Annotated in this window: 54 protein-coding genes, 4 tRNA genes and 2 pseudogenes (1 of these 60 running past the window's edge); 27 read left to right on the top strand and 33 right to left on the bottom strand. The window is 42.5% G+C overall.

The genetic code is table 11. The features are described 5' to 3' along the window. Positions 1 to 175, bottom strand: the 5' end (the start) of a protein-coding gene (locus tag V7K85_RS13110; protein ID WP_334814100.1) for an isochorismate synthase. Its footprint begins 1,238 nt before the window's first position; 175 of the gene's 1,413 nt are visible here — the first part of the coding sequence; the start codon lies at positions 173 to 175; its stop codon lies off the left edge, out of view. Between the two features lie 312 nt (positions 176 to 487). Between V7K85_RS13110 and menA the strand changes: the two genes are divergently transcribed. The 3 genes from menA to V7K85_RS13095 are packed head-to-tail and all read left to right on the top strand — an operon-like array spanning position 488 to position 3,766. Then, positions 488 to 1,384: a 2-carboxy-1,4-naphthoquinone phytyltransferase gene (menA, locus tag V7K85_RS13105; RefSeq protein ID WP_334814099.1), complete on the top strand. Its 897-nt coding sequence runs from the start codon at positions 488 to 490 to the stop codon at positions 1,382 to 1,384. A 13-nt stretch (positions 1,385 to 1,397) separates the two neighbouring features. Further along, the gene (locus V7K85_RS13100; protein ID WP_334814098.1) at positions 1,398 to 2,399 is read left to right on the top strand and encodes an o-succinylbenzoate synthase; all 1,002 of its coding nucleotides are present in this window, start codon (positions 1,398 to 1,400) and stop codon (positions 2,397 to 2,399) included. Then, positions 2,384 to 3,766 (top strand): 2-succinylbenzoate--CoA ligase, encoded by a 1,383-nt coding sequence (locus tag V7K85_RS13095; protein WP_334814097.1) that lies wholly within the window; start codon positions 2,384 to 2,386, stop codon positions 3,764 to 3,766. Before V7K85_RS13100 ends, V7K85_RS13095 begins: the two co-directional genes overlap by 16 nt. On the opposite strand, the gene V7K85_RS13090 is transcribed toward V7K85_RS13095, so the two are convergent. From V7K85_RS13090 to V7K85_RS13080, 3 genes are all read right to left on the bottom strand, one after another. After that, positions 3,759 to 4,205 (bottom strand): acyl-CoA thioesterase, encoded by a 447-nt coding sequence (locus V7K85_RS13090; protein WP_334814096.1) that lies wholly within the window; start codon positions 4,203 to 4,205, stop codon positions 3,759 to 3,761. The two genes, V7K85_RS13095 and V7K85_RS13090, sit on opposite strands and share 8 nt — an antisense overlap. A 67-nt stretch (positions 4,206 to 4,272) precedes the next feature. Next, complete coding sequence (locus V7K85_RS13085; RefSeq protein WP_334814095.1) at positions 4,273 to 4,734, bottom strand: type II toxin-antitoxin system VapC family toxin; 462 nt, start codon at positions 4,732 to 4,734, stop codon at positions 4,273 to 4,275. Positions 4,735 to 4,772: 38 nt separating this feature from the next. Continuing rightward, positions 4,773 to 4,997 carry a FitA-like ribbon-helix-helix domain-containing protein gene (locus V7K85_RS13080; protein WP_334814094.1) on the bottom strand — a complete coding sequence of 75 codons (225 nt, stop codon included), beginning with the start codon at positions 4,995 to 4,997 and terminating at the stop codon, positions 4,773 to 4,775. A gap of 182 nt (positions 4,998 to 5,179) precedes the next feature. On the opposite strand from V7K85_RS13080, the gene V7K85_RS13075 reads away from it, so the two are divergent. From V7K85_RS13075 to V7K85_RS13065, 3 genes are all read left to right on the top strand, one after another. Continuing rightward, positions 5,180 to 6,316 carry a hypothetical protein gene (locus tag V7K85_RS13075; protein WP_334814093.1) on the top strand — a complete coding sequence of 379 codons (1,137 nt, stop codon included), beginning with the start codon at positions 5,180 to 5,182 and terminating at the stop codon, positions 6,314 to 6,316. 100 nt (positions 6,317 to 6,416) lie between these two features. Then, complete coding sequence (locus V7K85_RS13070; RefSeq protein ID WP_334814092.1) at positions 6,417 to 6,686, top strand: hypothetical protein; 270 nt, start codon at positions 6,417 to 6,419, stop codon at positions 6,684 to 6,686. Positions 6,687 to 6,693: 7 nt separating this feature from the next. Further along, positions 6,694 to 7,452: a hypothetical protein gene (locus V7K85_RS13065; protein WP_334814091.1), complete on the top strand. Its 759-nt coding sequence runs from the start codon at positions 6,694 to 6,696 to the stop codon at positions 7,450 to 7,452. Positions 7,453 to 7,530: 78 nt separating this feature from the next. Here the strand turns inward: V7K85_RS13065 and V7K85_RS13060 are convergent. Together V7K85_RS13060 and V7K85_RS13055 are read right to left on the bottom strand one after the other, a co-directional pair. Beyond that, positions 7,531 to 7,615, bottom strand: a tRNA-Ser gene (locus tag V7K85_RS13060). Between the two features lie 131 nt (positions 7,616 to 7,746). Continuing rightward, positions 7,747 to 8,667 carry a TIGR04168 family protein gene (locus V7K85_RS13055; protein ID WP_334814090.1) on the bottom strand — a complete coding sequence of 307 codons (921 nt, stop codon included), beginning with the start codon at positions 8,665 to 8,667 and terminating at the stop codon, positions 7,747 to 7,749. Positions 8,668 to 8,816: 149 nt separating this feature from the next. Between V7K85_RS13055 and nadA the strand changes: the two genes are divergently transcribed. The 4 genes from nadA (at position 8,817) to V7K85_RS13035 (ending at position 10,996) form a co-directional block, all read left to right on the top strand. Continuing rightward, a complete protein-coding gene (gene nadA / locus V7K85_RS13050) occupies positions 8,817 to 9,791 on the top strand; it encodes a quinolinate synthase NadA (RefSeq protein WP_334814089.1) in 975 nt (324 codons plus the stop codon). A gap of 123 nt (positions 9,792 to 9,914) precedes the next feature. After that, a tRNA-Tyr gene (locus V7K85_RS13045) sits at positions 9,915 to 10,000 on the top strand. Positions 10,001 to 10,087: 87 nt separating this feature from the next. Beyond that, positions 10,088 to 10,159: transfer RNA gene (locus tag V7K85_RS13040), tRNA-Thr, on the top strand. Positions 10,160 to 10,585: 426 nt separating this feature from the next. After that, positions 10,586 to 10,996, top strand: coding sequence for a pentapeptide repeat-containing protein (locus tag V7K85_RS13035; protein ID WP_334814088.1), 411 nt, complete (start codon positions 10,586 to 10,588; stop codon positions 10,994 to 10,996). A 337-nt stretch (positions 10,997 to 11,333) separates the two neighbouring features. On the opposite strand, the gene V7K85_RS13030 is transcribed toward V7K85_RS13035, so the two are convergent. The 3 genes from V7K85_RS13030 to V7K85_RS13020 form a co-directional block, all read right to left on the bottom strand. Then, the gene (locus V7K85_RS13030) at positions 11,334 to 14,036 is read right to left on the bottom strand and encodes a type I secretion system permease/ATPase (RefSeq protein ID WP_334814087.1); all 2,703 of its coding nucleotides are present in this window, start codon (positions 14,034 to 14,036) and stop codon (positions 11,334 to 11,336) included. After that, entirely contained in the window at positions 13,985 to 14,767 is a 783-nt protein-coding gene (locus V7K85_RS13025; RefSeq protein WP_334814086.1) for a peptidylprolyl isomerase, read from the bottom strand. Before V7K85_RS13025 ends, V7K85_RS13030 begins: the two co-directional genes overlap by 52 nt. 296 nt (positions 14,768 to 15,063) lie before the next feature. After that, positions 15,064 to 15,909, bottom strand: a complete 846-nt coding sequence (locus V7K85_RS13020; protein ID WP_334814085.1) for a DUF92 domain-containing protein — start codon at positions 15,907 to 15,909, stop codon at positions 15,064 to 15,066. A gap of 505 nt (positions 15,910 to 16,414) precedes the next feature. Between V7K85_RS13020 and V7K85_RS13015 the strand changes: the two genes are divergently transcribed. Beyond that, positions 16,415 to 16,846, top strand: a complete 432-nt coding sequence (locus V7K85_RS13015; protein WP_334814084.1) for a VOC family protein — start codon at positions 16,415 to 16,417, stop codon at positions 16,844 to 16,846. A 108-nt stretch (positions 16,847 to 16,954) separates the two neighbouring features. On the opposite strand, the gene V7K85_RS13010 is transcribed toward V7K85_RS13015, so the two are convergent. Beyond that, complete coding sequence (locus tag V7K85_RS13010) at positions 16,955 to 17,590, bottom strand: esterase/lipase family protein (RefSeq protein WP_334814083.1); 636 nt, start codon at positions 17,588 to 17,590, stop codon at positions 16,955 to 16,957. 405 nt (positions 17,591 to 17,995) lie between these two features. On the opposite strand from V7K85_RS13010, the gene V7K85_RS13005 reads away from it, so the two are divergent. Beyond that, positions 17,996 to 18,541: a hypothetical protein gene (locus tag V7K85_RS13005; protein ID WP_334814082.1), complete on the top strand. Its 546-nt coding sequence runs from the start codon at positions 17,996 to 17,998 to the stop codon at positions 18,539 to 18,541. Between the two features lie 115 nt (positions 18,542 to 18,656). Here V7K85_RS13005 and V7K85_RS13000 read toward each other — a convergent pair whose 3' ends face one another. The 7 genes from V7K85_RS13000 to V7K85_RS12970 all read right to left on the bottom strand — a co-directional run bounded on the left by V7K85_RS13000 (position 18,657) and on the right by V7K85_RS12970 (position 25,844). Next, a complete protein-coding gene (locus tag V7K85_RS13000) occupies positions 18,657 to 19,328 on the bottom strand; it encodes an after-VIT domain-containing protein (protein ID WP_334814081.1) in 672 nt (223 codons plus the stop codon). A gap of 90 nt (positions 19,329 to 19,418) precedes the next feature. Continuing rightward, positions 19,419 to 20,915 (bottom strand): VIT and vWA domain-containing protein, encoded by a 1,497-nt coding sequence (locus V7K85_RS12995; protein WP_334814080.1) that lies wholly within the window; start codon positions 20,913 to 20,915, stop codon positions 19,419 to 19,421. Positions 20,916 to 20,939: 24 nt separating this feature from the next. Beyond that, complete coding sequence (locus V7K85_RS12990; RefSeq protein WP_334814079.1) at positions 20,940 to 22,013, bottom strand: tetratricopeptide repeat protein; 1,074 nt, start codon at positions 22,011 to 22,013, stop codon at positions 20,940 to 20,942. A 68-nt stretch (positions 22,014 to 22,081) separates the two neighbouring features. Next, positions 22,082 to 22,789: a 16S rRNA (uracil(1498)-N(3))-methyltransferase gene (locus tag V7K85_RS12985; RefSeq protein ID WP_334814078.1), complete on the bottom strand. Its 708-nt coding sequence runs from the start codon at positions 22,787 to 22,789 to the stop codon at positions 22,082 to 22,084. A 13-nt stretch (positions 22,790 to 22,802) separates the two neighbouring features. Continuing rightward, the gene (locus V7K85_RS12980; protein ID WP_334814077.1) at positions 22,803 to 23,447 is read right to left on the bottom strand and encodes a Uma2 family endonuclease; all 645 of its coding nucleotides are present in this window, start codon (positions 23,445 to 23,447) and stop codon (positions 22,803 to 22,805) included. A 112-nt stretch (positions 23,448 to 23,559) separates the two neighbouring features. Next, positions 23,560 to 25,476, bottom strand: coding sequence for a sulfite reductase, ferredoxin dependent (gene sir, locus V7K85_RS12975; RefSeq protein WP_334814076.1), 1,917 nt, complete (start codon positions 25,474 to 25,476; stop codon positions 23,560 to 23,562). Positions 25,477 to 25,715: 239 nt separating this feature from the next. After that, positions 25,716 to 25,844 (bottom strand): hypothetical protein, encoded by a 129-nt coding sequence (locus tag V7K85_RS12970; RefSeq protein ID WP_334814104.1) that lies wholly within the window; start codon positions 25,842 to 25,844, stop codon positions 25,716 to 25,718. Between the two features lie 429 nt (positions 25,845 to 26,273). On the opposite strand from V7K85_RS12970, the gene V7K85_RS12965 reads away from it, so the two are divergent. Then, entirely contained in the window at positions 26,274 to 27,215 is a 942-nt protein-coding gene (locus V7K85_RS12965; RefSeq protein WP_334814075.1) for an ADP-ribosylglycohydrolase family protein, read from the top strand. A 56-nt stretch (positions 27,216 to 27,271) separates the two neighbouring features. Here the strand turns inward: V7K85_RS12965 and cutA are convergent, their stop codons facing one another. From cutA to V7K85_RS12945, 4 genes are all read right to left on the bottom strand, one after another. Then, entirely contained in the window at positions 27,272 to 27,604 is a 333-nt protein-coding gene (gene cutA / locus V7K85_RS12960) for a divalent-cation tolerance protein CutA (protein WP_334814074.1), read from the bottom strand. A 5-nt stretch (positions 27,605 to 27,609) separates the two neighbouring features. Further along, positions 27,610 to 28,611: a transposase gene (locus V7K85_RS12955; RefSeq protein ID WP_334814073.1), complete on the bottom strand. Its 1,002-nt coding sequence runs from the start codon at positions 28,609 to 28,611 to the stop codon at positions 27,610 to 27,612. Between the two features lie 21 nt (positions 28,612 to 28,632). After that, entirely contained in the window at positions 28,633 to 29,484 is an 852-nt protein-coding gene (locus V7K85_RS12950) for a hypothetical protein (RefSeq protein WP_334814072.1), read from the bottom strand. Between the two features lie 140 nt (positions 29,485 to 29,624). Further along, positions 29,625 to 30,284 carry an Npun_F0813 family protein gene (locus V7K85_RS12945; RefSeq protein WP_334814071.1) on the bottom strand — a complete coding sequence of 220 codons (660 nt, stop codon included), beginning with the start codon at positions 30,282 to 30,284 and terminating at the stop codon, positions 29,625 to 29,627. Between the two features lie 38 nt (positions 30,285 to 30,322). On the opposite strand from V7K85_RS12945, the gene V7K85_RS12940 reads away from it, so the two are divergent. Further along, positions 30,323 to 30,457 (top strand): hypothetical protein, encoded by a 135-nt coding sequence (locus V7K85_RS12940; RefSeq protein WP_334814070.1) that lies wholly within the window; start codon positions 30,323 to 30,325, stop codon positions 30,455 to 30,457. Positions 30,458 to 30,641: 184 nt separating this feature from the next. Beyond that, positions 30,642 to 30,714, top strand: a tRNA-Arg gene (locus V7K85_RS12935). Between the two features lie 107 nt (positions 30,715 to 30,821). Here V7K85_RS12935 and V7K85_RS12930 read toward each other — a convergent pair. Continuing rightward, positions 30,822 to 31,379: pseudogene (locus V7K85_RS12930) on the bottom strand (IS5 family transposase); the annotation flags it as partial. A 479-nt stretch (positions 31,380 to 31,858) separates the two neighbouring features. Between V7K85_RS12930 and V7K85_RS12925 the strand changes: the two are divergent. Then, on the top strand, positions 31,859 to 33,604 hold the full coding sequence (locus V7K85_RS12925; RefSeq protein WP_334814069.1) for a S8 family peptidase: 1,746 nt from the start codon (positions 31,859 to 31,861) through the stop codon (positions 33,602 to 33,604). A 201-nt stretch (positions 33,605 to 33,805) separates the two neighbouring features. Here V7K85_RS12925 and V7K85_RS12920 read toward each other — a convergent pair whose 3' ends face one another. From V7K85_RS12920 to V7K85_RS12910, 3 genes are all read right to left on the bottom strand, one after another. Then, positions 33,806 to 35,302, bottom strand: coding sequence for an HlyD family efflux transporter periplasmic adaptor subunit (locus V7K85_RS12920; RefSeq protein ID WP_334814068.1), 1,497 nt, complete (start codon positions 35,300 to 35,302; stop codon positions 33,806 to 33,808). 101 nt (positions 35,303 to 35,403) lie between these two features. Beyond that, positions 35,404 to 36,279 (bottom strand): SDR family oxidoreductase, encoded by an 876-nt coding sequence (locus V7K85_RS12915; RefSeq protein WP_334814067.1) that lies wholly within the window; start codon positions 36,277 to 36,279, stop codon positions 35,404 to 35,406. Positions 36,280 to 36,510: 231 nt separating this feature from the next. Continuing rightward, complete coding sequence (locus V7K85_RS12910; RefSeq protein WP_334814066.1) at positions 36,511 to 36,888, bottom strand: hypothetical protein; 378 nt, start codon at positions 36,886 to 36,888, stop codon at positions 36,511 to 36,513. Positions 36,889 to 37,016: 128 nt separating this feature from the next. On the opposite strand from V7K85_RS12910, the gene V7K85_RS12905 reads away from it, so the two are divergent. The 3 genes from V7K85_RS12905 to V7K85_RS12895 all read left to right on the top strand — a co-directional run bounded on the left by V7K85_RS12905 (position 37,017) and on the right by V7K85_RS12895 (position 38,630). After that, complete coding sequence (locus V7K85_RS12905) at positions 37,017 to 37,205, top strand: hypothetical protein (protein ID WP_334814065.1); 189 nt, start codon at positions 37,017 to 37,019, stop codon at positions 37,203 to 37,205. A 506-nt stretch (positions 37,206 to 37,711) separates the two neighbouring features. Continuing rightward, on the top strand, positions 37,712 to 38,278 hold the full coding sequence (locus tag V7K85_RS12900; protein ID WP_334814064.1) for a toll/interleukin-1 receptor domain-containing protein: 567 nt from the start codon (positions 37,712 to 37,714) through the stop codon (positions 38,276 to 38,278). Then, positions 38,241 to 38,630, top strand: coding sequence for a GUN4 domain-containing protein (locus V7K85_RS12895; RefSeq protein ID WP_334814063.1), 390 nt, complete (start codon positions 38,241 to 38,243; stop codon positions 38,628 to 38,630). The genes V7K85_RS12900 and V7K85_RS12895 overlap by 38 nt, the downstream gene beginning before the upstream one ends. Before the next feature lie 298 nt (positions 38,631 to 38,928). Here V7K85_RS12895 and V7K85_RS12890 read toward each other — a convergent pair whose 3' ends face one another. Beyond that, positions 38,929 to 39,831, bottom strand: coding sequence for a S1 RNA-binding domain-containing protein (locus V7K85_RS12890; protein ID WP_334814062.1), 903 nt, complete (start codon positions 39,829 to 39,831; stop codon positions 38,929 to 38,931). A 337-nt stretch (positions 39,832 to 40,168) separates the two neighbouring features. After that, on the bottom strand, positions 40,169 to 40,909 hold the full coding sequence (locus V7K85_RS12885; protein WP_334814061.1) for a dienelactone hydrolase family protein: 741 nt from the start codon (positions 40,907 to 40,909) through the stop codon (positions 40,169 to 40,171). A gap of 304 nt (positions 40,910 to 41,213) precedes the next feature. On the opposite strand from V7K85_RS12885, the gene V7K85_RS12880 reads away from it, so the two are divergent. Together V7K85_RS12880 and V7K85_RS12875 are read left to right on the top strand one after the other, a co-directional pair. Continuing rightward, positions 41,214 to 42,197 (top strand): GntR family transcriptional regulator, encoded by a 984-nt coding sequence (locus V7K85_RS12880; RefSeq protein ID WP_334814060.1) that lies wholly within the window; start codon positions 41,214 to 41,216, stop codon positions 42,195 to 42,197. A gap of 54 nt (positions 42,198 to 42,251) precedes the next feature. Continuing rightward, positions 42,252 to 43,451: an FAD-dependent oxidoreductase gene (locus V7K85_RS12875; protein ID WP_334814059.1), complete on the top strand. Its 1,200-nt coding sequence runs from the start codon at positions 42,252 to 42,254 to the stop codon at positions 43,449 to 43,451. Positions 43,452 to 43,465: 14 nt separating this feature from the next. Here V7K85_RS12875 and V7K85_RS12870 read toward each other — a convergent pair whose 3' ends face one another. The 4 genes from V7K85_RS12870 to tig form a co-directional block, all read right to left on the bottom strand. Next, positions 43,466 to 44,386 (bottom strand): alpha/beta fold hydrolase, encoded by a 921-nt coding sequence (locus V7K85_RS12870; RefSeq protein ID WP_334814058.1) that lies wholly within the window; start codon positions 44,384 to 44,386, stop codon positions 43,466 to 43,468. 79 nt (positions 44,387 to 44,465) lie between these two features. Beyond that, positions 44,466 to 45,806: an ATP-dependent protease ATP-binding subunit ClpX gene (gene clpX, locus V7K85_RS12865; RefSeq protein ID WP_334814057.1), complete on the bottom strand. Its 1,341-nt coding sequence runs from the start codon at positions 45,804 to 45,806 to the stop codon at positions 44,466 to 44,468. A 9-nt stretch (positions 45,807 to 45,815) separates the two neighbouring features. Then, the gene (gene clpP, locus V7K85_RS12860; RefSeq protein WP_334814056.1) at positions 45,816 to 46,514 is read right to left on the bottom strand and encodes an ATP-dependent Clp endopeptidase proteolytic subunit ClpP; all 699 of its coding nucleotides are present in this window, start codon (positions 46,512 to 46,514) and stop codon (positions 45,816 to 45,818) included. A gap of 337 nt (positions 46,515 to 46,851) precedes the next feature. Beyond that, a complete protein-coding gene (gene tig / locus V7K85_RS12855; RefSeq protein WP_334814055.1) occupies positions 46,852 to 48,291 on the bottom strand; it encodes a trigger factor in 1,440 nt (479 codons plus the stop codon). Positions 48,292 to 48,750: 459 nt separating this feature from the next. On the opposite strand from tig, the gene V7K85_RS12850 reads away from it, so the two are divergent. From V7K85_RS12850 to V7K85_RS12830, 5 genes are all read left to right on the top strand, one after another. Beyond that, complete coding sequence (locus V7K85_RS12850) at positions 48,751 to 48,903, top strand: hypothetical protein (RefSeq protein WP_334814054.1); 153 nt, start codon at positions 48,751 to 48,753, stop codon at positions 48,901 to 48,903. 230 nt (positions 48,904 to 49,133) lie between these two features. After that, positions 49,134 to 50,201, top strand: a complete 1,068-nt coding sequence (locus V7K85_RS12845; protein WP_334814053.1) for an aspartate-semialdehyde dehydrogenase — start codon at positions 49,134 to 49,136, stop codon at positions 50,199 to 50,201. Between the two features lie 130 nt (positions 50,202 to 50,331). Beyond that, entirely contained in the window at positions 50,332 to 51,216 is an 885-nt protein-coding gene (dapA, locus tag V7K85_RS12840) for a 4-hydroxy-tetrahydrodipicolinate synthase (RefSeq protein ID WP_334814052.1), read from the top strand. A 279-nt stretch (positions 51,217 to 51,495) separates the two neighbouring features. Next, on the top strand, positions 51,496 to 53,268 hold the full coding sequence (locus V7K85_RS12835; RefSeq protein WP_334814051.1) for a ribonuclease J: 1,773 nt from the start codon (positions 51,496 to 51,498) through the stop codon (positions 53,266 to 53,268). A gap of 128 nt (positions 53,269 to 53,396) precedes the next feature. Next, positions 53,397 to 53,957, top strand: a complete 561-nt coding sequence (locus V7K85_RS12830; protein ID WP_334814050.1) for a Uma2 family endonuclease — start codon at positions 53,397 to 53,399, stop codon at positions 53,955 to 53,957. Between the two features lie 133 nt (positions 53,958 to 54,090). On the opposite strand, the pseudogene V7K85_RS12825 reads toward V7K85_RS12830, so the two are convergent. Both V7K85_RS12825 and V7K85_RS12820 read right to left on the bottom strand, forming a co-directional pair. After that, positions 54,091 to 55,161, bottom strand: a pseudogene (locus tag V7K85_RS12825) (IS630 family transposase). 230 nt (positions 55,162 to 55,391) lie between these two features. Beyond that, positions 55,392 to 56,588, bottom strand: coding sequence for an anion transporter (locus tag V7K85_RS12820; protein WP_334814049.1), 1,197 nt, complete (start codon positions 56,586 to 56,588; stop codon positions 55,392 to 55,394). A 527-nt stretch (positions 56,589 to 57,115) separates the two neighbouring features. Between V7K85_RS12820 and V7K85_RS12815 the strand changes: the two genes are divergently transcribed. Beyond that, positions 57,116 to 57,493: a Mo-dependent nitrogenase C-terminal domain-containing protein gene (locus V7K85_RS12815; protein WP_334814048.1), complete on the top strand. Its 378-nt coding sequence runs from the start codon at positions 57,116 to 57,118 to the stop codon at positions 57,491 to 57,493. Positions 57,494 to 57,671: the final 178 nt, after the last annotated feature.

Below are 57,671 nucleotides of genomic sequence, written 5' to 3'. Positions count from 1 at the left end.
CATTTGCTTGTGTAAGTTTATCTAATACAAGTAAAGGGTCAACTAAATTGATCTCTTGGGAGATACTAACAATTTGCCTGCAATTATTTTTGAGGCACTTTTCTTGCACTGCTACCAGAAATTGATATAAATCTTTGTGTACAAACAAGTTGCTACGACATGGTGAAACTGTCATGGATTTAACGATAGTAAATTTTTTTTAAGTTAACTTCCTAAAGTCTAATTAATCGTGGTCGTATTTCTACAGGTAACATATTAAGTTATCATTTCACCAGCGTAGGATTTGTCTTGTTCGTGGTGTTCCTAGAGCCTGACAAGCCAGTTACAGCCTTGGACTGCAACCATGAGGGTGGAGTGTTAACAACACAAGGTTAACGAGCCAGAGTAAAAGTAGGAGTTGTTTTTCGCTGATGAATATCTAGCGTCTCTTTAAATCATAAAATCTCAAGTGTGAGTAATATTCCGGCACTTTAATTAATCACCACTGATGACTACCAAGCAGATTTTATATCCCAACACTAAGTTATGGATGGCAGCGATTAAACCGCCAATGTACAGCGTTGCCATTATGCCCATTTGGGTAGGAACAGCAGTAGCATTTGCAGAAACAAAAATTTTCAATGGTGCAATCTTTTCTACTTTTGTAGCTGCGGCAATTTTAATTCTTGCCTGGGAAAATATCAGTAATGATGTCTTTGATTCCGAAACAGGAATTGATCAAAATAAGCACCATTCTCTGGTGAACTTAACAGGCAATAAGCCATTAATATTTTGGTTAGGAAATTTGTGTTTAGGTTTGGGGTTGCTGGGCATCCTAGCGATCGCCTTGTGGGAACAAGACCTAACTGTTATCGCCATAATACTGCTGTGCTGTGGTTTGGGCTATATGTACCAAGGGCCTCCCTTTCGCTTAGGATATCAGGGTTTAGGCGAGATTCTTTGCTTTTTTGCCTTCGGCCCCTTAGCAGTAGAGGCAGCATATTACAGCCAGACTCAAACTTGGTCAATGACAAGTTTAGCAGCATCAGTGATTGTCGGGATTGCCACAACCTTAATTTTGTTTTGCTCACACTTTCACCAAGTTAAGGATGACATAGCGGCAGGCAAGCGATCGCCTATCGTCCGTCTAGGAACCCAAAAAGGGGCCCAACTCCTAGTTTGGTTCACTGGTAGCATTTATCCCCTCACCTTGCTGTTTGTGCTGTGGGGAATTTCTCCACCTTGGACATTGCTGAGTTGGGTGAGTTTACCGTTTGCCTTCAAATTATGCCGCCACGTCCAAGAAAATCACAACCAGCCGGACAAAGTTAGTAACTGTAAATTCATCGCCATAGCCGTGCATTTCTGGGCTTGCTTGCTGTTGGGCTTGGGATTTCTGCTTTAGCAATTACTAATTGATGCGTTATCAATTTAAATTTCGTCTCTATCGGCGAAAATTTGGGCGATCGCTGACTACCAATCATGGTAATTGGGATATTCGTGAAGGTATTATTCTCCGTCTCACTGATGAAACTCTTAGAGTCGGTTGGGGAGAAATTGCCCCCATTAGCTGGTTCGGTTCCGAAACCCTAGAACAAGCTTTAGATTTTTGTCGCCAACTCCCAGCAGAAATCACAGACGAGATAATTTTCTCCATCCCAGATGAATTACCTGCTTGTCAATTTGGCTTTGAGTCAGCGTGGGAGTGGAGGAATAGAGGAAATGAAGAAAATATCATAACTCTTAACTCCTCACTCCTAACTCCTAATTCACTCTTCTACAGTGCCTTATTACCAGCCGGTGAAGCGGCTTTAAATCAATGGGAAACGCTGTGGCAGCAGGGATATCGCACGTTTAAGTGGAAAATTGGTGTGGATGCGATCGCTGATGAACTAGAAATTTTTGAGTCATTGATACACACCTTACCAGCCTCTACGAAACTGCGATTAGATGCCAACGGTGGACTCAGTTATGAAGAAGCTAACTTATGGCTGTGGACTTGCGACAATCTCAAGGCAAATGCAGAAATACCCCTAGAAATTGAATTTCTCGAACAACCGCTACCCATTGAGCAATTTCAGGAGATGTTGGAATTGAGTATGAGTTATAAAACTGCGATCGCTTTAGATGAATCTATCGCCACACTTGGACAACTCGCCGCCTGTCATCAACAAGGTTGGCGAGGGATTTTTGTGATTAAGCCTGGGATAGTCGGATCACCATCTCGTCTAAGAAAGTTTTGCCAACAGCATAAAATTGATACTGTATTTTCATCAGTATTTGAAACTGCGATCGCCAGACTTGCAGCACTCCAACTAGCAGCCGAATTATCCCGAAACAATAGAGCAGTTGGTTTTGGCATCGACCATTTTTTTGAACAAGAAGAAACGTGGCTTCAATGTCTATGGAACGACCTTTAGACTGTCTTAATAACCTGGCTGAAAATGATTGGCTTATTGGTTACAACAGCTATCAATTTAATCAAATAACTCAAGAATTGTATTTAGAATTAACACAGATATCAGCATATAAAACACCACCAAAAATTATTTTAGCTGAACGCGAACCATTGCAATTTTTAGCAAGTTTTATTGCCGCTTGTGCAGCTAATTGTCCAGTTTTTCTTTGTAACCCAGACTGGGGAACACAAGAATGGCAACAAGTGTTTGACTTAGTACAGCCAGATATTATTTGGGGAATAGGGAATAGGGAATGGGGAATGGGGAATGGGAATAATACCCAATACCCAATGCCTAATCGTATTATGATTCCCACAGGTGGTTCATCGGGGCAGATTAAGTTTGCCATCCACACTTGGGAAACTCTCATAGCATCTGTACAAGGATTTACACAATATTTTCAATTAAAGCAAGTTAATTCATTTTGTGTATTACCGCTATATCATGTCAGTGGTTTAATGCAATTTATGCGCTCTTTTACCACCGGAGGTAAACTGCTTATTCTACCATTTAAAGCAGTAGAAGCGGGTCAAATATCAAATATTAAACAATCAGACTTTTTCATATCTTTAGTACCAACACAGTTACAACGTCTCTTAGAAAATCCCGAATTAACTGAATGGCTCTGCAAATTTAATACTGTACTTTTGGGCGGTGCGCCAGCATGGAACGAACTATTAGAAAAAGCCAGATTTCATCGCATTCGGTTAGCACCTACCTATGGCATGACAGAAACCGCCTCTCAAATTGCTACCCTCAAACCAGATGATTTTCTCAATGGTAAAATGAGCAATGGGCAGATTCTTCCCCATGCCCAGATAACTGTTCGCAATCAGCAAGGCAAAATTTTAAATTCAAATCAAATAGGAAATATCACCATTCATGCACAATCTTTAGCCCTTGGTTACTATCCTAAAACAAAAAAAAATCAGGATATTTTCCAAGTAGATGATTTAGGTTTTTTAGATGACCAAGGTCATTTAAATATTGTCGGACGTGATAGCGACAAAATCATTACAGGTGGAGAAAATATTTACCCAGCAGAGATTGAATCAGCTATACAAGCAACTCAAATGGTTGCGGATATTTGTGTCATCGGCATCCCAGATAAACACTGGGGACAAGCCTTAACAGCAATTTACATTCCCAAACAATCAGATACCTCTGCCTTAAAAATTCAAACTCTACTCAGAGACAAACTCAGCAAATTTAAAATCCCTAAATATTGGATTCCCCAGCAAAACTTACCCCGTAACTCCCAAGGTAAAATTAACCGCCAACAGCTACAGCAAATAGCCACAGAATTCCTCCAAAATCCCATCACATAATCTCTCTCGATCTTCTTCTTTCTGCGTCCTCAGCGTCTCTGCGGTTCGTTTCCAACCACTGGATTACCTCTTCAGGTAATTCCTGCTTACTTCTAGTACTTGCATCAATACAAACATGCCTAGTAATAGTCTTCGCAACTACCACCTCAGCCACTGTAATTTCATAAGTAATTTCAAACTTATCAACACTTATTTTTTGCGGTATTAAGCTAATCAGTAACTTGTCCCCGACAAACATAGGGCGCAAGAAATCAACATTAGCATGAACAATCGGGAAAGCCACAGATGGATTAATAAAAAAATCTTTGAGATTAATACTTGCAGCTTCTAAAGATTCTTCATAAGCTTCATGGCAAATACCCAAAACGTTGGCGAAATAGACTACCCCAGCAGCATCAGTATCTTGAAAGCGAACCGTGCGGTTATAAGTAAAAGACATTTTTGATAATTGAATTACGAATTACGTAGCTTGCTTCTCGCTTTTGGCGAGTATTACGAATTACGAATTATGTTGACTCCAACGGCGGAACCTCGAAGTCATTAAACGAGGAAACATTGGAAGACGAAGCGGCTATTGCCCTCACCAGCTTACCATCAAGAGTCAGCAAAGTAGCACCTACCTGCTGTGACAGTGCAACATAAGAGCCATCGTAGGCGGAGATTCCATAATTTAAGGCGATCGCAACTGCATCCGCCATCAAATCAGCCGTTGAGACAACACGCAAAGGGAAGTTTTTGAGAGTTGCTAAATCTGCTGGCACATCATCAACTGCATAAAGTCTCGCGCGGACATACTTCCAAATGATATTGCCACACTCAATGTAAAACAGGTCTGGGACAAAGATCGCAGTTTGGGGATTGGCAAGATGAGCAAACAGTTGATTAACTTTCGGAGTTAGTGGATCGTCTGGTATAAATTGCTTAATAGCTACACTTGCGTCTACAACACATCTGAGAGGGATAGTCATCTATCTCGGTCTTCTCGGATTAACGCAGTACTATCAGGTCATTCCACATCAGTCTGGCGACTCTCACGACGAAGGCGGATTTCCTCTAGCAGTTTTGGGACATTTTTTCGTCTTTCGTCTTCTGTTTGCTGTGCTTCAGTTTTTAAAGCTTGTTCTAACAGAGTTATAACTTGGGCGTTAATGGAACGGTGTTCAGATGCCGCTAACTCTTGCAATTTTGCATACAAATCATCGGGTAAATTTCTTACATAAAGGGTAGTCATCGCTTTACCTCAAAGTAGAATTTATCAAAATGATAGCACTATGCAAGCAAAAGGTGGGAGTGGGGCGATCGCTTTTGAAACAAATATCAAAAGTAAATACTTAAAATAGACGCTATTTTAGTTTGCTCTGAGTGCTAATATCACTTCCACTTAGTAAAATTCACCTCTTCACAAAAAATTCTATGAGCATTAACGCTTTTGTGGATTATGGCTTCCCTTCTGGCAGAGATTTTTGCGTACAATTTTTGTCTAGTTCGGAGTTTAAGGCTGCAACCCTCAGAGAAATTGTTCCATCAGTTGCGAGTAAGGAAAAGAAAGAAAAAATAGCTTTACACATAGCTGATTCCCTTGAAAAGGGTGAACTTACTACAGACGAAGTTCTACTAGCTTATGTTAAGCAGCCAAGGATGTGGTTGAGTCTCAAGCAAGGACAGAGTGCCCATACACCTAGTTTAAAGTCGCCTGCTTTGCTATTAAGAGAATTTGGTGAAGAGGGCTGGTATGGCCCTCTTCAAGAGACTACGGGACTACAGAAATGGTATATTCGCACCTATAAGATTCCTGATTACATCCGCAGGAGGACTGGTGAAACTAGCCAATTTGAGGAATGCAATATTCGGTGGTCTGTCATTGCTGAGGTTAGTCATAATTATGTTGCTTTATCATGGGAAGGTTTCTCATTTACTCCACGTATTGATGAGCACACAGAGAAATCAACACAGTTTCCTTTCTGGTTGTATATTCCGGCATTCTTCGATCAATTAGCTGATTATCTGCAAGGTCAATGGGTTCACCCCAATCTTCCTCGTTTAGTTCTGCATGAAATGTGGAACAAATATCTCAACAAATCTATCAATGATTTTCACTATAAATGGCAGCACTTGCGGATAAGAGCAGAATCTGCCGGGGTGGCTTTGAATGCTCATAGTTCTGGAGTGCGCGAAATTGATGCGAGTGGGTTACAGGCACTCTCTCGACAATTAGCTGAATCTGCACTAGAGACACTTGGCTTTACAGATGATATAGAGAAAATCAGTAATGTTGAAAATGCCCTTTTGCGTACTCTGCTCAAAGAATGGGGCACTAAATCTTATGAATTTAGTCTAGACAGAGAAGTCAATTTGAGGGAAGCTGACACTGAAGGTTCAAAAACCAAAGCCCAATTAGAAAAGCTTTTCAAAGCACATTGTTACTTTGGACTCAAACCCGGTTCTAAAACCCAAGATTCTCTTCAGCACCTAAAGTGCCATTCGGGATATTATGGAGGGAGTACTGGTGTACTAAAGTTTCTTCTAAAGGAACTTGGACTTCGAGGCTAAGGCAATGGTCAGCTTGATTTGTAAAGGACGTTTAGATTTCTTATCTGGTGAGCAAAGGGCTGAACTAAGTAGGCACTTTCAGAAACCATCAAAAACGGCTATGCCACATCAGCTTGCCGTCAGATTGGGATTGGAATATTCTGAAGCGCTTGCAGTCATAGCTGTTCTTGAAGCTGAGGGACTTTGTGAAAATCACCTTCTCATTTATCACAACTGTAAGCCAGATGTGCCAGTAGGGGCAATTCCGTATGGTCAAGGCTTTCCCAACTTGCCTTGGGTTTGTCCATCTTGCCAAAAGAGTGTTGAAGACTACAATGAATTGTCATTTGATATTATGGCAAAGTCTATGGATTCAATCGAATTTCTCTAATTAAGGTATGCCCAGTCAAGAAGAGGTAGTTCAATCAGCTCTCGATACTCTCGCACTTCTTAACAGAGATGATCCAGCATCAGATAAGTTAGCACCTTTTTTGTACACCGTAAAAGACCCAAGACTTTCAAAATATCTGGAAAAACTCAAAGACTTTACACAACTGGAAAATCCGACACTTCCACAAAGTAAACAAGCTGGTGAATTGCTTGAACAAATTGTCTGTCTTGTCTTTCGTGGACTTAAAGGAGCCACAAGCTTCAAGAGCTTTCAGTCAGCAGGGCCTCAATACGACTTTCTAGTTAGTGGAGATCAACCAGCTTGGTTATATGTTTGTAATCAGCTCTATCTTAAAGAGAATCAAAGAGGCATAGTTGTTGAAGCAAAGGCAACCAAAGATCGCTTGCCTGACAAACAGTTTGCGCGACTATGCAGCATTTTAGACTTAAATCTCTCAAGCACAGTCGGACTGGGAATATTTTTTACACTGAACGGAGCAGCGGGCTTTCCTCAATCAGGTGATACTAGAGAGAGGGCAATCAGTGACTGTAGATTACGTCAAGTAATTTTTCATGCTAAGACCCAAAAAAGAATAGTTGTCTTAGACAAAAATGACATTTTTGAGTTAGGTAAAAATGGTTCTCTAATTCAGATACTTGTTAGAAAAATCCGAGATTTAGACCAACTGAGCGGTCTTCCAACTCTATCAGTTGAGCAAACAGAGGAAATAGATTTGCCTGATCACTTAAACCAACTATGGGTGTGATACAAAATTTTGTATTAGCTTCCTGCTGAACTACTAAGCAATAGCTATTAACCAATATCTAATCTCCAAACTATTCAACGGAGAGGGGGAGATTCGAACTCCCGGAGGTTTTAGCCTCATCCGATTTCAAGTCGGACGCAATCGACCACTCTGCCACCTCTCCAATAAATCTGTCAAACTTGTGTCTATCCTACTTTCAGACGCTATTCAGGCGCTTTTGTTGGTTAGCACTAAAGCTGACAGATCATACTATATCGTATCATCTACGCAGATTGCACTACTGGATGCGAATGTCTACGACACACTACGCGATCGCTCGTACAAAATTTCCTCTGAAGCCACCTGGAAGTCATTGCCCACCCAAACCAAGGAAACTTGTGAAACCATACCTGCTTCTAGGGTGACAATGGAAAAATTACGCAACTTTTCGCTGCCATTTTCCACAATCCTCGGCACAGTGGCTGCATTCAAGTAAATTGTCCCCTCTGGACTCCTAAAGATGGGCTTGCGCTGCACCTTCTTGGTATGGCGTAAATCTCGGTGCATGTGACCAAATGTCACCAGGGGAATGGTTTTACCAGCAGTCATGGCTTGAGAAATCGCCTCGCCAAAATCTGGATCACCAAAATCGCCCCCAATTGGATGCCAGTCTTTGCCGCAGGGGTCTTCAGGGCGATCGCCTAACCCACTAGGGCCGTTGTGACCCAAAAATATAATCGTCTCGTAAGCGGCGCTTTTCACCGCTTTAACGATGCGATCGGCAGATTCTTCCAGACTCCTCACACCGTAACGTTCTTTACAGATTTCCGCGAATTTCCACTCTGGGCCACCCCAGGTAAAGGGACGACCCCCCACTACAGTTAAATTCCAAGCGGGAAAATCTAGCTTACCGTAACCGACATGGGACGCGCCTAATAAATCGAGCTGTTCCTGTACCCAGTCTTCCTTAGAGCGGTCATAAGGAGCCTTCTTACGTCCCCATTCGGTAGCGGTGTACCAGGCATCGTGGTTGCCCATCACGGCTGCTTTGGGAATATCGAGAGAGGCGATCGCTCTGACCACTTCCACCGACTCGTTGCCAAAATCCCCCACAAACAGCACTAAGTCAACACCCAGATGCTTGAGTGCAATACCATCTTCCACTTCCCATTGGTCGTGAACATCTCCAACTACAGCAATTTTGAGGGTTATCAATTGAGTTTTCTGACTGGTCATGCCACTTTCCTTGCCGTCTATCTCCAGGATAGGAAACTCAGCCCGATTTGGACACAACCCGAAAATATCAACCGTCCACTATTTTTGGTAAAAACTACTATAATTGATTCCACAGGACATAAATTTGCAACTTAGAGCACCCCCTAACTGTGTTTACTACTGCACTAGCTCAACGAGAAAAAACCCAACCGGGTGAACTACCACTCTTATTGTTTACCGCTATTGAGAGTCTCAAAAAAGAACTCAATGCAGTTATCCTGGCACATTATTATCAAGAGCCAGATATTCAGGATATTGCAGACTTTATTGGGGATTCATTACAACTGGCGAAAGCAGCAGAAAAAACCAATGCGGATGTGATCGTCTTTGCTGGTGTTCACTTCATGGCAGAAACAGCAAAGATACTTAATCCCGATAAATTAGTACTTTTACCAGATTTGAATGCTGGTTGTTCCTTAGCAGACAGTTGTCCACCAGAGGAGTTTGCAGCTTTTAAAGCAGCGCATCCAGATCATCTGGTGGTGTCTTACATCAACTGCTCTGCTGATATTAAGGCGATGAGCGATATTATTTGTACTAGTTCCAACGCTGTCAAGATTGTCCAGCAGATACCTAAGGAACAGCCGATTATTTTTGCTCCAGATCGGAATTTGGGGCGGTATGTCATGGAACAGACCAGACGAGATTTAGTGCTATGGCAAGGTAGCTGTGTTGTCCATGAAACCTTTTCGGAAAAGAAAATTGTTCAGTTAAAAATTGCCCACCCAGAAGCAGAGGCGATCGCCCACCCAGAATGTGAAAGTAGTGTATTGCGCCATGCCAGCTTTATTGGCTCCACAGCCGCCTTACTCAAGTATTGTCAAAGCAGCCCTACCAAGGAATTTATCGTTGCTACGGAGCCTGGAATCATTCACCAAATGCAAAAACTAGCTCCTGACAAGCACTTCATCCCTGCACCGCCGATGAATAATTGCGCTTGTAACGAATGTCCCTTTATGCGGTTAAACACCCTAGAAAAGCTCTACTGGGCAATGAAAAATCGCACTCCCGAAATTACCATGTCAGAGGATATTCGGCTTGCTGCACTGCGACCAATGCAACGAATGCTAGAGATGAGCGTATAACTAGTATTTTTTATCCAATTTGTAGAGACGTGGTTTTATCGCGTCTCTATCCACAAGTTATTTTTTCTAACCACTTGCAATTTATAAGAGATGGTGCTATGATTTTAAATCGTGAGACAAATTGGGTCGGTGTCCGAGTGGTTAATGGAGACGGACTGTAAATCCGTTGGCTAGCGCCTACGCTGGTTCAAATCCAGCCCGGCCCACCACTTACGAAGTTATAAGTTATAATGTCTGGGTAAAGAGCAAAGCTCCCAGCATTGTAACTTACAACTGAAAAATCGAAATTACATTTTGCCCGTGTGGCTCAGTGGTAGAGCACACCCTTGGTAAGGGTGAGGTCACGAGTTCAATCCTCGTCACGGGCTTTTTAAATTGATAAAATAATCAACTGAAAACCAAGGGTTTCAGACTTCTGAAGGAATTCAGATATTGAAAAGCTAAGTCTCTTACTTGCATTTGTGACTATTCTGACTATGATTTTGACTATCAGGTCAGACTTTTGGATATCCAGCTTGTTTTTTTGGCTATGATTTGGCAATGATTTTTTAGGCTCAGTACAAGTCACAGAGACATTTATCTTAGTATTCAACAACGCCCTTTTTTCACTCTCTCCTCTCAAGTCCTTGGATCTCATTACGAATTTCATTATCAATCTGTGATTTCTGAATTACCGAAAAGTTATCTGAATCGTCATGTAATCTGTGAGAAGCGATAAATCTACTCCCATTTTCTACCTATCTGAATTGTATATAAAAAAGTTTTCATATGTTAGTTAATGCGAAAATTGAGTTATGAAAGCTAAAGAGTTGTTGGAGCGATATACTTCTGGGGAGAGAGACTTTAGTGGGGTTGATTTAAGGGAAGCCGATTTGAGTGGTGCTGAATTGAGTAGAGCGAATTTGAGTGATGCCAACTTGAGTAGAATCAACTTGAGTAGAGCTAATCTGTTGTTCGCTAATTTGAGTAGAGCTAATTTGACTGGGGCTAATCTCAGCTATTCTGAATTGGGACTAGCTAAGTTCATTGGTGCGAATTTGGAGGATGCCAACGTTGCTGAATCTTGCGTTGTAGGAACAAACTTTGAAAATGCCAACCTGCGAGGAACTATTGGTTCCTTTGGTCACGCTCATGGGTGTTTATACCAAAATACTACTATGCCTAATGGTAGTATTTGTGCTGAACTCCATAGGGAAGAAGGGTGAAAAATACTCCGTTTCTGTGTCAGCTAAGAGTAGGCTATTTAAGTAGGAATTGCGATATGTCTTAGTCTTTAACCTATATTTATCTAGGATTTAAGTTGGGATATTTGACAGAAGCCTAAAATCTGCAATTTCTTGTTTTATTCTGTTTTCAATTGATTGAATATTAGTTATGCTAGTAGCCCAGCTTTGTTCGCTTACTAACGCTCTCCTAACGGGATTTAAAAGTCCCGTTAGAAATTCAAAAGGCGAATGAAGTTATACTCCATTCGCCAAAGACTATCCTTAAGCCGCTTTCTAAGCATCAAGTAGGCACAAGTTAAAATGCCTGTTAAATCTACTAAATATTTGCTTGCTGACGTTGATATAGTGACCAATACAAACCCTTTTGTTGCAACAACTGTGAGTGAGTACCACGTTCGGCAATCACACCTTGTTCCAATACCAAAATCAAATCAGCACGTTTGAGGGGAGCAAAGCGGTGAGCAATCAGAAACACGGTACGGTTAGCGGAAATTTTTTGCAGGTTTTGCAGTACCTGCTGTTCAGTTTCACTATCCAAAGCGCTGGTAGCTTCATCCAAAACTAAAATCGGCGCTTGGGAAAGAAATAGCCTTGCTAGGGCAATACGTTGTCGCTGTCCGCCAGATAAAGCGGTACCGCGTTCACCAACATTGGTTTCGTAACCGTAGGGTAATTGACTGATGAAGTCGTGGGCTACGGCTAGTCTTGCCGCCTCTACTACTTGCTCTGCGGTAATGTCAGGAGTACCGAGAGTGATATTTTCCAAAATAGAACCGTTGAATAAAAAGTCTTCTTGAAGAACTACACTAACTTGTTGCCGCAGTGAGGCTAAATCAGCACTTTTAATATCAAAACCATCAATAAGGATACGTCCTGATTCAATTTGATAAAGGCGTTGCAATATCTTAGACAGGGTACTTTTACCAGAACCGCTGCGTCCGACAATGCCAACAAATTGCCCTGGTTCGGCATTGAAAGAGATTCCCCGCAGAACTGCTTCAAAGTTCGGTCGGTAGCGGAAAAAGACTTGCTCGAAGGTGACTTGTCCTTTCAGGGGTGGTAAAACTAGGCCAGTTCCCAGTTCAGCTTCTGGGGAGACGTTAAGAATATCACCAATGCGATCTACAGAAAGTAGCACTTGTTGGAGGTTTTGCCACAACTGTACTAAGCGCAAAAGTGGGCCTGTGACTCTACCAGACAACATTTGAAAAGCAACAAGCTGCCCGATTGTGAGCTTTTGTTCGATGACTAACTTGGCTCCATACCAGAGAATCAGCATGGTGGAAAAATTGGTGAGAAAGTCACCAAGGTTGCTGCTGATATTGGAAGTAGTAGAAGCTTTAAAACTTGTGCGAATGAAGCGAGCAAACAAACCTTCCCAGCGATCGCGTGCTACTGGTTCTGCTGCATGGGCTTTAACGGAGTGAATTCCTGTGATTGTCTCCACTAGAAACGATTGACTATCGGCACTGCGGTTAAAAGTTTCGTTGAGCCAGTTACGCAGAATTGGTGTTGCAACTATCGTTAAAGTTGCAAATAGTGGTAGTACTGCTAAGGCAACAAAGGTGAGTGGGACGTTATAGTAAAACATCAATGCTAGGTACACCACAGCAAAGATGCTATCTAGAATTACAGTTAATGCTGTACCTGTGAGAAACTGACGAATTTGTTCGAGTTCTTGGACTCGTGCTATTGTGTCTCCGACGCGCCGCGATTCAAAATAAGCTAATGGCAGACGCATCAGATGGCGAAATAGCTGTGCCGATAAACTCAAATCCAGACGACGAGCTGTATGGGTAAAGATGAATAGGCGCAGGATGCCAAGTATAGACTCAAATATGGCTACGCACAAAAGTGCGATCGCCATTACATCAAGAGTCGGTAAACTCCCCTGCACCATTACTTTATCAATGACGACTTGTGTAATTAGCGGTGTTGTTAACCCCAAAAGCTGCAAGGTAAAAGATGCTAACAATACTTCTGTTAGCAATCCCTTATACTTCCAAACTGCTGGAGTGAACCAACTGAGGTTAAATTTTTCTTGCTGAGATATAAGTTCTACTTGCCACAATTGCCCATCCCAAGACGCCTCAACTATGGACTGCGGCAAGCTTTCACAAATGCGATCAGGATTTAGAGGGTTAGCGATAATTAAGCGATCGCCTTTAACTCCATAGGCTACCACCCAGGATGGACTCTGGGGTGAGTCAGAATTCCACAGCAGTAAAGCTGGAAATGACAGCTGTCGCAACTCACCCCAACTCACTTGTAACCGCCGCGCTATTAACCCTAACTTTTCTGCTGCTTCCACAACCTGTTTTGGGCGTTGTCCTCTGAGTTGGCGCTGCACCCATTCCAGTTGCACAGAATTTTCTAACTGTTGCGCCACCATTGTTAAACAGGCAGCAGCGGTGTTCCAGCTGGCAACAAACGGATAATTTGAGATGATTAGATTGGCGGCTGGGAGTCCTCTTTGGGGTTGGAGGCTGTGGGGGCTGGAAGTCCCCTCCGAGACTGGCGCTACTGAACGAGTGGAAGAGAAGGAAAATGTCTCCTTCTCTGTTTCCATGTCCACTGGTAACACTTGCCAAAACTCCTGAATTTGTGGGTTAGAAAATTCTAGCCACAGCGCTGTATCCCAACATACTACTACTACTTCTTTACTAGCAGCTACTGCTTTAAAATCCGCAGACAGCTTTTGGAAATCGCCAAACCAATCCCCCACATCTAAGGCTGCTAAAGGTTTGCCAACTCCTTCTTCTCGCAAGCGAACTTTTCCAGCCACAATCAAGAATTGATAACCACCGACATCGCTTGACCAGATTTTTTCTCCAAGACGATACTGACGAGTTTGGGAATCATTTTCCAATCGGGATTGTTGTTCGGGAGTCAGCCAGCATAGTGGTGGCTGATTCCAAGGCAGAGAAGCTAGCACTTTTAATCGTAAAGATTCATTATCCAGAATATTTAACTCACTTGTAATTTGACTGTCAGTTTTTGAATTTTCTCTGCTAGCCATTTCTCAAATAACTCATTTTGTAGTGCTTGCTTTAGTTGAGTATCTTCTAAGGACGCTGGCATAAATTGTTCTACTCGAAACAAACCATAAGGTCCTTCTCCTTGGGGAGAGTCTTTGCCAACGATTTCTATTGGTCCTATCAATTGTCCAGGACTCGCCACATCAATAGCTGCCCGTAATATATCCGGCATACTTCCTCGGCTAATGATTCCCATCATGCCGTTCAAAATTCGGTCATCTGCAAGTGAATATTCTTTAGCTAGTTGCTCAAAACTACCTCCTTCTTCAATTTGGGTTTGTAGTTCGTCTGCCAATTCTCGATTATCAACAACAATCCGGGAAAGTACTAACCGATCCAAAAAAATTTTGCGTTCAATAAAATATTCTTGGAGTTTTGATTCCGTCACTACAGCTTTCAGCTTTTCTAACTTGTAACCAAAACTAACCGATGTGTGAAAATTAGCGTAATCTGTGTTGTTGGTCTTTAACCATTCTTGAAAACTTTGGGGGTCAGTCAGTTGATTTTTCAGCCTAAAGTCAATAATTGCCTGTTCAGTTATTGCTGTACCAATATCAATATCGTTTCGTGTTCGGATTTCTTCCTCAATTACGTGTTGGCGGAGAATATCCCCAATGAACTGTCCCAATTTTCCAGAGGCTTGCAGGTACTTTACTGCTTCCTCAATAGAAATTATTTGGTCATTAATTGTCAAAAATGATAAAGATTCCATGAACTAAATATGTGCAAAAGGTTAAACACTTATAGAGCTTTTAAATTAAATCATATAGAAATAATCTGGTCGTTTATGGATAAATTTGATAAAGATTCCATGAACTAATTTCATCTAAATTGTCGGAAAATTATATAGGTAGTAAATAAAATAATTTACCATGATCACTTTTACAGTCTAGCGACAACAAAACAGGATTGAAAATCTCGGCGGTAGCGCACTAGTAAGGCAGATTGCTTATTTTCTACCAATACCCAATGCCCCACCTAAACGAGTAATTGTTTATTCTTACGAGTCTACTTAATGATACTTGTCCATGTCCAGGCAAGTAGCACAGCCGCGATCGCCCCGATTAAAGTATTAAAAATATTTACTACTTCATTGGTCAGCCAAGTGTACTTAGATTGCAGTGTTGCCCCAATCACACTTTCTACGTTGGTGGCAATAAAAGCTGCCAGTACACACCAAGCTACTCCCAATAGATCAATTAAACCAACTCCCCAACCAACAAATGCGATCGCCACAGAAGCCACGATCCCAGCTAAAGTTCCCTCCAAGCTTACCGCTCCTTCTGTGCCCCGAGGCACTGGTTGGAGTGTGGTAATCAAAAAGGTGCTTTTACCATATGCTTTACCGACTTCACTAGCAGTGGTGTCAGCCAGCTTGGTACTGAAACTCGCTACATAGCCTAACAATAATAGGGACTGGGGACTTGTACTGAGCGACTGGTACTGAGCGAAGTCGAAGTAAGCCGAAGTATTGGGGACTAGGAATTGGGAACTAGGTACAATAAATCCCGAATTTATTATCCCTACTCCCAAGGCACATAGCGCCCCAGTCAAAGCCGAACCCCAAACATTTTCTGGGCCTCTTGCCCCAGAACGCTTTTCGGCAATTCCTTCTGCCTCCTTCTGCGCCATACCGATGCGGGTAACGCCAGAACCAACCAGAAAATAGAACATTACTACTGCATATCCTTGCCAGCCTAAAGTTACCCAAATTAAGATGGCCAAAAACCAGGCGTGGAATAATCCAGCAGGGGTAAGTAGCTTTTTCGGAGCAATCCAAGCTAAACCCAATAGAATTGTGTTTAATCCTACCGCCACCAACCAGGGATTAACAGAATCAATTAAGGATGACATCAGCAATTAATCATGAGTAATTTTGTCTGAATATCAACAGAATAACGAATTTATCATCCTTAGTGTTTAATTTATGACACCTCCCCAGTGAAAATAATATGTTTGTATTATTAACTCAATTACGTAGGCGTAGCCCTGAAAGCTGAGTGTAAAACTAGAAACATTGTCTTAGATATACACTGCAACATTGACTAAAGAACGTTGATTCCACAAAATGCAAAATTTCTGTTCAATTGGGTGGACTCTTCAAGTGCCTAACATACCCAATACACCCTAATAAAGTTGTAAGTTATTAAATCTACGTTCCTAAGCGTGTGCCCATACAAATTTAAATTAGTATAGCCGGATGGTGCGATGGTTGAAGTGGTACTCAGTCCCAATTTTAGTCATCAGCATAAAGGATATAAGTTAATATCAATTAAAACTGTGTTCAAGTTGACCACAATCAAGACTTAACAGCAGAAATTGTAGATAGCATCAACTACTAGTCTTTTCCACACAAGCTATGAGCCAAACTTTATTCCATCTGGCTTTCCCTGTAACTGACATTGCCCAAGCAAAAGCATATTACGTGGATGGCTTGGGCTGCATTCCTGGTCGTGAAAACCGCCACGCCCTGATTCTCAATCTCTACGGTCATCAACTAGTAGCTCACTTCACCAAAGAACCGTTGACACCGCAACACACTATCTATCCCAGACACTTTGGGCTAATTTTTACCGAAGAACGTGACTGGCAAGACTTACTAGAAAGGGCACAACAACAACAGCTACTTTTTCGCGAATCAACCAAAAAGCGCTTTGTTGGTTCTCCTCTTGAGCATCGCACTTTCTTTTTAGAAGATCCCTTTTATAACCTCATGGAGTTCAAGTATTATCGTCACCCAGAGGCAATTTTTGGGAGTTACGAACATACACAAATTGGGGATAGGACTTAAGAAATTCGTAATACTCGCCATTCGCGTAGCGTCTCGTAGAGAAGGCGAGAAGCAAGCTACGTAATTCGTAATTAAAGATGAATAAATCAACCATAACAAGCATCCTGGCTACTGACTGGATGCTTTCTTAAGGAAAGGCAGCCTAATACGCTTTGCTAAAGCTGTTGTTACTACTGCTAAACTCCTAGAGTCTGTCAGCATCCAAGGATGTAAAGCAACTGGTAGTATTACTTCGCTTCCTACGAACATTTGTGAACTATTCGCTGGGACAATCATCAAATCATAAGGTGTCCAGATAGACGTAAAATTTAGCTGCCCTAATATCACAGCATCAGAATTTAAATCCTTAAGAAAAATGCTGTCGGGGCGCATTTGTCGGCAACCAGGACGCCGGGAACCATAAGCAACCACGGTTCCATGATGGGGTGAAGAGATCGTAATAAACCGCTGAACGCGGTTAATTCCTCCCAGTCGCTGGACATAGTAACGGCTGACAATCCCTCCCATGCTAAAGCCTACTAAATCTAGGCGTTGTTCTGATGCAAAAGTAACCGTAATATAATCAGCTACTTGCTTTGCCAACTGATCAAGACCTACATCACCATTATTAGGAACCAGATCCAAGCTATATACAGACCAACCTCGTTGTATTAGGTATGCCCTCATTTTATGAAAAACTGCCTCTGTGTCGTCAATCCCGTGTACTAATAACACGGGATTGCGCTGCTGATTTTCAGTGTTCATCTACAAAATCCAGCTGAATTAAGTCTGTAGAAAATGTAACTGAGTACCGTTGGTATCTGCCAACAGGCTATGACACTCCTCCCACTGGTTAAAAGTAAACCGCTTGCTTTTCTGCAATCGGTAATTTTTAAACAAAAAAATGTTAATTTTTGTGAAGCCTGGTTTAAGAATCTTGCTCTTAGTTACAGTAAAATTTAATAATTAGTTCTCGGTGTATACAGGTCGCAAGTGCTTGCAAGAAAACATTTGCCCTCTAGTTTTACTACAATGTTGATTAAGCACAAACCTATAAGGGTTGTCACCAGAATGAGGTGGCGCAAAGCATAAAATGTAACATTTTGTCGTAATTTGTAACGATTACGGTCGAGTTTCAAATATAAAAGGTAAAAGGCAGGAGTAATTGTAATGGGTTTTATCAAAAAGTCAATTTCGGGTATTCAGGGTTTTCTTAGCAGTATTCTAGGTTTCATTACCGGACTGTTACCAGGGAAGAAGAAAAGCAACGGCTACTTCTTAGAATTGGACGAAGCCAAAGATGCTGTTAAAGATGCTGCTAAAGATGTAGCATCAAACGCGAAGAAAGTAGCAGAGACAGTTGCATCGAATGCTAAGAAAGCAACAGCAACAATTGCATCAGAAGCACCATCTCTATCCAAGCCAGATTCATTGAACGGAACAAAAACCGCTGCAGATGAGGCTAAGGCAAAATCAGCTAAAAATCCCAAAGCAGCGGATGTTACGCTAGTCCAGACTGCTGAGGGTCTTAAAGTTGAACCAGGCAAAAATGAAAAAGCCGCAGCAGCCAAAGTACTTAAAGAGCAGCCAACTGAAACAACCTTTGCGCCAAAATATCTTGCTCCTTCGGCTACTAGCTCTAATGGTCGTCGTCGTCCAGGAGCGAATATGAGTGCTTACTTAGACATGGCACGTCAGGTTAAAACCCCTGGTTAAGTCACAAAGACGCGAAATTTCGCGTCTCTATAGTACTGATGAGTTAAGTGTGAATACGCAAGATTAAGACAAGTTGATCAGTTGTAGATGGGGGAACTCTCCAAACTAGGAGCGATCACTTAATTTTCTCCACTACAACTGCATCTTTTAAAGTCGAGGCTTTTTCATCCAAAATTATTTGTCCTACCCGACCTTTGTTGACTGTGAACTCAAAAACGATTTTACCACTGAAACCGGAAGGCAAGTTTAGTTGTTGAAGGTGTTGGGTTAGGTCAGCAATTCCTATTTCATCTAAGCCAGTGACGCTGATTACTTCTAACTGATGGTTGATGGCTGCGTCTGATATTTCATCTTGTTCCATGTCCTCGGAATCAAAGCTAAAAGATATCTCGACTTCTTTAGCTAGTGAAGATTTTGGCGATCGCTTTTGCCGGAGAAAATCTGGAACGTCTGCGAAGGTTGGCGCTGCTGGCTTTAAGGTTGAGACTTGACGCGCAAAACCACCAGCCGGAACACCACCAAGGTAACTAACTGCTTCAGCTATTTCGACTGGCACTTGCATAGACACATATTCACTTCCTGGTTCAACCCCCAGATCATCGCTGACAGCCACAAAAGCGGTGTACTGAGAAAGCAGTTGATAAGTTAAGGCTGTTTCGGTAACTGCTTCTACACCAGCTTTCGTTTCAAAACTCACCATTTGATTCATCAAATCTTTGATGCAAGCACGTCCCCATAACTGCGCTACCGCAAGATTTCCTGTTTTCTCAAATATGAGGTGAAACATTTTTTCGTAGTGCTTACCGCCCGCAGCAATGCCGGAGATTTGCAGATTCCCGCTAACTCCATCCTGTTTGCGACCAAATAAAACTAATGGTTATGCGGTGAATAAATCAGGCGCTGTGGTTGGGTAAATCACAGGTGATTCTGTGTCACCTTGCCAAGAAATTTGAATATTTGTGAGTACGGGGTTGTTGATTTGCCTGTAAAACTTTTCGGCAACTTCTTCTGTGGGTTCATCATGACGAATAATTCTGGATATTCCCCGGCCAATTTCGGCGATGCGATTCAGTAAAAAACGGTTAACTGAACTACCAGCACCAAAACTGTAAAGGCGATTTCCCGGTTGGAGGTGCTGTTGTACCTCTGCCAAAATTTCATTTTCGTTACCGATGTAACCATCAGTTAAAAGTACAACACTGCGTAATCTTCCAGCTGGTGTAGGGAAATTTATGGCTGTACGAATGCCACTGAGCATTTCTGTACTGCCAGAAGCTTGTAAATCGTTAATGTAAGCGATCGCTTTGGCACGATTTTCTGGTGTATTCGGCAGAGGTTTCTTTGATAACTGTCTGACTCTAGCGGAAAAATCGATAATTGTGAAAGTATCGTTGGGATTCAACCCATTGATAAATCGCCGCATCAATTCCTGACACTTCGATAACGGATCGCCAGATTGCGAACCGGAAGTATCCACCAAAAATACGACATCTTTGGGGACAATTTCATCAGTAGAATATTCCAAAGCTGGAATCAGATAAATTGCAAAATGTCCGCCGCGATCGTCGGCTTGAGTTAATATCGTGGATTGAGTTTCCTTACCAGAAATTTGATAGCGGAGAATTAAATCTTTGTTGGGAATTGTATCTTCTCCAGCTAATTGAATCCGCACTATTTGACCTGAGTGTTCAATTTTTAATTGATGTGAAGGAGAACGCACTTGATAAATTGGTAAACCTGCATCAATTTCGACTGTGACATTAATATCGTGACGCGATGTCTGCGACGGGCTACGCCTACGCATTCCTTCTATGACTACAGGCGGTGTAATGCGAGAAGCATCAGGAACTTGGTCTGTATCACCACTACCATCTATCGGCGTTCCGGGAATATATCTTGGCCCCACCACCATCGGGAAAACAAATTCGTAATTTCCCGCCTCAAATTTTAAACTTTCAGTATAACGAATTGTAACATCAATTTGTTCACCAGGTTTGATGTTAGCCAGAGACTGGGTAAAGATGTTGTCTCGTTGCTGTTCTAGAAGTCCGGCGGTGCGTCCTTCTTGTTTGGCCTTTTCGTAGATTTGTTGCGCTTCTTCACGTTTTTTAATATTACCTTTGATAATGCGGCTACCTATTTTGATTTCCATGTCATCCACCGCCGCCTCATCGGGTAACGGAAAGATATACACCGCTTCTAAAGGCTGTATGAAGGGATTTTCAAAGCTTTGTATAACCTCAACTCGTGACAAGTTACCTGCAATTTTTGCTAGAACTTCTGTGTGCTTGAGCGGAAAAACTAGTTGCTCTCCTTGAGGGGATTGAACGTACAAACCCCCTAACTGTTGATTTTGGTTGGCTACTGGATTCATAGGTTAAATAGTTTTTTTGTATAACTAATTGGCATCTTTAACAAACACCAGTCCACTATATAAATGAAAAGCTGGGTCCCAATTAGTCTGTTCCCTACGAAACAAATGAATGTAAGACTTGATATGACCCAGCATTTCTGTTTGATCTAATGTTGTATCTGCAAAGGACGTGAAATCTGACCAAATTTTGACTTGAGGTAGTTGCTGGTCAATCCAACTCGATAAACTATTCCAATTAATTCTGATTGTATTTTGGCTAGCTTGGGGAATGATTTCTAAACCTTGCTGAAATTCATAGCCGTTGTCATCAAATCGGAGAATGCAACGTCTACCAGGTAGGTGTAAATCACAAAACTGGGCATAGTCTTGTGTTTGAGTTTTCCGTTCCAGTTTACCGCGCACGTCACGATCTACGACTTCCTCAAAAATGGGCAACAGTCCCACTACTCTTGCTGTGATTTCTGACCAGTCAAAGGTGAGAGAACCGAGTTGATTTGTGTCATTACGGCAAACAACAGTAGCTTGTGGGGTAGATTCTTGGAAATATTTGACTTGATAAACTTGAATTTGCTGAATTTGAGCTATTGTTGCCCAAAAGCAAGGAATACCAGCCTGCTGTAACTGTTTCCCGTAAAATTTTAGTTCTCCCACTTGGCCAGTGCGGTACAATCTCCAGCCACGACTTGGCAGTAAGAGCCTTGCAGTGTAAGGGTCTAGCTGCATAATCTGGGCAAATTTTCGAGATGCTTCTGTTTTCATCTCGTTCCTAAGAGGCTCTAAGACTAGTACGCCAAGTTCGGTGTTATTAGGTTCAGATGTTGCTTGAGAAATGGCTCTTTGTCTTTCTTCTAGCTCTATTTCTTGTAGCCGTCGCAAACCTTGACGTGCTAGCGTCACTATTTTGGTATTCCTTGTATCTCGCAGCAGTTGCCGATAAATTTTTTCTGCATCCTGAGGCTTTTGAGATACTTCATACAACCGACCAAGATAAAATTGCACCCAAGGATTGTCTGGTGATTCATTTTGCAGCTGTTTGAGTAATTTGGCAGCTGTTTGATAGTCTTTATGCTCAAAGGCGATCGCAACTTGCTCAATCATCACTTAGTTTAAATGCACGCTGGAGTGATGTCTCGCGCAAAAGTCATTTTGCGTGAGCTATAAATCATTTATACTTCACAACTTGCGGTAATCAAGGATAATGCTACTACCGGGGCTGTAACTGCTCTCAGGATGCGGCGACCAAGGGAAACAGGTTGGAATCCAGCTGACTTCGCATTTTGAATTTCTTGTGTTGTCCATCCTCCCTCTGGGCCGGTGGCAATGACAATCTCGCCAGAGATGCTACTCAGCACTTTGTTTAAATGGGGATACTCTCCACGAGCCTCACAAATGTAGCGGTGACTTGTCTGATTCGCGGTGACAGCAGTGTTAAAAGTAACAGGTTCTAAAATTGTCGGTACGAAGGAGCGCTCTGATTGCTCGGCGGCTTCCGCAGCGATGCGCCGCCAGCGTTCAAGCTTTTGAGGACTCGGATCAAGCAAAGTGCGATCGCTCAATACTGGTGCAATACAAGTTACTCCCAACTCTGTACAACACCGCACCACTTCATCAAATCCATTACCTTTGGGCAACGCCATCATCAGCGTAATCGATACAGGTAATTCTGTTTCTACCAAAAGCGATTCTAAAACCTGTGCTTGTTCCCTTGCTAGCTGCGCTAACCACCATTTTCCTCTACCATCCATTGCAATAAAGCGATCGCCTTCACGCAAGCGCAACACACGCCCTAAATAATGCTGTTGTTCTTTTGTGAGCAAAATTTGCCCTTGTTGGAATTGGGAGGGTGCGATCGCAATTCTTTGCAGCTGAGACATTTTTCTTAATAAATTATTGGTCTGCTGTAGACATCTGCTGTCTAACCCAGGTACGGAAAGCACGAGTTGCTGCTATTTGTCCAACTTTCTTGCTTTCTTGGATAAATCGAGGAATTTCCGTCACCAGCACAGGCGCAAAAGTTGGACTGCGATCGCTTTGTGAGTATTGCCCACTGTTAAGGGTGTAAATTATCAACACATTTCCGTTATACCCCCAGAATTCTGGGACTCCCATTGAAGCATAAAGGGTCAACTTGTCTATCTTGGATCTGGAGTATTCTACTTCCAGTACTATGTCTGGTGGTGGATCTGTATTAAGGTCAATATTTTCTTTGTTGCGGACTAAGAATTCGTTTTGGATATAGTAACTACTGTCCGGCTCGGCTCCTTGCTCCAAATCATCCCGCGTCATAGTCAACGAGCCAGTGCTTTTAACTTCTAAACCAAATTCTTCACACAGCACAAGAACAAAACCTTCAATTAGACGGTTTGAGTTCTCGTGTGGCATCTGTGGCGTCATAATTTCTACAATTCCGTTGTCATAAGCTAGCCTTTTATTTCGCTCAGATCCCATATCTGCCAGCATAGCTTTGAATGTCTGCCAGCTGATGTTTTGCAGCACATCCCTAGTCTCTGCGAATTTTGCTGTCGTTACCATAGTTCAGTTTTTCTGTGGATGTTTTACCTAACTGTATTAGGACTTACGCCAGAGAGACACAGATGGATTTATCTGTGTCTCTGTTTGATTTCATTATCTTCAATTTTTCGGCTTATGAAAGATTCTGGAAGTAAGCCTCTAGTGCTTCAGTAACCAACTGAGTCATCGGCTTATCTTGGCTTTCTGCTACTTCCTTCAACTTGCTATAAACCTCTTCTTTCAAATTCACCCGATGGCGCGATTTGTTTGCACTATTGGCTGTTTGCGGGTCGTAGGTAGCAGTAAATTCGCGGATGGCATCAAAACCAAGGCGATCGCAAAAATCACCAAAGCTTTCTTTCGATTTCCGAGATTTCTTAAAGTAAACAAAAATCGGCTCTAGGAAGCTTTCTAAATCATTATGGTGCAGCTTTTCTGTGTAAGGTTGCGCCAGTCGAGTCTGATTTGGCGAACCCCCTAACCATAATTGGTAAGATTCTGGAGCGCTACCAACAAAGCCTAATTCTGCCAAGTAGGGACGAGCGCAGCCGTTGGGACATCCTGTCATCCTTACCACAAAATGTTCATTTTGTAAACCTATTTTATCTAACAGGGCGCGAATCCGCTCCAAAATCCCCGGTATTGCCCGTTCTGATTCCGTAACTGCCAAGCCGCAAGTGGGCAAAGCCGGACAAGCCATTGCATACCGTACTAAAGGTTCGATTTTACTAGGGTCGTCTCCGACACCCTGACGGCTGAGAATGTCTTGAATAGCTTGCTTGCTATCTGGTTCGATATCGTAAAAAATCAGATTGTGGTTAGGCGTCAGGCGGATGGGCAAGTTGAACTGCTCGACAATTTCCCGCAAGGCGGTTTTCAGTTGAAACGAACCTTCATCCTTGATTCGACCATTGTCAATGGAAATTCCTAAGAATAGCTTGCCATCACCTTGTTCATTCCAGCCGAGGAAGTCGTGATATTTAAACTCTGGCAGTGGTTTGAAGGCTTCAACTGGTTTGCCGAAATATTCTTCAACTTGGGTACGGAATTTATCTACACCCCAATCATTGATTAGATATTTTAATCTGGCATGACGACGATCGGTGCGATCGCCATAATCTCTCTGGGTAGCAACAATCGCTTTCACTACGTCGTAAACGTCATCCTTCGCTACATAGCCAATCTGGTCTGCTAGCCTAGCGAAAGTTTCTTCTTTACCGTGTGTTCTACCTAAGCCACCACCAGCAAAGATATTAAATCCTTCTAATTGTTTCTTCTTATTGGTAATTACTACCAAGGTCAGGTCTTGAGAATACAAATCAACCGAATTATCCCCTGGCACTGTCACGCAAATTTTAAACTTGCGGGGCATATAGTGAGTGCCATAAATTGGTTCTTCGTTGTCATGGATAATTGTGCCATTCCCATTGCGCTGTCGCGCTGCCTTCACCTCTGGGTTCTCTTCAGCACTAATTGCTTTTTCCCCATCTAACCAAATTTCGTAATAAGCGCCTGTTTGGGCTGAGAGCAAGTCAGCAATATTCTGGGCATACTCCCAAGCATACTGGTACTCTGGGCGATTCTTAAAGGGGGCTGGTGGTGCCATCACGTTGCGGTTGATGTCACCGCAAGCTCCCAAAGTCGTACCCAGGTTCTTGACAATTGTGGCAATTGCTGTCTTGAGATTCTTCTTTAAAATTCCGTGCATTTGGAAACCTTGACGGGTAGTTACTCGTAAGGTGTGGTTGCCATACTCATCAGCTAGTTTATCTAAAGCCAGATACAGCTGCTGTGGTACCAAACCACCCGGATTTTTTGTCCGCAGCATAAACTGGTAATCTTTTTCCTGTCCCTTGAGGCGGTTGTCGCGGTTATCCTGCTGGTAAGAACCGTGATACTTCAAAAGTTGCACCGCATTTTCGGTAAAATGGGTAGTATCTTCAAGGATCTCAGTTGCTACAGGTTCACGCAAAAAATTACTATTTTCCTTGATTCCTTCTAGTTTGGAAGGCTTACGGTTAGTGATGGGGGAAGGAGCAGATTTAACCATTAGACTTGTATAGTATTCTCAATAAAGCATTAGTAGACGCCGAATCAGCACCCTTCGGCTACTTGATCCCCGGTAATCCGGCCGGAATAATGAGGAATATTTTAATTTTACCACGGCAAAAGCCGGCTTTGTCAGTGATGTAACACTTAACAAAACCAGCTTTTTGGAGTAGTGAGTGAAGAAGTGCTAAGTCCTGAGTACTTAGTAAAGTATAGAGTGACCGAGGACTCAATAATCTTTTATTTGAAGCGATAGCCAAGACCACCATTGATGCTAACAGCAGAAGCATCGCTATTTGGGTAGGCATCAAGCCCTACCTTGGCGTTAGTGTATGACGAGGAAATTGTTAGCAACTTCCGATTCAACACCTGCACCTGTCACTGTTTTTATTGATGCATAACGCTTACAGGGTAACTATCTCTGGAAATAATAAAGAAGCTATTATAATCACATTTCAATATCTTTTGATCCTAGTTCTTTATTTCAAGACAGACGCTTTTTAGACTTTTACAATATTTGGAACTCAAACTAATACTAATTATCCGTAAACTTGCACTTAATGATTATTCCTTCTTCTTTGGCGTACTTGGCGTACTTGGCGGTTCGTCAAATAAAAATTAAGTGCATCTTCGTAGCGAATTGGTATAAGTCGGGATATGGTAAATAAAATACCCGATTAACAACTTTTTACCGAGCTTTTCACATAGGATGAAAAAGTAGGCTGTAGCATCTGTTGCAACAAGCTATAGAGGGAATCTATAAAGTTAATTTTGAGCAATTATTGTGGAGATTGAATAATGCTAACCGCTGCAAAAACGTTGTCTGGTTTGATGGGTTTATGTGTCGGTGATGCGTTGGGTGTGCCAGTGGAGTTTACTAGCCGTGCTGAACGAGTCAAATCTCCAGTGACAACGATGTTAGGTTATGGCACATGGAATCAACCATCAGGAACTTGGTCAGATGACAGTTCGTTAAGCTTTTGCTTGGCAGAATGTCTTTGTCGGGGGTATTCGTTGGATGCTATAGCTAATTCCTTCTGGCGCTGGTACAAAGAGGCTTACTGGACTCCTCGTGGCGATGTCTTTGATATTGGTCAAACGACCCATACAGCAATTATGCGCCTGAAACAGGGAGTTATTCCCCATCAGGCGGGTGGCAAAGTTGAAAATAGTAATGGCAATGGTTCTTTAATGAGAATCTTGCCGATGGCTTATTGTCACAGAAACTTAACTTTAGGGGAATTGCTGGCGCGGGTGCATGATGTTTCGGCGATTACCCATGCTCATGCGCGATCGCAAATGGCCTGTGGCATTTATATTAGTATTGCAGTGGCGCTCTTGGAAGGGGCTGACCTCCAAACAGCTTATTTACAAGGATTACAAGATATCCAAACAATTTATTCTGCCCGAGAATTTTTGTTAGAGAAGCCGCATTTTAGCAGAGTTTTGAATGGTGAGATTGCCAAGTTACCAGTAGAAGAGATTAATTCTGGTGGCTATGTGATTGATACCTTAGAGTCATCCCTGTGGTGTTTATTAAATAGCTCGTCTTATTCTGAGGCGGTACTGAAAGCTGTTAACTTAGGCGGAGATGCCGATACTACGGCCGCCGTCACCGGTGGGTTAGCAGGAATTTACTACGGAGTGGAAAATATTCCTCAAAAATGGATGAACCAAATTGCTCGTAGACAAGACATTATTTACTTGGCAGAGCGTTTTGCAAGGGCTGTTTACGCTTAGAGTTAGTAGTTGAGAGTGAGGAGTCAGGAGTTAAGATTTTCATAACTCCTGACTCCTCACTCTTTACTTTTAACTTGCTGAGAAATCCACTGCAAGTAGGCTTGAGAACTGGCAACAATTGGTAAAGCAATAATTTCTGACACTTCATAGGAGTGCAGTTCCTTAATTTTGGCCTCCATTGCCGGAAATTGCGCCAAATCAGTTTTAATCAGTAATTGCCATTCTTGCTCTTTATGCAGTTCCCCTTGCCAGGTGTAAATTGAGTGGATTGGTAACAGACTTACACAAGCAGCGAGTTTAGCTTCCACAAGGGCATTTGCAATTGCTTCTGCCTCCTGCATGTTGCCAGCTGTCACCAATACCACACCATAGTCAGCAGGTGTCTCCATAACCTCTAAACCGTCGTAGATAAGGAATAGACCTGACCATCAATCAACAGTCGCGTGATGCCCTTAGCTTGCAGATGAGTACGAGCCTTATGGAGCATTTTACTATCGGGAACTTTAATCACGCGATCGCGCTTCGTAGAAAAGCGCTTGGCGACACGATGGTTATCAAACACCGGCAAAGTTCTTTGCTGAGTTTCCAGGCTGGGAATTTGCCCCAAGTCACCAAAGTCCTTGAGAGGTCGGGTAATTAATTCCGAGGAACGGTCAATCACCAAATAGCAAGTTTTGGGCAAATTGGCTATCGATAAAGGTAAAACTTGAACTGATGCTTCACCTGGTCTTCGTTTTGTGACTAAAGGTCTTTGGTCATCCAGGTCATCATCATCAAAGTCTTCTTCCTCAAAGTCGTCATCTTCTAAATCATCATCTTCTAAATCGTCCAAATCCTCCGATTCGTCTAGCAAATCATCGCCCAGCATCTGCGCGATGACAGCCGCTCCTGGATGTTCATTCTTGAGCGGTGGGATGGGGATGCTGACAATTTCCGGCGGCTTTTGCTCTGGAGTTTCTAATTTTTCTGCGACTCGGAGCTTCGGTTTTTCCGACGCGGAGGGGCGTCGCCGCACCCGTCTACTAGCAGCGATTGACTCCGCCGTTTCCTCTGAGTAAAGTTCTTGCTCTACATGAATTATCCGACGTGGCAGTGGCTCAACCTTTGGCATCTCCAAGGGTTGGCTCTCGATGGGTGGAACTTCTATCTCAGGCTCTGGTTGACTCAGCAGGGGTAACTGCTCGTAGCTTACCTGCGCCCTTCCTTCAGGAGTTCTTGCAGCCCGCTTTAAAGAGACCAAGTATTCATACTCATCTTCTGGCAAAGTGCTTTTGAGCAGGCGACTAATTGTCGAGTTACTCACACCATAGCGGTCTGCCAAAGTTGAGGTTGTTTCGGCAGTCTCTCGATATAACTTAAGAATTTCTTGCTTGTCAGAATCTGTTAATTTTCTCACGGTAGATACCAAAAATCTTTACTAAGCTCGTTTTCGTCCGCTGGTACGCCGGGTTCGTCTTAGTGATGCGTCATATTCTAAGACAGCGCCCATGCCAAATAACACTCCACTAAACACCCAAAACACTTCTAATATCTCCCCACTTTGATAATTGGGGCCTTGGGCGTATTTAAACCACATATCTGCAATGTAGAGCGAAAAGGCCGCCGCTGCAATCATTCGCCAAGACTGGGCAACTCTTCCGCCCCAAAAGGCTAACAGCAAAATGGTAGCAATAATTAACAAAACCACATCGCTAACTACGTAAAACCAGTTCAAGATAGCAACTAGCAGTTCTGAGGGTTTTTCCTGTTGCATAGAAATCCACCATGCCAACAAACTACCGAACACTGCGATTGCTAACACAATTAGCCACTGCCATTTTTCCAGATTGATTCGTCTGGAAGCCACAGCTAAAATCATGCCTGCGCCAAGTAATAGATAAGTGAGTACAAAAAATATATCGCCTGAAGACACATCCGGTTCATCTTTTAAAACTATTTCGGTATAGCCAAAAATTATCCCCCCAACGAAATAGGAAAGCATACCTAAGCCAATTAAGAGCCAAACATTCCGTCCACTGACGATTTGCGGACTCAACCAGTTCCTCAAGCATAAGATACTCGCACCCAAATAAGCTAAAGCTTCAAAAATATTTGTGCCAATCACATACCACTCGGCCCGGCTTTCTATGCCATCTGTTCCGGGAACTTTGGCACTAAATAACAAAAAGTATAGCAGTGCTAGTACGGCCCAGCCAATATTAGCTAAAACAATGTTCTGAGTGGTGAAAATGGATTTAGAAAGGAACGAATTGTTGTAAAAGTTATTCATAGAACTTGACTATGTAGATGCACTCTGGCAGTATTTTGAGTTAAAGGACTGTGTGCCTAGCAGTTTGTCTGTCATGTAACACACAATCGGACACCAAAAGCAAGTGCCAACGGCAGGAACTTTTATTAAAAATTTCCATGCTACTGCCATAGTTTACCCAGTGGCGATTGATTTAGCCAACTGATAAACAGCGATCGCTCGGCTTCTGGCATGTCTTCTAGCTTATAAATCACTTGTTTGGTAAAATTAGCGTTGCCAAAATACGCCTTTCCTAGTCGATGCAGTTCTTGCAAGAGGATAACTACATGGTTTTCTTGCCAATCAGGCATTTTGGCTGTCGGCAAAGGATTAGTAGATACCAAATATTTAACTGCTTCTAGGGAAGATGCTTGGGGAAATTGTTTCTGTTGTAATACTTCTGCAATATCTTTTTCAAATAATGCAGCTTGCCGAGCACCTAAAAACTCTTCAATATCGATATAAACACCTTGTAACAGCAAAATACTGGCTTGGATGAAAATCCCCGTTTTGCCATGACTACCTGTGTCATTATCCAGCTGCTCTAAACGAATTTTACCCCAGACGCTAAAGCGTTCCGGTTCCTCCAGTAAAACACAGGCTTTACCCCGGTTATCCGTTAATTCTCTCCATAAGGCTCTAGCTTCTTCCTCTTGACTAGCTTTGAAGACACTAATCAAGCGAAAAGTTTGTCCTTGATAACTGAGGATCGGCACCTGCTGATCCCGTTTTGGGTGCTGAATGCTTGATATTTCAACATCCTGCCGTTTGAGAATAAACATGGCACTAGCAAATAACTCCTCACAGGGGCACTCTTAATATGGAATATATAATGGCATTTGGCAGCATCACCAAGGCTGAAATTACCTACCATACTGTGGGAATGAGCCTAGCGATCGCCAGATTCTTCCCGAAGGTAGCCCCCCAGAGGGCGTTGGCGCTAACGGGCAAATAACCTCTTGAAAACACAATATATTTGAACCAATACCCCATCTGTTTCGTTTTTAGTGTAGATTGACTAACTAGCGACTAGCATCTTAGCCTTGCTAGTGGTAAATCTGCAATTTTCGATTGCTTCTTGGTAGGTGAGAACGATATAATAGTGTAGGTGACTCCTTCGGGAGCCATTATTTTGTTTTGGGCGCGTAGCTCAGTGGATAGAGCAATTGCCTTCTAAGCAATCGGTCGCAGGTTCGAACCCTGCCGCGCTCGTTTAAACTCAATATGAACCCTCAAGTACCGTGAAGTGATATGATGATTTCCGCGATTGAGGGTTCGTTATTGCTGCATCATACTAAGAACAAAGGCGATATTGCTACTACAAAAGCGTAAGCAGCAAGTACTCTTTCCGGGGCATTTGCTTCACTTACAACCATTGTCAACAACAGTCCCAGGCTATCAACCAAAGTCTGCCGCTTTCTCTCTTTTATCTTTTTACCTCCATCAAAGCCGTACACATGCCACGCCAGTTGCTTCAAGTCGGCAAAGCCGCCCAACGCACTGGTTCCCTTTTCTCAGATCGTTTTTACCGACTGGCTGTCTGCTGCGATGCTTACGGTGAGCTTCGCTAACGCAGTGGATTGGGTTAACTTCCCCATTTTTTGACGAACTTGATCGCGTAAAGTATGATTCATTTGCTCCCAGATGCCACGTTTTTGCCACTTACGTTAGTAGCTGTAAACAGTTGAACTAGGCGGAAAATCCCCTGGCAGCATATCCAATTGACATCCTGTTTTCAAGTGGTAGTAAATGGCGTGACATATTTCTCGCACATCAGTAGTACGCGGATGCCCACCAAATTTAGCTGCTGGTATTAAAGGAGCTAGAATTTCCCATTCAGCATCGCACAGGTCTGTCGGATAAGGCTTGCGAGACATACTGATTCAGTAGATATACTCATTCAGAAGTATCTTATCCTTCTTGTTTAAGCTCGTTTCCTCTTCTTTAGATTTACTTTATAAATAGCCTCTTAGTCTTGCATCACTGGAAAGGGAACTAGGAACAATTCTTTTTAAGGTATAAAAATAGATGCGTTACACTCCGTTAACGCACTCTACTGGCATGACACACTTAACGGTAGTGCATTAAAAATCTCTGCAAACTCTAATTTTATAAATATAATGCAATTTTTATATGGCACCAATTTCGATTAGTTAACTAGTAATAATTTAAAATTAACTCTTAAGAAAAAGCACTATTTTTAGAATGTTTTTTGGTAGTAAAATTAGCAATTTTTTATTAAATTTCATAGTAATTATTGAGAATAGAGTTTATTCACAGATTAAAACCTTTTTTTAAAGGTTTTAACGCTTCAAACTGTCAAAAAACGATTGAGATTTTTGAGAAAAAAATACTTATGCTCCGTGATGATGTTAATAACAACGTGCTGTCAGATAAACGGCTAAATGTCACTTCAACCTCCTCATTAGATAGCTTTAATAGGAAGGATGACTACAGCCTCAACTTCATCGGACGTAGTAGCTACAACTCAGCCGATGCTGATGTGCAGTTGCAAAATAGCGGTAACTCCAAAAATAGCAGTAACGCTACTGCTAATGTTTTTAGGACTGAGAATTATAACTCGACCAATGGCTATGGCTTGATTAATGCAGCAGCAGCAGTGGCTAGAGCTACTCATCAAAATACCTTTGCTGATGTTCCTGATCTTGGTGGCAATAATTGGGGAGCAGACCTGGTTAAAGCACCGGAAGTCTGGGCAAAAGGATACACAGGTAAAGGCGTTGTTGTCGCTGTTGTAGATACTGGAGTTGACTACAACCACGAAGATTTAAAGGATAATATCTGGACGAATCCCAAGGAAATTGCTGGCAATGGTAAAGATGATGATGGCAATGGCTATGCTGATGATATCCACGGCTGGAACTTTGTTGACAATAATAATAATGTCTTAGATGACAACGGTCATGGTACTCATGTTTCCGGCACGATCGCAGGAGAAAATAATAACTACGGTGTTACTGGTATTGCTTATGATGCCAAGATTATGCCCGTCAAAGTTTTGGATGAGTCTGGCTCCGGTTCTTATAATTCCATATCTAAAGGTATTCGCTACGCCGTGGATAATGGAGCTAATGTGATTAACCTCAGTTTAGGAGGTCCATCTACCAATACTACTTTAGAGTCAGCCATTGACTATGCCAGCAGCAAAGGAGTGATTGTCGTCATGGCAGCAGGTAATGATGGTGACTCATCACCAGGGTATCCCGCTCGCTATGCATACAAGTCGGGAATTGCGGTTGGGGCAGTAGATAGAAATAATAATATGCCCGACTTCTCTGACCGCTCTGGAACGAAGGAGATCGCTTATGTCACAGCCCCAGGAGTCAAAGTTTACTCCTCAGTTCCGAATAATCAGTATGCCACCTATAGCGGCACGTCTATGGCTGCTCCCCACGTTGCTGGCGTAGTTGCTCTAATGCTTAGTGCTAACCACAACCTGACTGATGCCCAAGTCCGTCAGATTGTCACAGAAACGGCAGGAAATAGTACACAAACTACAAGCTCTAGTTTGAATATTTCCAATGTCAGTTCTCTGGCGAATCAGGTGATTGCAAGCACAGCCGGAAATAATACACAAACTACAATCTCTAGTTGGAATATTTCCAATGTCAGTTCTCTGGCAACGCAGGCGATGTCTGACGACAACCTGCTAGGCATCAAGACACAAACAGCAAATTATCTGACATCACAGACAATTTCTAGTTTTAATAGTTCTCATGTCGGTTCTTTAACAGGTCAGGCGATGTCTACGACGAGCATAGCTGCGGCAGAAACAACAAAATATTTGACACCGGAAACCCTTGCTACTTGGAATAATTCCGATTTTAGTTCTGTGAACGGTCAGGCGATGTCTACGACGGGTGTAGCTGCGGCAGAAACGACAAAATATCTGACACCAGCCGAAGCTAATAACGGATTAGCCAATCCAGAATTATCGTCACAATTCCAAAACTCTGAGAAGATTCTGAGCAGCATCAATGTGGATAGCAATGAGGATGAGAATAATCCTGATTTTGGCAAATTACTAGAGGGAATGCAAAAACAAATAGAACAGTATAGAAAATTCTTGGGTATCGCTTGAAAATTATATAGCGATCGCTCTTTGGTGTAGGTTGTAGAGTGCGACAGTTTAGCAAAAACCGCTGTTCCATCGCTTTTGAAATGGTTGTTAATAACCCCATCCTGCCTAACGGCTGAGGATGGGGCTTGTAAGGAATAACCTGCTTCGCTGAGGTTGGGGTATCTCACAAAAAGAAAGATGAAAACAGGCGAGGCACCAAACCTATCTAACTGAAAATGCCTCATTGAACCGCCGTGTCACAGGCTCAGTGATGAATGTCAAAATTGACTTTTTACGAGTGACAATTTCACCTGTAGCAGCCATCCCTGGTGTAAATTCTACTTCTTGACCCCGAACATTCACTGCGTGTTTATTTAGCTTAATTCTTGTAGGAAAAACTAAGCCTAATTCTTTATCAATAATTGCATTCGGACTGACTTGCATGACTTCGCCTTCCACAATGCCAAATTCCTGGAAGGGGAAAGTCGCCATTTTCACTTTTGCTTTCATTCCTTGACGAATAAACCCAATATCACGGTTGAGAACTTTCACCTCTAAGAGCATTTCTTCCCCTTCCGGCAAAATTGACAGCAATTCTTCACCTGATTGCACTGGGCCCTTAGTGGCTTTGACTCTGTAAATCGTACCGGCAACGGGAGCCTCAATCGTTTCTAAAGCTTGCTGCTTCCTCGCCTGCTCTAATTGACCTTGAACAGTTGTCAGTTCTTCTTTACGCTTGTTGAACTGGGTCAAAATTTCACTTTGGCGTTCTGATGCTACACGCTGGGCCTGGCTGCGTGCAGCGTTGTAAGCTTGTTCTGCTTGGTGAATTTCCTGAACTTGGGCAGCAATATCTTTTTCTAATGATGTGACTTTATCTTCAGCCTCTGTGATTTTATTCTGGGCGTTGGTCACTTCATCTTGTGCTCTGGTGATGTCTGTCTTTGCACGAGTTAATCTTTCTTGGGCATCTAGGTAATCCACACGAGGTACAGCGCCAGGAGTAATTAGAGTGCGTAGGCTTTTTTCCCTTTCTTGTGCAAGTGTCAAATTACTTTCAATTTTGATCCGAATGCTATCTGCGTTGACAAGGTTGGTTTTGGCATTGGTAGCGCTGCTTTTGGCATTAACTAAGTTGTCTTGCAATCGGCTCAAGCGAACTTTAGCTTGATTGATGAGTGCTATTTGGCGATTGGCTTCTGCTTCTGCCCCTGTTTGACGCGCTTGGAAGTCTTGCAGGCGGGAGTTTAAAAGTTCATCTTGCAGTTTCGTCCCGGTGGTTTTGCCTCCGGTGCGTTCTGCATCCAAACGTTGCAAATCGTCTTGAATCAATCTAGTAGATTTGGCTAGGCGGGAAACATCGGTTATTTGTAAGTCTGGATCTTTTTGAATCAGAACTTCACCTTTAGTAACGCGATCGCCTTCTTGCACTTTCACGGCGACAATTGACCCCCCACCCAAAGATGTCACCGGTCTTACCTGTGTGGAAGCAATTAATTCCCCTGGTGCTGTTGCTACTTCATCTATTTGCGAGAAATACGCCCAGGCGATCGCCCCAAATACGATGACGCTCATTGTTCCCGCTAATAATCTAGTATACAGGGGTGGCAATTCCTGTACCGCCTTCCCCAATTCATAGGTGAGTTGTTCCTCTGGTTGGGCGAATCGCTCTTTTGTCTGACGTGCTTGAGCAGCATTTGCAGCTAGGGAAGATTTCATTTTTGTCCTTTATCCTTTCTTCTTTGTCCTTTATCATTAGTCATTTGTCCTTTGTTATTCACTAATGACAAATGACTAATGACTAATGACTTGTATTTAATTTAAACTGCTAGATAGCGCCGCAAAAAATTTTCTAATGTTTCCAATTTGAAGTTAAAAATCGCCTCTAAATTGGCAATTTCATCTTTTGTACAAAAAAATTCATTTGCTAGCAATGTGCGAAAAGTTCCCAAAGCTTTTTGGGTTTGGGGATTAAATAAACCCAATGCATTCTGTAACCCATCAATGACAAATAGTGGTGAGTTAATTATTACTGGTTCTTTGGTGAAGATCCGACCAAAAATCCGGGGAATATCTTCTCTTAATAAAATCTCCGGCCCTCCCACTGATAAAATCTGATTGCGAGCGCCTTCAACTGTCACAGAATCCACGACTATCCTTGCCAAATCATCGGTACTTACAATTGAGGTACGATTTTTGCGATCGCCAATCAGCAAATACAATCCCGTTTCCCGAAATTGTTCTACTAGTGGCAGCAAGTTAGATGCTAATCCAGATGGGCGTAAAATAGTGTAATTCAAGCCACTAGCTGCCAAATATCGCTCTACTGCTCGTTTGGCTTTGAATACAGGAGCGTCTTCATATCCGCGATCGGCTCCCAATACAGAAATGAAGACAAAATGCTCTACGCCATTGGCTTTTGCTTGGTCAATCAGTTCAATATTGGCGCGGTAATCTAAAGATAGAGCATCGCTATCAGAACCGTGGGCGCTGATAATATACTGGATATCCCGACTAGCTTTCTGGATATCTTTTTCCTCTAGCAAGTCACCGATGAAGATTTCTGCACCCCGGTGTTCTAACTCGCTGTAGCGCGAGTTAAGGCGGACAAATGCCCGCACAGACTGCTCTCGTTGCCGTAGGAGTCGCACAACTCTGCGACCAATTCCTCCCGTTGCTCCAGTTACTAGAAACATATAAATACCTAAATTGAATACTTTCAGCGTTTATAGTTCTTGAAATGTTCGATATATGCTTAAAACCCGTTGAGCAATACTTAAATAACGTGAGCATATTTTTATACTTTTTTATGCTCAAGATATCCTCACGCCAACTAAGCCAATAGATCACACCTTATTTATTTTAATACTCTAAAAATGATCCCCCACATCCTTGTAGATGCAGGGGATAGGATAATGGAATTAGTTTTACTGGCTCAACAAGTTAATAGCTTGTTCAAGCGACATCTTAGCCTTATGCAAGTTCAGCAGGTTCTCCTGGTCGTATCGGTCAGTATAGCTCATTTTCCTGCCCTCTAAAGTTATCCGAATTAGTGCTGCTTGCTCATCTGTGGGTGAATTCATCTCCTCAATAGCAGAACTGATTATCTGGATAGCGTTAAAGTTAGGGAATTTTAACCCTTTACCTTGCTTCATTTGTTGCAGTGCTAAAAGTGGAAATGCCATCAGAGTTACGATGTACGAGGTTTTGTATCCTGCATTCCCGGTTGGTTTGATGCCGTATCTACGACACAAGTCGCGTAATTCTTTAATAGTCTTGATTTCAAGTTCGGAACGCGTGAACATAAAATAGTAGTGTCCATTTTTGAAATTGGATATTGGTGGTTGTACTTCCGGCAAGTTGTCGCAACCACCAAAAAACAATTTATTGTTTTGGCACCAAGTAAATCAAGCCTTATTTATATTTCTCAATAATGCCTAATCCTAAAGGGAACCCACAAAATTTACAACCAATTAAATCAAATAGAGAAGAATCATTAACAGAAAGGATTAACCTACGCATTACCAAGACTATGAAGGAAGAACTATCCACCAAGGATGATCCTCCAGAATTTTGCCGTCGTGCGATTCAGGAAGCATTAGAGAAAGATACAGAAAAGTAATCTCAAAGGGATAGTTATCACGAGTGTGTGAATTACTGGAATGAGTCAGCAATCAAGCATATTGAGATAGCAATATGCTTGATTGCTTGCGGAATACACCGAAATGAGAAAGCAAACTGGGGTTTGAGTAAGTAAAAGCTTATTTTGCTTGCGGAATACACCGAAATGAGAAAGCAAATACAGCTTTTGAGTAAGTCAAATGCCATTTTGTTTATTAAATTTGACTTTAGGGACTCCCAAATAAAAAAATACTCAACTACTTCTTGTGGGGTGGGCAACATGAGCGCCCATAGCCAAAAGCTGTTAAAATGAACACTCCACAAGATTGAATAATTTATTTGTTGAAAATCCTTTATTCATTTTTTTGATGTATTAACTAATAACTTAAGTAAGTAGACAAGAATAAATCAAACTATATTACGTAATATAAAATTAATTACAGTAGTAAGTATAATACGTTGGCAATTATTGCCTATATAGAGAAGTGGATATTAGGAGACTTATAGATGAGTGACGAAGATCAGTATGATGTCTTCCTTTGCCACAATAGCAAAGACAAGCCTGAAGTTATAGAAATTGCTCATGAATTAATAAGACAAGGAATTAAACCTTGGCTAGATAAGTGGGCACTTCGTCCTGGTTTAGCATGGCAGCCTGCACTAGAGAAACAAATAGAAAAGATTAAATCAGCAGCAGTTTTTGTAGGTAGCAGTGGATTTGGCCCCTGGCAAAGTCAAGAGATGAGAGCTTTTTTAAACGAATTTGTAGAGAGAAACTGTCCCGTGATTCCCGTTTTGCTTGGGAATACACCACAGCAGCCTAAACTCCCAATTTTTCTTAAAGGTAATACATGGGTTGACTTTCGGACAGATACTGAGGCTATGGAGAACTTAATTTGGGGTATTACTGGAAAACCGCCAGAGCGAAAACCAAAGCTACAGCCAGTAATTCAAGCCGATGACCTCAGTTCTGAGAAGGGAGTAAACTACACGCAATTGCGAGATTTGCTAGCAGCAGGCAAGTGGAAAGAAGTGGATGAAGGAAACTTTAGCTGTCATCCTCAAGGCATCTAGTAGGGAAAAGGAAAGCTGGTTTGATGACGAATCTATCAATAATTTTCCCTGTACTGACTTACGCACTATTAACCAACTTTGGGTAAAATATAGTGATGGGCGCTTTGGCTTTAGTGTTCAGAAGAAAATTAATTTGTTATATAAGGCTGACTGTTATCTAGAAGCCTGGGATAAATTTTGCGCTCACGTAGGATGGAAAGTAAAAGGAAACTGGATTGATTACTCTAATGTAGCTTTTAACACTTCAGCACCAGAGGGACACCTCCCATTTTCTGGACATGGTAAAGCTTTGTTGCAGAGTGGTGGGTTGTTATCTTTTCTCGCATCAAGACTTGGGAAGTGTAACATTTAAGCACTTCAGACTTTTATAAATATTTGTAACAAGGTTGTTTTCTACGAAATAATCAACATTTCAGAGATCCGATACCTGGCAGCCCCGTTGGGGAAGTCAAAAGTCAAAAGTCAAAAGTCAAAAAATTACTTCTTCAATTTTTCTTAGTCATAAACAATTCGTAATTAAAAGTTTTCCTAATTTAAAATCCCCCCATATCTTTGTAGATGCAGGGGGAGTATTAACAATTCAAAATTCAAAATTCAAAATTGTTGCAGATGGGGATTTAAACGCTTTGTGCAAACAGCCCACTTCAAAACTATTCAGCAGCTTTATTATTAGCCCTATTAGCACGCGCCTCAGCCGAAGCCATCACCTCATCCATATTCTCTAAAACTTCGCCAGGGAAGTTTTCCAAAACTCTGGTAGAAAGAGCAACTCGCCCTTTACCTTCATCCAAGTCAATAATTACAGCTTTAATTGGCTGACCAACTTGAAATACCTTGTCTAGAGATTCGATGAATTTTTGGCTTACCTGCTTGATATGAAGCAAGGCCCCCATACCATTTAAATCGACAAATACACCAAAAGGTTTGATGCCAGTAACTTTACCTTCCACCAATTGACCTAGTTCTAATAAGCTGAAGTTGCTAGAACGAGTTGCTAATCGCTGGGAAAGGATAAGTTTGTTGGTGTTACGATTAATTTCCAAAAAACCTACAGTCAGATTTTGACCTTTGAGTGCTTCTAAATTATCACGCTCTGCCAGGTGCGATCGCGGAATAAATCCCCGCAAAGAAAGAATATCGACGGTGACACCACCTTTATTCACACCCATAACCTTTACTTGCACAGTCTGAGCATTTTCCTGCATTTCGGCGAGTCGTTCCCAGATGTGCTGAATTTCCAACTGCTTTCGCGAAAGGGTGACTTGACCTTCTGCATCCTGATCTCGGATAATCAAAAACTGCATTTCCTCTTGCAATGGCAGCACCTCCGATAAATCGGTAACTGCTCTCAAAGAAGCCTCATCGCGCGGCAGAAAAGCTGACGACTTGCCACCAATATCGACATAGGCTCCATCATGGTCAAGTTGGAACACTTTGCCATGTACAACCTGTCCCTTTTGAAACTGGTAGTCGTGTTTTTCTAGTGCTTTGGCAAAATCGTCCATCGTAAATGACGAATTGGCTGTTTGAGAAAGTTTCGATTCGGAATTCATGACTTTTGAAGATTAATTGTTATTTGATATCGTGCCACTGAAGTTTAGATTGTCATTTGTCATTTGTCCTTTGTCTGTAATTACGCGATGTGTAACTTAATATTCTGACTTCTCTCCTAAAAGGAAAGAGGCTTTGAATTTTCCCCATTCCCTACCTTCTCTTCTCTACGAGAGGCTGCGCCAACGAGACGCTTCGCGTAGCTTCTCCGTAGGAGTACGGAACGCTGCGCGAACATAGGGAAGGGATCTGAGGGGTTAGGTTTGAGTAAAAGTTGCACACGGCGTTGTGGTTATTACTAATCACAAATGACAAAAAACGAACTTGGCTGCGTATGCTTCAGTTTAGTTGACTAAACAGTTGTTTCACTTGCTCCCAAGCATCGGCCACAGCTTTAGGATTATAACTGGCACGATGGTCACAGAAAAATCCGTGATCAGCTCCATCGTAGCGAAACACACGATGAGGAATTTTATATTTTTCTAACTCTGCTTCAATCTCATCTACTTGTCCGGCTGGGATGCTAGCATCTTCTGCACCAAAAAAGGCATAAACAGTACCTGTTATTTCTCTGGTGCGAGTGACAGTGGGAGCGCCACCTCCTGGTGTGCGGGCGGTAATTCCAGCACCGTAGAAGGAAGCCGTAGCTTTAATATCTGGTAAGGTGGCTGCAAGATATGCAACATGACCCCCAAAGCAGAAGCCAATACAGCCAAAGCCATCTTTTTTCACTTGGGGCAGATTTTTGAGGTAGTCAATTGCTAGTTGAATATCGCTCAATAACTCTGATGCTTGAGTTTGCATGGCGTAGCCTCTGCCCGTTTCAATATCTTCGGTTGTGTATCCGGTTTCAAAACCAGGAGCAATCCGTTGAAAAAGTGCAGGTGCGATCACTACATACCCAAGTTTCGCAATCCGTTCTGTAACTTCCCGAATGTGAATGTTGACACCAAAAATCTCTTGCAATACCACGACTCCTGGGTAAGATCCAGATTCTTTTGGCTCTGCCAGATAAGCAGACACTTGAATATTATCTTGCAAAAGATTAACCGTTGTGGTAATTATTGCTTGCTCTGTCATAATAATTTTTACTAGTGCTATGTGATTAGCCCTGTGTTTATTTGATATAACTATGCCAGTATGTCCAGCTTATTTGCAATTAAATTATCAATTACCAATAATGAGCGCATTAGAAATTTTTACCAGAAAAACTTCATGTGTAAATCAAATATTTGACATGTAACAAATGCATCTAGTCACTAAAGTAGTGCTGAGTTAAAAGTGCCGAGTGCTGAGTAGGAAAGCAACACTTAATACTCAAAACTCAGCACGGGCTAAACGCCCCGCTATCGCTAACAGCACTTAGTATTCAGGAGGTTTGCTGATGATTCAATTCCGTATTCAGCCAGACAGCGAAATTCCCGCATCAACCCAGCTGTTTAATCAAATCCGGTTTGCGATCGCTTCCCGGCAATATCCCCCTGCTTACAAATTGCCAAGTACACGAGCGCTGGCAATGCAAACTGGATTACACCGCAATACCATAAGCAAAGTTTACCGTCAACTGGAGGAAGACGGATTTGTTGAAAGCATGGCTGGTTCGGGAATTTATGTTCGTGCCCAAGGTCATGAGGGCGGTAGCAGGCTGCAATCACCAATTCTCAAACAAAATCCTGATGCATATCAAGTTGTCCAGCAAGCACTTGACGAGCTTCTCTCCCAAGGATGTTCACTGAATCAAGCCAGAGAGCTATTTTTAGCAGAAATTGACTGGCGCTTGCGTTGTAGTGCGCGAGTACTGGTTGCAGTTCCATCTTATGACATGGGTGCTGGTGAGTTGATGGTGTATGAATTAGAGCGAGCTTTGAAAATACCAGTCCAGTTGGTAGCAATGGAAGAATTAACAGCCGCGCTAGATAAAACTACCTCTGCGACAGTAGTCACAAGTCGGTATTTTATCAGTAATGTAGAAGCGATCGCAGCTCCAAAAGCTGCACGAGTGATTCCTCTAGATATTTACGACTACACCAAAGAACTCAACCTATTGAAAACCCTACCAAAAGAAAACTGTGTAGGCATAGTTAGCCTTAGTTCCGGGATTGCACGAGCAGCAGAAGTAATCCTCCACGGTCTGCGAGGGGATGAACTACTAGTGATGACTTCGCAACCAAAAGATGCTTATAAACTTCAAGCTATGGTTAAACGGGCTGAGGTAATTATAAGTGATCAAGCCAGTTTTGCGGCAGTGCAAGCAGCCGTGCAAGCATGTGATGAAGATATTATTCGTCCACCGAAGCTGATTAAGGTTGAGAATTATATCGGCGCTAACTCGATTAACTTGCTAAAACGAGAACTGGGTTTGGGTTAATTTCAAGATAATTCGACCAACATCTTTGAGAGCAACTGATACAGGAGGGATGAGGTGGTACAGATTGTGATTGTGGGCGCAGGCCCAACAGGTGTAACACTTGCCCTGCTCCTTGCAAAACGTGGTATTGCTGTAACGTTAATTGAAGCAGCAAAAGACTTTCATCGAGTTTTTCGCGGCGAAGGATTAATGCCTAGTGGGTTAGATGCACTAGAGCAAATGGGTCTATCAGCATTGTTGGAGCATATTCCCCATCGACAACTCGACGCCTGGGAATTCATTCTAGGAGAAAAGCAGTTGTTTCGAGCTGATGAACCAATGGGGGCGACCCGACCCTGTACACTGGTTTCACAACCACCACTACTCAAAGCACTGATTTCGGAAGCCCAAACCAATGATGGGTTTGAATTTATCCAGGGTGTTCCAGTCAAGGATTTACGGTGGAGTAATCAACGTGTAGCAGGTGTAGTACTGAGCGATGGCAGAGAACTTACTGCTGACTTAGTGATTGGGGCAGATGGTCGAAATTCTCTTGTGCGACAACGTATAGGATTGGAATTGGTACGCCAGCCCAAAAATATTGATATTCTTTGGTTTAAACTTGCCGCCAGCCCTGAGTTTGCAACCGATAATGTATTTCGTACTATTGTAAATGGCGATCGCGTATTTAGCATCTTTCACGGAGCAGAGTCAGGGAAACTGCATCTGGCTTGGGTGATGTCCGCAACCGAAAACACTGACTCCAAGCAAGCCAACTGGGCAGAGATTTTTGCCTCACTATCACCCTCATGGCTAGCAGAGCATTTCCGTAATCATGCACACACAATTGAATCTCCCATTCGGCTCTCTGTTGTGGTTGGTTATTGTCCACAATGGCACGCACCAGGGGTACTGCTTCTGGGTGACGCTGCACACCCAATGTCTCCTGTCCGTGCTCAAGGAATTAATCTAGCATTGCGTGATGTGATTGTCGCTGCTAATCATCTTGTGCCATTGTTGCACAGAGAAACTAGACACCAGGATATTGACATGGCACTATCGCACATCCAAGCAGAACGTGAGCCAGAAATTATCCGCGCCCAGCAACTCCAGTTAGAGGAGGCTACACAAGGCGAACAACTGCGAAAAAATGCCCTGCTGCGTTCGCTGTTGATTCAACTTGCTCCCTTGCTCCGTAAAACAATTAAAAAGTCTTGGTTAAAGCGACAATATAAAATGCGTCAAGGTATCACACAGGTACACTTAACTGTCTAAAAAACCGCCATCAGTTATCCGACTTGTGGTTGTGGGGTATTAATTTGCAAAAACTCTTGCACCCGTCGCAAGTAAGTTGGCGCATCTTCCAACATCGGGAAATGCGCTGTTTTAGGAATCATCACAAATTCCACTTTGTCACTCAGTGCAGCTGCTTGACGCCCCATCGAGGCTGGAATAATTTTGTCATATTCCCCCGCCACAAGCAGAGTCGGCACTGTCAGCTTGGCAAACTCTTGCGGCATCACTTCAGATTGAGCCTTACTGACTGAAGTAAAAATTGTCCCTAAAGCCGCATCGTAATCTGCTTCGAGAAAATCTTGCAAAAAAGCTTGCCGCTCAGAATGTGGTATGGAACTATGCAGAAATCTGGCCATAAACATGCGGTCAACAAATGGAATTTTGCTTAACCACTTGGGACGGAATTTAACTACATAGCCACCGAATTTATGAAAAGCATTAAAGGATTTTTCGTCGTACTCAAAAACGCCGCTACAGGTTAAAATTCCTCGTTCCACTCGTTGGGGGTAGCGGTTAAAAAATAAAGTAGCAACAGATGCGCCCATCGAGTGAGCATTGATATAAACACGCTGAAGATGCAACCCATCTAACAAAGCTGCCAAATCATCAGCGTATTCCTCTAATTCATAGGTTAACTCTCTGATTGCCTCTGATTCTTCCTGCGGGGACTCAGATTCGGCGACAGCTTCACTTGCTTGGGCGATGGTTGGCTTCCCACCAGAACGGCCAAATCCCCGCATATCGTAGAGTAAACAATCAAATTGCTCTGATAAAGCATCAGCAGTATTTTGCCAATATCTAGCCGAACCAGCCCAACCATGCATGAAAATCATCACTGGTTTTACCAAAGAACCAGATGGTTTTTTCACCCATTCGTAGTAATGATCAACGCCACGAACATTAATATAAGGCATTTGTTATTTGTCCCTTGTCCTTCGTCCTTAGTCGTTAGCCATTTTTTACTAATGACTAATGACTAATAACTAATGACTATTAAGCTGATTCTGGTTTCGGTAGTGAAGATGGATGTATTATCAGTTCGGCAGTCGATCGCTTCTCGACCATTTCCCGTGTTACTGTGCACCGTGTCACATCCTTACGAGACGGTAACTCGTACATTACATCCAGCATCAGTTCTTCAACAATGCCCCGCAGCGCTCTAGCACCAGTTTTACGGCGGTAAGCTTCTTGAGCGATCGCTCGCAAAGCATCTGGTTTAAAATCTAACTGGACATTATCCATCTTCAGCAGCTTTTGGTACTGCTTCACTAAGGCGCTGCGTGGTTGGGTAAGAATCGCCATCAGCGCTTCTTCATCTAGCGGTTCTACTACTGCTACCATTGGCACGCGCCCAATAAATTCTGGAATCATGCCAAATTTTACTAAATCATCTGGTTCTAGATGGCGGAGAGTGTCTGCTGCTCGTTTCTCCTTTGATTGACCTTCTCCCGGTTGCACAAAGCCTATTGCTTTTTTGCCAACTCTCTGATCTACAACCTTTTCTAAGCCCACGAAGGCACCACCACAGACGAACAAAATATTACTGGTATCAATCTGGATGCAGTCTTGATAGGGATGCTTGCGCCCTCCTTGGGGTGGTACATTGGCGATCGTTCCCTCTAACATTTTCAGCAAAGCTTGCTGCACGCCTTCGCCAGAAACATCGCGGGTAATTGACGGGTTCTCGCTCTTACGAGCAATTTTGTCAATCTCGTCAATATAAATAATTCCCCGTTGCGCCTCCTCTATATCCAAATCTGCCACCTGCAACAGTCGCAGCAAGATATTTTCTACATCTTCTCCCACATACCCCGCTTCCGTCAGCGTCGTAGCATCGGCGACGGCAAAGGGTACATCCAGGATTTTCGCTAGGGTTTGCGCTAGGAGAGTTTTGCCGCAACCAGTCGGACCAATTAACAAAATATTGGACTTTTGCAGTTCTATTGCATCATCCGCCCCAGCTTTGCCACTGGCTTTAGACTGAATGACTGCCAGCCGCTTGTAGTGATTGTAAACAGCTACTGACAGCACTTTCTTGGCTTCGTCTTGACCAATGACGTGTTCGTCTAGATACTTTTTAATCTCTCTTGGCTTGGGTATTTGATTAAACGAAATACTAGAAGAGTGGGTACGCCGTTTTTGAGGTGGTTCTGCTCTTGGTGCTGGTTGTGCTGCCGCACCATTGGTATCGAGTAACTCCTCGTCTAGTATTTCATTACACAAGTCAACGCATTCATCGCAGATGTAGACTCCCGGCCCCGCGATTAATTTACGCACCTGCTCTTGAGACTTGCCACAAAATGAACATTTTAAATGGGAGTCGTACTTAGACATACCAGCCTCTTATTTCAGAATGGTGACGTTTTCCCCTGCTATGGGAAGATTTTGCCTGGAAATGACCTGATCAATCAAACCGTAGTTTTTCGCCTCTTCTGCCGACATAAAAAAGTCGCGCTCAGTATCTGCTTCAATTCTTTCTAAGGGTTGACCAGTATGATGAGCCATTAACTGATTCAACTTAGCCTTAACGTAAAGAATTTCTCTGGCTTGAATTTCAATGTCAATGGCTTGACCTTGAGCGCCACCAAGTGGTTGGTGAATCATAATCCGGGAGTCGGGCAGAGACATTCGCTTCCCGGCAGCCCCTGCTGTCAACAAAAATGCCCCCATGCTCGCGGCTAATCCAAAACAGATGGTAACAACATCAGGGCGAATTTGTTGTATTGTATCATAGATTGCCATCCCTGCGTAGACCGAGCCGCCAGGAGAATTAACATACATTTGGATGTCTTTTTCTGAGTCTTCGGCGTCTAGGAATAATAACTGAGCCACAATTGAGTTGGCAACAGCATCGTCTATCGGCGTTCCCAAAAAGATAATCCGCTCTCGCAGCAGGCGGGAGTAGATGTCGAAAGCCCTTTCTCCCATGCCAGATTGTTCTACCACCATCGGCACGATGTTGCTAGGGCTGCTCAACTGGGAGTTAATATTTATTTGACTTTGGTTGCTGATGGGGTAATTTCCCGACTGCGATACAAGCATACAAGCTTTCTTTGACGATAATTGAGGACAAATGTTTCAGCAGCAGATGCTGCCTTTTCGACAAATGGGATTTTTAGAAGTTACGTATTAACCATTATGCCTCATATAATTTCCTCTCGTGTAACACAGTATCAAGCCCAGGCGATAACAGGTGTCACTATTTGCTGAAAATTCATTAATTCTTTAATTATTCTGCCTTCATCCCTGAGTTTTGAGGAGTTAAAACTCAAGAGGCAGTGGTCTTTTATCTCCTCCTGCTCCCTCATTTCCCTTACCTTACCCATTTCACCAGTACTTTAACTCAGAACTGGTGAACTGATGGCTGTGGGATTTTTTATTATCCTTCTGTGACTTCTGTGGAAGCTTCGCTGTTTTCTTCCTCAGTCTGAGGTGCATCAGCATCAACATCAGATTCTGCGTCTTCCGTTTCCTCTGTGGGACTCAAGGAACCTTCGGGTACAAGTTCAACTGAGGAGTGTTCTAAGAGCCAATTGATGATTTTTTCGGTTAACAGTTCCTTTTCCACAATTGAGCGCAGTTTATCTTCATCAACGTCTTGTTCCTCCGGGTACTCTTGTAAAAGTTCTGTGACTCTGGCTGCGATTTCTTCTGGTGTTACCTCGATAGATTCGCGTTTCCCGACTTCCCGTAAGGACAAGGAGCGTTTGATGCGTTCAATTGCCTCAGTGCGCGATCGCTCCCGTAACTGAGGAATAATATCTTGAGTAAACAACTTTCTTACATCCAATCCCTGCTGAGACAGCCGCATTGCTGTTTGCGTTAGCATTGCATCAACTTCTTGCTCAATCAATGTTGCTGGTAAGTCAACTTCTACGTGCTTGAGCAGTTCCGTTAACAAGGCTTCCTGCTTATTTGTTTTTGTTTTGTCGTCCGCCTCTTTTTGATATTGCTCTACCAGAGAGGCGCGTAACTCCTCCAGGGTTTCAAAATCGCTGATTTCTTGGGCGAAATCGTCATTTACTTCTGGTAATTCCTTTTCCTTGAGTTCTTTGAGCCTCACTGTGAAAGTTGCCGCTTTTCCAGCTAAATCTTCATTAGCATAGGGAACTGGGAATTGCGCCGCAATTTCTCTGGTTTCTTCTGGATTCATCCCCACTATTCCCGAAATAAAGCCTGGAATAAACTTATCTTCCTGCAACTCAACTTGAAAATCAGTTGCTTCGGCTCCAGGAATAGGTTCTGGTTCGGCTGTTTCGTCTTCGCCCTCAACTTTGGAGAATACACCTTTAAAATCGACTACGGCGATATCACCGATTTGGGCTGCACGTCCTTCCACAGGAATCAATGTCGCCAATTGTTCACGTTCCTTGTCGAGGCTATTGTCCACTTGTTCTGGATCGTACTTGACTTCTTCAGCCTTGGCTTGCAAATCACTGTACTGCACTAGATTCACTTCTGGTTCTACATCGACAGCAGCCAAAATCGTCAGGGATTTTCCAGGTTCATAATTCTTAATCAAATCCTCAAAGGAGGAGCGCAATTGCGGCTGGCCTATTGCCGCAATTGCTTCTTGTTTGACTGCTTGCTCAATGCCATCTTGAATTAGTTCTTCCAGCGCTGCTGCCTTGATTCGAGTAGTACCCAGCCGTTGTAGCAATATCGGCCGAGGCACCTTGCCTTTACGAAACCCAGAAATATTGGCAGTACTCGCTAAGTTTTTAATGACCTGTTCGTAAGTTTGCTTGGTAATTTCCGGCGTAATCTCTATTTCCAGGCCAATTTGGCTGGCGGGAAGTTTTTCCTGGGTAACTTTCATGCTTCGTCTCTAGTTTTCTGGTATTTTATACTCCGAGTACACACAAGACGCAATAAAATAATTGTTTGCGTTTATGGCTTGATGTCTCTTAGGGGCAATGGGAGTTTGCCAAAAGGTCTTATGACATCCAAGGATGGATGTTTGTCCTGGGGCAAAGATCCAGTTTACTGCCAATGACCAAGGACTTGACATTTTACCTTCAAAACAATTAGTTAATGGGGGCATTGGGCATTGGGCATTTGTTCCCTCTTACCCCTCTGCTTCTTCCCCACTCCCTAGTCACTCTCAACTTAGGAATTAATTATTCAGCGGGCTAACGCCGTGATATCCTGGTTGTCAGCGAGTGGTTAGTACTCCCAAGTTAAAGTTATAGTATTGAGTCTAGCTATTATTAAGTTGTGGTACGAGAGTGCATCTGTTACCTAACCGCATAGCTCAGTTTTATCCTGTAGTGGTTTTATGCATTTCGATCCTAGTATATTCATCATCTTGGTAAGCAACTTTGCAGCCAAGACGTTTATTCGCCTTACAGATGGGATGCCTGTTAAACGTCTAAGTGCAGATATCTCCATTTTTCTGCTAAATGGCGGTTTGTTGTATAATAATATATAGTATAAATCGATGGAAAAATTGGATAGCCATTGTTGTAGAATGCAACATCACTTAACTTAATTAAATAGGCAAGAAAGTAAATGTATTAGATATATAGAGATAGACTAAATTAGAAAAAAATCTAAATTTATTCAAAATGTATTTCCAGATTGCGATCGCCATTTAATATAAGTAAATTGTAAATTGTTCCCAGAAATTGCACATATAATCTCTGAAAGGAGGAAGCGAGTTTGTCTAAATCCTATCGTTTAGCTATTTTAGGGGCCACTGGTGCAGTTGGCACAGAGTTGCTGGAATTATTAGAAAGCCGTAATTTTCCTCTTGCTGACTTGAAGTTATTGGCATCAGAACGGAGTGTCGGGCGCTCGCTGCGGTTTAAAGGCGAAAATTTCCCAGTAGAGGCAGTTAGCGATCGCGCCTTTGAAAATGTAGATATAGTACTGGCAAGTGCAGGTGGTTCCATATCCCAAAGTTGGGCAGCAGTCGCTGTCGAAAAGGGCGCAGTGGTAATTGATAACTCCAGTGCCTTTCGGATGAACCCGGAAGTTCCCTTAGTTGTACCAGAGGTGAATCCACTAGCCGCAGCTAATCACCAAGGCATTATTGCCAATCCTAACTGCACAACAATTTTAATGACTTTGGTAGTATGGCCATTGCATAAAATTAAACCAGTGCAACGCATCGTCGCCTCAACCTATCAATCTGCTAGTGGTGCTGGTGCTCGAGCAATGGCAGAAGTCAAAACTCAAACAAGCGCTATACTACAAGGACAGACACCAGTTGCCGAAATATTGCCTTACCCATTGGCATTCAATTTATTCCCGCATAACTCACCATTAAACGATTTGGGTTATTGTGAGGAAGAAATGAAAATGGTCAACGAAACCCGAAAAATATTTGGCACACAGCAAATCAGAATCACTGCAACTTGTATACGGGTTCCCGTACTCCGCGCTCACTCAGAAGCCATTAATTTAGAATTTGAGACTCCCTTTAGTGCAAAGGAAGCCAGAGAAATTTTAAATTGCTCCCCCGGAGTGAAATTGGTAGAAGATTGGGGAACTAATCATTTTCCGATGCCAATTGAAGCAACGGGTCGAGATGAAGTTTTAGTGGGAAGAATTCGTCAGGATATTTCTCATCCTTGTGGCTTAGAATTATGGTTGTGTGGCGACCAAATACGCAAAGGCGCAGCATTGAATGCAGTACAAATCGCCGAGTTGTTGGTAGAAAAAAATCTACTCAAATCCTCTAAGGCATACGTTTCAAGCTGGTCAAGAGTCAAGGATAAAAATTAATTATTTTAAACTTTGGACTTTTGAAAAAGAGTAAATGTGCAAATCACTATTGAAAGCAATTTGCAAATAGGTTATTACAAGAGAAAACCACCAAGATACAAAAACATGGGTAATCAGGAGTGAAAAAAGGGTGGGAGATTTTGGCAATGTTTTAACCGCTATGATTACGCCGTTTAAAGCAGACGGTAGTGTCAACTATGATGTAGCGGCAGAACTGGCAGCGCATCTAGCTAACAACGGTACAGATACATTGGTGATGTGCGGCACAACAGGAGAATCCCCGACGCTAAGTTGGGATGAGGAATACCAGCTGTTTGTCGAGGTATTGCAATCCGTGGCAGGAAAAGCCAAGGTGATCGCAGGTTGTGGTTCAAATTCCACTAAAGAAGCGATCGCTGCTACCCAAAAAGCGTCTAAAATAGGAGTACATGGTTCCTTACAAGTTGTTCCTTATTACAACAAACCGCCACAAGCGGGATTGGAAGCGCACTTTCAGGCAATAGCACAAGCCTGTCCCGACCTACCATTGTTGTTATACAATGTCCCTGGTCGTACCGGACAAAACCTTCAGCCAGAAACAGTTGCCCGGTTAGCTGAGGTTAGCAATATTGTCGGGATTAAAGAATCCACTGGTAATATAGATCAGGCAAGCGAAATTCGTCGCTTAACACCAAAAGAATTCCACATCTACTCTGGTGATGATTACATGACTTTGCCCTTGTTAGCGATCGGGGCAAAGGGTGTGGTAAGTGTGGCTTCTCATCTGGTAGGAAACCAACTACAGCAGATGATCCAAGCTTTTAGTGCGGGGAAAATTGAGGTAGCAAGCGACATTCATCTCCAACTCTTCCCGTTGTTTAAAGCTTTATTTCTCACTTCAAATCCCATTCCAGTGAAAAAAGCACTGAAACTTCAAGGTTGGGAGGTTGGTTCAACTCGTCCACCGCTATGTGAAGCCGATTTAGAAGTAAGTCAAAAGTTAGAAGCGGTTCTGAAAGAACTTAGTTTAATCTAGCCACCATCTGGTTAAGCGCTGTTAATCTGCTGCTTTCTAAAGATACATATAAACAATGGTCATAATTGTTCATAAGTTGCAATTTAAAAATCTGTGTTAGGACTGATAGACATACTATAAATTCTTCAGTGTACAGTCGATTTTATTGAACAAAAAATTGAAATCTTCAATTAAAACTTGATTGCTTTGGGACTGAATTAAGAGACAAATGATGTTGTCTTAAATACAAGTTCGTTAACTATCAACTAAATTAACCACAAGTAACAATCTAAGGAGAAAATGGCTAAAAACGAAGCTAATAATTCCGCCTTGAAAATTATTCCTTTGGGCGGTTTGCATGAAATTGGAAAAAATACCTGTCTTTTTGAGTATGACGATGAAATTATCCTGTTAGATGCCGGATTGGCTTTTCCTACTGAGGCGATGCATGGAGTAAATATTGTTCTGCCAGATACGACCTATCTGCGGGAAAATCGCCACAAAATTAAAGGGATGATCGTTACTCACGGTCATGAAGACCATATTGGCGGGATTGCTTTTCATCTCAAGCAATTTGATATCCCAGTGATTTATGGCCCCAGACTAGCAATGGCAATGCTAGAGGGTAAATTAGAAGAAGCAGGAGTGCGTGATCGCACAGAAATCAGAACAGTTCTACCACGTGATGTGGTGCGGATTGGCAAAAACTTTTTAGTGGAATATATCCGTAACACCCACTCCATTGCTGATAGTTTCACTGTTGCGATTCATACTCCTCTTGGTGTAGTCATTCACACCGGGGATTTTAAAATTGACCATACCCCAGTAGATGGTGAAAAGTTTGATTTGCAACGCCTAGCAGAACATGGCGAAAAAGGCGTCCTTTGCCTCCTAAGCGATTCCACTAACTCAGAAGTGCCAGGATTTACACCTTCCGAACGTTCAGTTTATCCCAATCTGGAGAGAGTATTTAGTCAAGCCACTGGGCGATTGTTCGTTACTACCTTTGCTTCTAGCGTGCATCGCATCAACATGATATTGGATATCGCCAAGAAGCAAAACCGTGTAGTGACGATTGTGGGGCGTTCCATGCTCAACTTGATTGCTCATGCCCGCAATTTAGGTTACATCAAGTGTGACGATAATCTGCTGCAACCATTGCACGCAGTCCGCAATCTACCTGATGAGAGAGTATTAATTTTAACTACAGGTTCTCAGGGCGAAACGATGGCAGCAATGACCCGCATCGCCAACAAAGAACACCCTCACATCAAAATCCGCGAAGGAGATACGGTAGTATTCTCTGCTAACCCAATTCCCGGAAATACGATCGCTGTAGTCAACACCATTGATAAATTGATGATTCAAGGTGCAAAAGTGATCTATGGGCGGGACAAAGGGATTCACGTCTCCGGTCACGGCTGTCAGGAAGAACAAAAGCTGATGATTGCCTTAACTCGACCCAAGTTCTTTGTGCCATTTCACGGCGAACATCGGATGCTAGTGAAGCACGCAGAAACGGCTCAGAGTATGGGCATTCCCGCAGAAAACATGATCATTATTCAGAATGGTGATATTGTCGAACTGACTGAAGATGCGATTCGCGTCGCTGGTAAAGTACCATCTGGTATCGAATTGGTGGATACTACTAGTTCGGGTATGGTAAGTGCCAAAGTTTTACAAGAACGGCAACGCATGGCTTCAGAAGGCATTATCACCATCGCAGCTGCCATTGATTGGAATGGTAAACTGTTGGCAAAACCAGAAATTCACCTCCGGGGTGTAGTGACAAGTGTAGAGCGATCGCTCCTACAAACCTGGGTAAAACAACGGATTGAAGAAATCTTAACTGTGCGCTGGACAGAATTTGCTCCTGGCGAAGGTCAAGCAGCAGATATAGACTGGGGTGGATTGCAAGGAACTTTAGAACGAGAATTGCAACGTTCCATCCGCCGCGAACTGCAATGTCAGCCATCTGTGACTTTGTTGATGCAAATCCCTGATGAGCCACCTGTGAAAGTTGCTGATGGGAGAAGACGCCGGACTCGGACTGCTGCTCAGGTAGCATCATAGGGTAAGATAACAATTTAACGCAGAGGCGCAAAGACGCAGAGTTTATCTAACGTCTTTGCGCTTTGGCGTGAGATAGAGTCTTTTATCATGGGTATAGAACTTGTCTATAGTTCTTGGAGGCGATCGCTATGACTAAAATACCAACAAAAATTAATACTCTTGAGGAATACATCAATTTTGATGATGGCACAGACAAGCGCTATGAAATTGAGGATGAGGTGCTGGTAGAAATGCCTCCTGGTACTGGCAAACATGAGGCGATTATCACCCTACTGTTAGTTCGCTTTTTTTTAGAAATTCAAAAAATGGGACTGCCTTTACAACCGCGTCCTAACGGTACAGAGGTGCTGACTAATAAACAACTTAGAAGACCTGATATTTGTGTGATTACCAACGAACAGGCAAAAAGTATTGAAAGTACTTCGGCTATTCTCAAAACTGCTCCACCACTTTTAGTTGAAGTGGTAAGCCCTGAATCTATTGACCGGGACTATAATCAAAAAACCTCTGAGTATGCAGCTATAGGTGTGGTCGAATATTGGATTGTTGACCTTCTGGAAAATAAAATAACGGTGTGTTTGCTAAATCAGGGCAGTTACAAGCAATTTGTGTTTGCTGGAAACCAACAGATTGTTTCTCAAATATTCCCAGAATTAACCCTAGCTGTTCAGCAGATACTTTTAGCTTAATTAATATTGTTCATAAATCTCTCAGTTTTCTACACCTGCGTCTACAGATGAACGAAAAAATACATCTGAGGTATAAAGTTATGTAAATAATTAAGTAGGTGGGTGGAGGAAAACCCAAATGTGTAAAGCAATGTTAACAAGGAGAATAATTGTTAAATTTGAAACGTTCTGTACGGTAACTATTTTGTTCTCCTCTAGCATCTATCCCATCAATAACTGCATAAGCTAGGTCTAATTCATCATCAAACATCTGTCCAGAAATTTCATGTTTTTTAAGTTGTTGCCACTCTAGTTCAATTCTATTCATCTCTGAACAATATTTAGGCAGAAAGAAAATATATAAACCAAGACTTTCCCACTTAGTCCAATATTCTCGTACTTCCAGAGATTTATGTATAGAACCATTATCTTGAACTATGACTCTTATCTTTCCATTAGCCTTGAGTTCTTGCTCTGCAAGAATCACCTCACATTCCATCATCTTAATATAAGATTCACTCGTGATGCTGCCAATAACTAAGCCATAAATGAAACTTACTAACGGCTGAAATAAGCCAAGAATACTCAATCTTTTCCGACGTCGTTTAGTTTGTTCTAATCGCTTTTGTTCCCCGACTGGATAATATGTATAACCGGGTGAACACCACATACAAAACCCTGATTCAGCTAGATATTTTAGGTCTATTTCTCCCGCAGATGCTGCTATCTCTAGCATTTCCAAATCCGCCTGTTTAATTTCTCTGGCTAGAGAATCTTGCTTTTTTCTATGACTAATTCTGGCTCTTTTCCAATTTATCCCCTTTTTTTGAGTACCCTTCTGATTCTATCGGGACTCAACTTAATATTTCTTTCTTTCTCTAGCTTGATTGACAGTTGACGACTAAGTAGGTGGGCGTGGGTCGCTTTTGAGGCATTCTTCTAAGTAAACTATATCTTCTTCTTTCCACTTTGTGATTCCCCCTCTACCCGGCCCATCCCATAATCCTCCTAAACCTTTTTTATCCCATTTATGAAGTGTCTCTCTTACTGTTTGATCTGCCCAATTAAAGTGAACTGCTATTTTTTCCACATACCATCCGCGAGAATTTAACCTCACTACTTCTGCTCGATCTTTTACGATCTGTCAAACCGTTGTGGCTGTTCTTAACTCAAATAAAGTTCTGTCTTCTTCTTGAGTTAAGAATACCCTGAGACGTACTGGCATTTTTTATACTCAATTTTGGTAACTTACTGTATTTACTTATTGTTACACATTTTGGTTATCTCACGCCCACCTACTTAATGGGTTATAAAAATTTGCTTTCTATCTCTATCAGACATCCCAATAAGGTAAAAAAAGTTCTCTGTATAGATTCTGATATGGATTTTTTATAAAACCCCTAATCGTACCACAAAACTTTTTTGCAAGAGGTTTAGTTATTAGAGCGATCGCTCTTAATGAACCCAGAGGTATACTAGAACTAAAGTACACACTGTTAAAGGCGCTCCAAAGCGCAGATGTTCCCAAAAAGTTAGCTTGTATCCTAAATCAGCAGCAGCTTCTACAACTATCAAGTTGGCGACTGAACCAAACAAAGTCAAATTACCAGCCAAAGTTGATCCAGCTGCCAACAATAGCCAATACTTAGTGTCACCTGGAGGAACCAGGGGATGCAGCAGAAGTACAGCCGGCACATTAGAAATCAAGTTAGATAAAACAACAGTTACACCCAAAAAACTCGCAGCAGAGTTGATTGCATGGGTAAATGGCTGGAGCAAATTCAACTTTTGTGTGACTCGCGTCAGGATAAACAATCCAGAAAACATTACCAGCAGATTCCAATCCACTTTTTGCAAAATGCGCTGGGGTTTAATCCGGCGAGTAATTAGCAACAAGCTAGCAGCAACTAAAGCAGACTCCGCTAAGGGTAAGCCGACAGTAAATGCAATTAGCAGCCCAATTGTGATGACTAATGTTTTTTTAAATAAGGGTTTAAAAATACGTTGGTTGCCAACAGGTAATAGTTGGCAAGGTTTAACTGAGCGCACATCTGGGTAAAGTAGCCACAGTAATCCTACTTGAATTACCAAGCCTGCTAGGGCAACTGGGGCCAATACACGCAGAAAATCTAGATAGGAGATGCCTGAAAAGGAGCCAATCAGGATATTTTGAGGATTACCGCTCAAGGTAGCTACCGAGCCTATATTAGTTGCACCCGCGATCGCTAGTAAATAAGGAATCGGATTTAAACCCAAAGCTAGAGTCAGGCTCAAGGTTAAGGGTGTAAAAATCAACGCCAGAGTGTCATTGAGAAAAAGGGCGGAGAGAATACCACTACCAAAAGTTAAAGCAATCAACAAACCTAGAGGACTGCGAGTGATACTCAATATCACTGAGATTGATCGTCTAAAAAACCCTGCAAAGGATAGGTTGGCATTAACTACCATCATGCTCAAGAGAAATACGATGGTATTGGCATCAATGGCCTGCCATGCCTCCTGTAAATTCAGAACACCTAAAGCAATTAAAAAGGCAGAACCGACTAAAGCAATGGTGGCGCGGTTCATGCGTAAACCAGGAATGTAGCCCAATGCTAATCCCAGATAAGTTAGCCCTAAGACGCTATAAATTGCAAATTGCAGAAGAATCACTTTCTTTACCGAGACTTTGCGACGAGCGATGTTTCATGACTAGCTGCTCTACATCTACTGAGAAAACCAATCCACCCGGCTTTAAGCCGCAGCCGCGTCTACAGACTTCTCTCTACTTCTACGGCATCCAGCCAGCAATGAACAGGACGCTCTGAGGTGGGGAAGCGGGAATACGGAGAGGAAAAACCCCTACTAGGGTATAACTGATATTTATACTTAGCAAAAATACTTCCAAGAAAACCTTGTATTAAGGTTTGTAAATGTTACACTAAAACCTATCCAATGACAGATGTCTTTACTAAAATCTTAAGTATGTCAAGTTATGAACAAGATCGTAATATTACACTACCGATCCCCAGAAAATTGCGATTAACTTGACGTAGTAATAAATTAAGTTCTGACTTAAGTGGCTAATCAGGTATTACATTATATCGCAGTCAGGACGAGATTCTTCCGGGAAACTTCGTTGCCACATTGTATATATTCATCAAAAAGATGAATAGCCTCAATAACACAGGGGATTAACCATGAAGGTATTCGACAATACCACAAAAAAGATTTTTCTGGCAAGCTGGGTATCAATCAATCAAGCAGAGACTAGTGACCAGAAAGTAACCCAGCTAAACCCTTCTGTTTCCAAATCTTACTGGAATATTCTCCAACCCCTACGGCAGCGTGTAGATAGCATTCAAGTCCGCGATCGCCAACTAGCTCACCGCTTGTGCAAACTGATTCCATCTCAGTGTCCCTTTGAGCGAGATGTCAAATTATTCGGGAAAACCCTGTTTCACATTCCGCCCATGTGCAAGCTTAACCCCTTATATGACGAAGTGGTTGGTTTACGTTTCCGAGCACTGTGCTATCTAGCCGACGATTGTGGCGAAGATGTGTCGCAGTACTGCTAATACAGAGTGCTGTTAGCGGTAGCGGGGCATTTAGCCCGTGCTGAGGGAAAAGTTACGAGTAAGGAGTGAGGAATTAAAAATAAAACTCCTAACTCCTAACTCCTAACTCCTAACTCCTAACTCCTAACTCCTAACTCCTAACTCCTAACTCCTAACTCCTAACTCCTAACTCCTAACT

The sequence above is a fragment of the Nostoc sp. genome (genome assembly GCF_036917615.1).
Lineage (GTDB): Bacteria > Cyanobacteriota > Cyanobacteriia > Cyanobacteriales > Nostocaceae > Nostoc.
Note: the sequence above shows the minus strand (reverse complement) of the source record. Positions and strands in the feature narration are given on the sequence as shown.

Coding starts and splice junctions, on each gene's coding strand:
- menA (WP_334814099.1), top strand. CDS start 488: ATGACTACCAAGCAGATTTTATATCCCAACACTAAGTTATGGATGGCA.
- V7K85_RS13100 (WP_334814098.1), top strand. CDS start 1,398: ATGCGTTATCAATTTAAATTTCGTCTCTATCGGCGAAAATTTGGGCGA.
- V7K85_RS13095 (WP_334814097.1), top strand. CDS start 2,384: ATGGAACGACCTTTAGACTGTCTTAATAACCTGGCTGAAAATGATTGG.
- V7K85_RS13090 (WP_334814096.1), bottom strand. CDS start 4,205: ATGTCTTTTACTTATAACCGCACGGTTCGCTTTCAAGATACTGATGCT.
- V7K85_RS13085 (WP_334814095.1), bottom strand. CDS start 4,734: ATGACTATCCCTCTCAGATGTGTTGTAGACGCAAGTGTAGCTATTAAG.
- V7K85_RS13080 (WP_334814094.1), bottom strand. CDS start 4,997: ATGACTACCCTTTATGTAAGAAATTTACCCGATGATTTGTATGCAAAA.
- V7K85_RS13075 (WP_334814093.1), top strand. CDS start 5,180: ATGAGCATTAACGCTTTTGTGGATTATGGCTTCCCTTCTGGCAGAGAT.
- V7K85_RS13070 (WP_334814092.1), top strand. CDS start 6,417: ATGCCACATCAGCTTGCCGTCAGATTGGGATTGGAATATTCTGAAGCG.
- V7K85_RS13065 (WP_334814091.1), top strand. CDS start 6,694: ATGCCCAGTCAAGAAGAGGTAGTTCAATCAGCTCTCGATACTCTCGCA.
- V7K85_RS13055 (WP_334814090.1), bottom strand. CDS start 8,667: ATGACCAGTCAGAAAACTCAATTGATAACCCTCAAAATTGCTGTAGTT.
- V7K85_RS13035 (WP_334814088.1), top strand. CDS start 10,586: ATGAAAGCTAAAGAGTTGTTGGAGCGATATACTTCTGGGGAGAGAGAC.
- V7K85_RS13030 (WP_334814087.1), bottom strand. CDS start 14,036: ATGGCTAGCAGAGAAAATTCAAAAACTGACAGTCAAATTACAAGTGAG.
- V7K85_RS13025 (WP_334814086.1), bottom strand. CDS start 14,767: ATGGAATCTTTATCATTTTTGACAATTAATGACCAAATAATTTCTATT.
- V7K85_RS13020 (WP_334814085.1), bottom strand. CDS start 15,909: ATGTCATCCTTAATTGATTCTGTTAATCCCTGGTTGGTGGCGGTAGGA.
- V7K85_RS13015 (WP_334814084.1), top strand. CDS start 16,415: ATGAGCCAAACTTTATTCCATCTGGCTTTCCCTGTAACTGACATTGCC.
- V7K85_RS13010 (WP_334814083.1), bottom strand. CDS start 17,590: ATGAACACTGAAAATCAGCAGCGCAATCCCGTGTTATTAGTACACGGG.
- V7K85_RS13005 (WP_334814082.1), top strand. CDS start 17,996: ATGGGTTTTATCAAAAAGTCAATTTCGGGTATTCAGGGTTTTCTTAGC.
- V7K85_RS13000 (WP_334814081.1), bottom strand. CDS start 19,328: ATGTTTCACCTCATATTTGAGAAAACAGGAAATCTTGCGGTAGCGCAG.
- V7K85_RS12995 (WP_334814080.1), bottom strand. CDS start 20,915: ATGAATCCAGTAGCCAACCAAAATCAACAGTTAGGGGGTTTGTACGTT.
- V7K85_RS12990 (WP_334814079.1), bottom strand. CDS start 22,013: ATGATTGAGCAAGTTGCGATCGCCTTTGAGCATAAAGACTATCAAACA.
- V7K85_RS12985 (WP_334814078.1), bottom strand. CDS start 22,789: ATGTCTCAGCTGCAAAGAATTGCGATCGCACCCTCCCAATTCCAACAA.
- V7K85_RS12980 (WP_334814077.1), bottom strand. CDS start 23,447: ATGGTAACGACAGCAAAATTCGCAGAGACTAGGGATGTGCTGCAAAAC.
- sir (WP_334814076.1), bottom strand. CDS start 25,476: ATGGTTAAATCTGCTCCTTCCCCCATCACTAACCGTAAGCCTTCCAAA.
- V7K85_RS12965 (WP_334814075.1), top strand. CDS start 26,274: ATGCTAACCGCTGCAAAAACGTTGTCTGGTTTGATGGGTTTATGTGTC.
- cutA (WP_334814074.1), bottom strand. CDS start 27,604: ATGGAGACACCTGCTGACTATGGTGTGGTATTGGTGACAGCTGGCAAC.
- V7K85_RS12950 (WP_334814072.1), bottom strand. CDS start 29,484: ATGAATAACTTTTACAACAATTCGTTCCTTTCTAAATCCATTTTCACC.
- V7K85_RS12945 (WP_334814071.1), bottom strand. CDS start 30,284: ATGTTTATTCTCAAACGGCAGGATGTTGAAATATCAAGCATTCAGCAC.
- V7K85_RS12940 (WP_334814070.1), top strand. CDS start 30,323: ATGGAATATATAATGGCATTTGGCAGCATCACCAAGGCTGAAATTACC.
- V7K85_RS12925 (WP_334814069.1), top strand. CDS start 31,859: ATGCTCCGTGATGATGTTAATAACAACGTGCTGTCAGATAAACGGCTA.
- V7K85_RS12920 (WP_334814068.1), bottom strand. CDS start 35,302: ATGAAATCTTCCCTAGCTGCAAATGCTGCTCAAGCACGTCAGACAAAA.
- V7K85_RS12915 (WP_334814067.1), bottom strand. CDS start 36,279: ATGTTTCTAGTAACTGGAGCAACGGGAGGAATTGGTCGCAGAGTTGTG.
- V7K85_RS12910 (WP_334814066.1), bottom strand. CDS start 36,888: ATGTTCACGCGTTCCGAACTTGAAATCAAGACTATTAAAGAATTACGC.
- V7K85_RS12905 (WP_334814065.1), top strand. CDS start 37,017: ATGCCTAATCCTAAAGGGAACCCACAAAATTTACAACCAATTAAATCA.
- V7K85_RS12900 (WP_334814064.1), top strand. CDS start 37,712: ATGAGTGACGAAGATCAGTATGATGTCTTCCTTTGCCACAATAGCAAA.
- V7K85_RS12895 (WP_334814063.1), top strand. CDS start 38,241: ATGAAGGAAACTTTAGCTGTCATCCTCAAGGCATCTAGTAGGGAAAAG.
- V7K85_RS12890 (WP_334814062.1), bottom strand. CDS start 39,831: ATGAATTCCGAATCGAAACTTTCTCAAACAGCCAATTCGTCATTTACG.
- V7K85_RS12885 (WP_334814061.1), bottom strand. CDS start 40,909: ATGACAGAGCAAGCAATAATTACCACAACGGTTAATCTTTTGCAAGAT.
- V7K85_RS12880 (WP_334814060.1), top strand. CDS start 41,214: ATGATTCAATTCCGTATTCAGCCAGACAGCGAAATTCCCGCATCAACC.
- V7K85_RS12870 (WP_334814058.1), bottom strand. CDS start 44,386: ATGCCTTATATTAATGTTCGTGGCGTTGATCATTACTACGAATGGGTG.
- clpX (WP_334814057.1), bottom strand. CDS start 45,806: ATGTCTAAGTACGACTCCCATTTAAAATGTTCATTTTGTGGCAAGTCT.
- clpP (WP_334814056.1), bottom strand. CDS start 46,514: ATGCTTGTATCGCAGTCGGGAAATTACCCCATCAGCAACCAAAGTCAA.
- tig (WP_334814055.1), bottom strand. CDS start 48,291: ATGAAAGTTACCCAGGAAAAACTTCCCGCCAGCCAAATTGGCCTGGAA.
- V7K85_RS12850 (WP_334814054.1), top strand. CDS start 48,751: ATGCATTTCGATCCTAGTATATTCATCATCTTGGTAAGCAACTTTGCA.
- V7K85_RS12835 (WP_334814051.1), top strand. CDS start 51,496: ATGGCTAAAAACGAAGCTAATAATTCCGCCTTGAAAATTATTCCTTTG.
- V7K85_RS12830 (WP_334814050.1), top strand. CDS start 53,397: ATGACTAAAATACCAACAAAAATTAATACTCTTGAGGAATACATCAAT.
- V7K85_RS12815 (WP_334814048.1), top strand. CDS start 57,116: ATGAAGGTATTCGACAATACCACAAAAAAGATTTTTCTGGCAAGCTGG.